At 43.5% G+C, this 57671-nt stretch carries 62 protein-coding genes (1 of these 62 running past the window's edge); 57 read left to right on the plus strand and 5 right to left on the minus strand.

Features of this window, described 5'->3' with window-relative positions; genetic code table 11:
- Positions 1-77: 77 nt before the first annotated feature.
- From J2Z28_RS04435 to J2Z28_RS04500, 14 genes are all read left to right on the plus strand, one after another.
- Entirely contained in the window at positions 78-515 is a 438-nt protein-coding gene (locus tag J2Z28_RS04435) for a P-loop NTPase family protein (protein WP_211081361.1), read from the plus strand.
- A gap of 190 nt (positions 516-705) precedes the next feature.
- A complete protein-coding gene (locus tag J2Z28_RS04440) occupies positions 706-1134 on the plus strand; it encodes a hypothetical protein (protein WP_211081362.1) in 429 nt (142 codons plus the stop codon).
- 52 nt (positions 1135-1186) lie between these two features.
- Positions 1187-1588 carry an NUDIX hydrolase gene (locus J2Z28_RS04445; protein WP_211081363.1) on the plus strand — a complete coding sequence of 134 codons (402 nt, stop codon included), beginning with the start codon at positions 1187-1189 and terminating at the stop codon, positions 1586-1588.
- Positions 1589-1790: 202 nt separating this feature from the next.
- Positions 1791-2318, plus strand: coding sequence for a YfiT family bacillithiol transferase (locus J2Z28_RS04450; RefSeq protein ID WP_244988120.1), 528 nt, complete (start codon positions 1791-1793; stop codon positions 2316-2318).
- Between the two features lie 180 nt (positions 2319-2498).
- Entirely contained in the window at positions 2499-3053 is a 555-nt protein-coding gene (locus tag J2Z28_RS04455; protein ID WP_211081364.1) for a helicase, read from the plus strand.
- A 42-nt stretch (positions 3054-3095) separates the two neighbouring features.
- The gene (locus J2Z28_RS04460) at positions 3096-3752 is read left to right on the plus strand and encodes a DUF4367 domain-containing protein (RefSeq protein ID WP_211081365.1); all 657 of its coding nucleotides are present in this window, start codon (positions 3096-3098) and stop codon (positions 3750-3752) included.
- A gap of 34 nt (positions 3753-3786) precedes the next feature.
- Positions 3787-4515 (plus strand): metallophosphoesterase, encoded by a 729-nt coding sequence (locus J2Z28_RS04465; protein ID WP_211081366.1) that lies wholly within the window; start codon positions 3787-3789, stop codon positions 4513-4515.
- Entirely contained in the window at positions 4512-4994 is a 483-nt protein-coding gene (locus tag J2Z28_RS04470) for a DinB family protein (RefSeq protein ID WP_211081367.1), read from the plus strand. Before J2Z28_RS04465 ends, J2Z28_RS04470 begins: the two co-directional genes overlap by 4 nt.
- Positions 4995-5048: 54 nt before the next feature.
- Entirely contained in the window at positions 5049-5555 is a 507-nt protein-coding gene (locus tag J2Z28_RS04475) for a phosphotransferase-like protein (RefSeq protein ID WP_211081368.1), read from the plus strand.
- A gap of 60 nt (positions 5556-5615) precedes the next feature.
- Positions 5616-6074, plus strand: a complete 459-nt coding sequence (locus tag J2Z28_RS04480) for a DUF5662 family protein (RefSeq protein ID WP_240767979.1) — start codon at positions 5616-5618, stop codon at positions 6072-6074.
- 134 nt (positions 6075-6208) lie between these two features.
- Positions 6209-7012, plus strand: coding sequence for an AAC(3) family N-acetyltransferase (locus J2Z28_RS04485; RefSeq protein WP_211081369.1), 804 nt, complete (start codon positions 6209-6211; stop codon positions 7010-7012).
- Between the two features lie 35 nt (positions 7013-7047).
- Positions 7048-7527 (plus strand): DinB family protein, encoded by a 480-nt coding sequence (locus tag J2Z28_RS04490; RefSeq protein WP_211081370.1) that lies wholly within the window; start codon positions 7048-7050, stop codon positions 7525-7527.
- An 87-nt stretch (positions 7528-7614) separates the two neighbouring features.
- A complete protein-coding gene (locus tag J2Z28_RS04495) occupies positions 7615-8550 on the plus strand; it encodes an acetamidase/formamidase family protein (protein WP_211081371.1) in 936 nt (311 codons plus the stop codon).
- A gap of 48 nt (positions 8551-8598) precedes the next feature.
- The gene (locus J2Z28_RS04500) at positions 8599-9180 is read left to right on the plus strand and encodes an HAD-IA family hydrolase (RefSeq protein WP_211081372.1); all 582 of its coding nucleotides are present in this window, start codon (positions 8599-8601) and stop codon (positions 9178-9180) included.
- A 14-nt stretch (positions 9181-9194) separates the two neighbouring features.
- On the opposite strand, the gene J2Z28_RS04505 is transcribed toward J2Z28_RS04500, so the two are convergent.
- A complete protein-coding gene (locus J2Z28_RS04505) occupies positions 9195-9644 on the minus strand; it encodes a DUF1569 domain-containing protein (protein ID WP_211081373.1) in 450 nt (149 codons plus the stop codon).
- A gap of 156 nt (positions 9645-9800) precedes the next feature.
- Here J2Z28_RS04505 and J2Z28_RS04510 point away from each other — a divergent pair, with 156 nt between their 5' ends.
- The 6 genes from J2Z28_RS04510 (at position 9801) to J2Z28_RS04535 (ending at position 13982) form a co-directional block, all read left to right on the plus strand.
- A complete protein-coding gene (locus J2Z28_RS04510) occupies positions 9801-10577 on the plus strand; it encodes a class I SAM-dependent methyltransferase (protein ID WP_211081374.1) in 777 nt (258 codons plus the stop codon).
- Positions 10578-10621: 44 nt separating this feature from the next.
- Positions 10622-11449 carry a methyltransferase domain-containing protein gene (locus J2Z28_RS04515; RefSeq protein ID WP_211081375.1) on the plus strand — a complete coding sequence of 276 codons (828 nt, stop codon included), beginning with the start codon at positions 10622-10624 and terminating at the stop codon, positions 11447-11449.
- 34 nt (positions 11450-11483) lie between these two features.
- Entirely contained in the window at positions 11484-12431 is a 948-nt protein-coding gene (locus J2Z28_RS04520) for a hypothetical protein (RefSeq protein WP_211081376.1), read from the plus strand.
- A 173-nt stretch (positions 12432-12604) separates the two neighbouring features.
- On the plus strand, positions 12605-13051 hold the full coding sequence (locus J2Z28_RS04525; RefSeq protein WP_211081377.1) for a GNAT family N-acetyltransferase: 447 nt from the start codon (positions 12605-12607) through the stop codon (positions 13049-13051).
- Between the two features lie 45 nt (positions 13052-13096).
- Positions 13097-13420: a hypothetical protein gene (locus J2Z28_RS04530; RefSeq protein ID WP_211081378.1), complete on the plus strand. Its 324-nt coding sequence runs from the start codon at positions 13097-13099 to the stop codon at positions 13418-13420.
- Between the two features lie 37 nt (positions 13421-13457).
- Positions 13458-13982: a GNAT family N-acetyltransferase gene (locus tag J2Z28_RS04535; RefSeq protein ID WP_211081379.1), complete on the plus strand. Its 525-nt coding sequence runs from the start codon at positions 13458-13460 to the stop codon at positions 13980-13982.
- 135 nt (positions 13983-14117) lie between these two features.
- Here the strand turns inward: J2Z28_RS04535 and J2Z28_RS04540 are convergent, their stop codons facing one another.
- Genes J2Z28_RS04540 through J2Z28_RS04550 form a run of 3 tightly spaced genes read right to left on the minus strand, consistent with a single transcriptional unit; the run spans position 14118 to position 18482 of the window.
- Positions 14118-15083, minus strand: a complete 966-nt coding sequence (locus J2Z28_RS04540) for a sugar ABC transporter substrate-binding protein (protein WP_017689012.1) — start codon at positions 15081-15083, stop codon at positions 14118-14120.
- The gene (locus tag J2Z28_RS04545) at positions 15076-16665 is read right to left on the minus strand and encodes a response regulator (RefSeq protein ID WP_342357476.1); all 1590 of its coding nucleotides are present in this window, start codon (positions 16663-16665) and stop codon (positions 15076-15078) included. Before J2Z28_RS04545 ends, J2Z28_RS04540 begins: the two co-directional genes overlap by 8 nt.
- A 5-nt stretch (positions 16666-16670) precedes the next feature.
- Positions 16671-18482: a cache domain-containing sensor histidine kinase gene (locus tag J2Z28_RS04550; RefSeq protein ID WP_211081381.1), complete on the minus strand. Its 1812-nt coding sequence runs from the start codon at positions 18480-18482 to the stop codon at positions 16671-16673.
- 243 nt (positions 18483-18725) lie between these two features.
- On the opposite strand from J2Z28_RS04550, the gene J2Z28_RS04555 reads away from it, so the two are divergent.
- The 31 genes from J2Z28_RS04555 (at position 18726) to bglB (ending at position 46360) form a co-directional block, all read left to right on the plus strand.
- Positions 18726-19748, plus strand: a complete 1023-nt coding sequence (locus J2Z28_RS04555; RefSeq protein WP_017689009.1) for an ABC transporter substrate-binding protein — start codon at positions 18726-18728, stop codon at positions 19746-19748.
- An 85-nt stretch (positions 19749-19833) separates the two neighbouring features.
- The gene (locus tag J2Z28_RS04560) at positions 19834-21345 is read left to right on the plus strand and encodes a sugar ABC transporter ATP-binding protein (RefSeq protein WP_101313454.1); all 1512 of its coding nucleotides are present in this window, start codon (positions 19834-19836) and stop codon (positions 21343-21345) included.
- 4 nt (positions 21346-21349) lie between these two features.
- Positions 21350-22393 carry an ABC transporter permease gene (locus tag J2Z28_RS04565; protein WP_083657362.1) on the plus strand — a complete coding sequence of 348 codons (1044 nt, stop codon included), beginning with the start codon at positions 21350-21352 and terminating at the stop codon, positions 22391-22393.
- Positions 22383-23357, plus strand: a complete 975-nt coding sequence (gene yjfF / locus J2Z28_RS04570) for a galactofuranose ABC transporter, permease protein YjfF (RefSeq protein WP_017689006.1) — start codon at positions 22383-22385, stop codon at positions 23355-23357. The genes J2Z28_RS04565 and yjfF overlap by 11 nt, the downstream gene beginning before the upstream one ends.
- 45 nt (positions 23358-23402) lie before the next feature.
- A complete protein-coding gene (locus J2Z28_RS04575) occupies positions 23403-24455 on the plus strand; it encodes an ABC transporter substrate-binding protein (protein ID WP_211081382.1) in 1053 nt (350 codons plus the stop codon).
- A 224-nt stretch (positions 24456-24679) separates the two neighbouring features.
- On the plus strand, positions 24680-25744 hold the full coding sequence (locus J2Z28_RS04580) for a polysaccharide deacetylase family protein (protein ID WP_211081383.1): 1065 nt from the start codon (positions 24680-24682) through the stop codon (positions 25742-25744).
- Positions 25745-25935: 191 nt separating this feature from the next.
- Positions 25936-26466, plus strand: coding sequence for an AAA family ATPase (locus J2Z28_RS04585; RefSeq protein ID WP_211081384.1), 531 nt, complete (start codon positions 25936-25938; stop codon positions 26464-26466).
- A 95-nt stretch (positions 26467-26561) separates the two neighbouring features.
- Positions 26562-26714 (plus strand): DUF952 domain-containing protein, encoded by a 153-nt coding sequence (locus tag J2Z28_RS31750; RefSeq protein ID WP_405159383.1) that lies wholly within the window; start codon positions 26562-26564, stop codon positions 26712-26714.
- Complete coding sequence (locus J2Z28_RS04590; protein ID WP_340984832.1) at positions 26704-27189, plus strand: GNAT family N-acetyltransferase; 486 nt, start codon at positions 26704-26706, stop codon at positions 27187-27189. The genes J2Z28_RS31750 and J2Z28_RS04590 overlap by 11 nt, the downstream gene beginning before the upstream one ends.
- Positions 27190-27201: 12 nt before the next feature.
- The gene (locus J2Z28_RS04595; RefSeq protein ID WP_211081386.1) at positions 27202-27732 is read left to right on the plus strand and encodes a P-loop nucleotide/nucleoside kinase family protein; all 531 of its coding nucleotides are present in this window, start codon (positions 27202-27204) and stop codon (positions 27730-27732) included.
- Between the two features lie 48 nt (positions 27733-27780).
- Positions 27781-28248 carry a DUF2691 family protein gene (locus J2Z28_RS04600; RefSeq protein ID WP_211081387.1) on the plus strand — a complete coding sequence of 156 codons (468 nt, stop codon included), beginning with the start codon at positions 27781-27783 and terminating at the stop codon, positions 28246-28248.
- Positions 28249-28950: 702 nt separating this feature from the next.
- Positions 28951-29307, plus strand: a complete 357-nt coding sequence (locus tag J2Z28_RS04605) for an NIPSNAP family protein (RefSeq protein ID WP_211081594.1) — start codon at positions 28951-28953, stop codon at positions 29305-29307.
- Between the two features lie 23 nt (positions 29308-29330).
- Positions 29331-29828: a GNAT family N-acetyltransferase gene (locus J2Z28_RS04610; protein ID WP_211081388.1), complete on the plus strand. Its 498-nt coding sequence runs from the start codon at positions 29331-29333 to the stop codon at positions 29826-29828.
- A 2-nt stretch (positions 29829-29830) separates the two neighbouring features.
- A complete protein-coding gene (locus J2Z28_RS04615; RefSeq protein ID WP_211081389.1) occupies positions 29831-30373 on the plus strand; it encodes a GNAT family N-acetyltransferase in 543 nt (180 codons plus the stop codon).
- Positions 30370-30939, plus strand: coding sequence for a P-loop NTPase family protein (locus tag J2Z28_RS04620; protein WP_211081390.1), 570 nt, complete (start codon positions 30370-30372; stop codon positions 30937-30939). The genes J2Z28_RS04615 and J2Z28_RS04620 overlap by 4 nt, the downstream gene beginning before the upstream one ends.
- Positions 30936-31394 (plus strand): GNAT family N-acetyltransferase, encoded by a 459-nt coding sequence (locus tag J2Z28_RS04625; protein ID WP_211081391.1) that lies wholly within the window; start codon positions 30936-30938, stop codon positions 31392-31394. The genes J2Z28_RS04620 and J2Z28_RS04625 overlap by 4 nt, the downstream gene beginning before the upstream one ends.
- Before the next feature lie 155 nt (positions 31395-31549).
- Positions 31550-32017 (plus strand): NUDIX domain-containing protein, encoded by a 468-nt coding sequence (locus J2Z28_RS04630; RefSeq protein WP_211081392.1) that lies wholly within the window; start codon positions 31550-31552, stop codon positions 32015-32017.
- A 360-nt stretch (positions 32018-32377) separates the two neighbouring features.
- Positions 32378-32911: a GNAT family N-acetyltransferase gene (locus J2Z28_RS04635; protein ID WP_211081393.1), complete on the plus strand. Its 534-nt coding sequence runs from the start codon at positions 32378-32380 to the stop codon at positions 32909-32911.
- A gap of 268 nt (positions 32912-33179) precedes the next feature.
- On the plus strand, positions 33180-33542 hold the full coding sequence (locus tag J2Z28_RS31090; protein ID WP_244988123.1) for a hypothetical protein: 363 nt from the start codon (positions 33180-33182) through the stop codon (positions 33540-33542).
- 51 nt (positions 33543-33593) lie between these two features.
- Positions 33594-34622: an alpha/beta fold hydrolase gene (locus tag J2Z28_RS04645; RefSeq protein ID WP_211081394.1), complete on the plus strand. Its 1029-nt coding sequence runs from the start codon at positions 33594-33596 to the stop codon at positions 34620-34622.
- A 26-nt stretch (positions 34623-34648) separates the two neighbouring features.
- Positions 34649-35065 carry a hypothetical protein gene (locus tag J2Z28_RS04650; protein WP_083684232.1) on the plus strand — a complete coding sequence of 139 codons (417 nt, stop codon included), beginning with the start codon at positions 34649-34651 and terminating at the stop codon, positions 35063-35065.
- A 208-nt stretch (positions 35066-35273) separates the two neighbouring features.
- The gene (locus J2Z28_RS04655; protein ID WP_101313469.1) at positions 35274-36461 is read left to right on the plus strand and encodes a glycoside hydrolase family 5 protein; all 1188 of its coding nucleotides are present in this window, start codon (positions 35274-35276) and stop codon (positions 36459-36461) included.
- 204 nt (positions 36462-36665) lie between these two features.
- Positions 36666-37205, plus strand: a complete 540-nt coding sequence (locus J2Z28_RS04660; protein ID WP_211081395.1) for a GNAT family N-acetyltransferase — start codon at positions 36666-36668, stop codon at positions 37203-37205.
- Positions 37206-37371: 166 nt separating this feature from the next.
- The gene (locus tag J2Z28_RS04665) at positions 37372-37647 is read left to right on the plus strand and encodes a hypothetical protein (RefSeq protein WP_211081396.1); all 276 of its coding nucleotides are present in this window, start codon (positions 37372-37374) and stop codon (positions 37645-37647) included.
- An 11-nt stretch (positions 37648-37658) separates the two neighbouring features.
- Positions 37659-38459 carry a phosphotransferase gene (locus tag J2Z28_RS04670; protein WP_076249711.1) on the plus strand — a complete coding sequence of 267 codons (801 nt, stop codon included), beginning with the start codon at positions 37659-37661 and terminating at the stop codon, positions 38457-38459.
- Between the two features lie 237 nt (positions 38460-38696).
- Positions 38697-39578, plus strand: coding sequence for an AraC family transcriptional regulator (locus J2Z28_RS04675; protein WP_036609061.1), 882 nt, complete (start codon positions 38697-38699; stop codon positions 39576-39578).
- 22 nt (positions 39579-39600) lie between these two features.
- Positions 39601-40872: an ABC transporter substrate-binding protein gene (locus tag J2Z28_RS04680; RefSeq protein ID WP_076318593.1), complete on the plus strand. Its 1272-nt coding sequence runs from the start codon at positions 39601-39603 to the stop codon at positions 40870-40872.
- Between the two features lie 91 nt (positions 40873-40963).
- A complete protein-coding gene (locus tag J2Z28_RS04685) occupies positions 40964-41869 on the plus strand; it encodes a carbohydrate ABC transporter permease (protein ID WP_036609058.1) in 906 nt (301 codons plus the stop codon).
- Positions 41870-41874: 5 nt separating this feature from the next.
- A complete protein-coding gene (locus J2Z28_RS04690; protein WP_415841497.1) occupies positions 41875-42693 on the plus strand; it encodes a carbohydrate ABC transporter permease in 819 nt (272 codons plus the stop codon).
- Positions 42694-42698: 5 nt separating this feature from the next.
- On the plus strand, positions 42699-45254 hold the full coding sequence (locus tag J2Z28_RS04695) for a hypothetical protein (protein WP_211081398.1): 2556 nt from the start codon (positions 42699-42701) through the stop codon (positions 45252-45254).
- A gap of 35 nt (positions 45255-45289) precedes the next feature.
- Positions 45290-46360, plus strand: a complete 1071-nt coding sequence (gene bglB, locus J2Z28_RS04700) for a beta-galactosidase BglB (RefSeq protein WP_211081399.1) — start codon at positions 45290-45292, stop codon at positions 46358-46360.
- A gap of 60 nt (positions 46361-46420) precedes the next feature.
- Here the strand turns inward: bglB and J2Z28_RS04705 are convergent, their stop codons facing one another.
- Complete coding sequence (locus tag J2Z28_RS04705; protein WP_211081400.1) at positions 46421-48670, minus strand: FAD-dependent oxidoreductase; 2250 nt, start codon at positions 48668-48670, stop codon at positions 46421-46423.
- Positions 48671-48816: 146 nt separating this feature from the next.
- On the opposite strand from J2Z28_RS04705, the gene J2Z28_RS04710 reads away from it, so the two are divergent.
- The 6 genes from J2Z28_RS04710 to J2Z28_RS04735 form a co-directional block, all read left to right on the plus strand.
- Complete coding sequence (locus tag J2Z28_RS04710; protein WP_036670526.1) at positions 48817-49581, plus strand: helix-turn-helix domain-containing protein; 765 nt, start codon at positions 48817-48819, stop codon at positions 49579-49581.
- Between the two features lie 362 nt (positions 49582-49943).
- Complete coding sequence (locus J2Z28_RS04715; RefSeq protein WP_211081401.1) at positions 49944-52277, plus strand: endo-1,4-beta-xylanase; 2334 nt, start codon at positions 49944-49946, stop codon at positions 52275-52277.
- Positions 52278-52475: 198 nt separating this feature from the next.
- Entirely contained in the window at positions 52476-54296 is a 1821-nt protein-coding gene (locus J2Z28_RS04720; protein ID WP_211081402.1) for a cache domain-containing sensor histidine kinase, read from the plus strand.
- A gap of 23 nt (positions 54297-54319) precedes the next feature.
- The gene (locus tag J2Z28_RS04725) at positions 54320-55171 is read left to right on the plus strand and encodes a response regulator transcription factor (RefSeq protein ID WP_211081403.1); all 852 of its coding nucleotides are present in this window, start codon (positions 54320-54322) and stop codon (positions 55169-55171) included.
- Between the two features lie 168 nt (positions 55172-55339).
- On the plus strand, positions 55340-56656 hold the full coding sequence (locus tag J2Z28_RS04730; protein WP_211081404.1) for an ABC transporter substrate-binding protein: 1317 nt from the start codon (positions 55340-55342) through the stop codon (positions 56654-56656).
- A gap of 208 nt (positions 56657-56864) precedes the next feature.
- Positions 56865-57671: the 5' portion of a carbohydrate ABC transporter permease gene (locus J2Z28_RS04735; protein ID WP_211081405.1), read on the plus strand. It continues 75 nt past the right edge of the window; the window shows 807 of its 882 coding nt (coding positions 1-807); it begins with the start codon at positions 56865-56867; the stop codon falls past the right edge of the window.

Here is a 57671-nt window from a genome sequence, read left to right on the forward strand (position 1 = left end):
CTTCTTCATTTGTCACTTGAATCCCCGCCCTTTTCAGTTATTACTATCTTTTACCCGATTAGGCGGTTCTTAATTTTATGAGTTCAATCTATATAGATACAGTCATGTGGAGCAGTAAAGTGGAGTTTTCAGGAAAGAATTCTCCAGACGTGAGAGATAAATTACTACATAAAATAATTGATAATGATAGTTGGATTGTAGAGGGAGTATATTATAAATGGCTTTCTGATAGCTTTTCAAGAGCAGATGTAATTTATTACCTAGATACTGATGTGTTGATTCGACATTTTAGAATTATCATGAGATTTGTTAAACAAAGAATAGGCGCAGAAAGATCTATATACAAGCAAACATTAAGAGGACTAATTGAAATGCTTATTTGGAATCATAAATTTAATAGTACAAATCGGAAAGAAATCTGTAGTTTCTTGTCCCCTTATAAAGACAAAGTGATAATCTTAAAAACTAACAGGAAAATGATTAGTTTGCTCAATGAAGGCAGTGAAATCACATAACTCCGTATTTACACATCGGGATATACGTCCCTCTGTCAGCAGAAGTTTTGGTAGAGGACCAGGAGGTAATATAACAATTAAACGGTGGACATTGATCCTTGGGCCCAATAAGCAGTACACCCAGCCTACGCTGGGTCTTATATACAGAACAGTATGTGAAATCGACGAAACTATTTAACGAGGGTGGACAATGAAGATAATAAGAGATAGAGAAGAACTTGAAGGAACTGCTTATATTGAAGTTTTACCTGGGAAGTACCTTGGGCAATGTTGGAATGAAAACTCAATTTACTTTGATGAAGAAGTTTTCGGCTATATAGAGAAATCAATAGAAAATGTATTTTCTGGATATGATCATTATGCATTTAATGAAATACATCGGAAAACGTGGGAGGTGATCCTTGAGAATTTGAAAACGTTTGCTAATCTTCTTGATGAGAAAGTACCAATTGAATTAATAAATGAACATGTGTATTTCTTCTTCGGCAGTTCTAAAGTTGAGTTTCAACAAGATTTTCTCAATAGTGTTCAGAGACTTTGTGAATTAATCATAGAGTTTGTTGTATGGATTAAAAAGCAATTAACAACTCAAGATTATGTTTCAGTTCTTGGCATTTAGCATAGCCATTCGAGGAAGAGGGGTTATTTAAACCAACATAGGAGGAATTAGAATGAAATTTATCGTTTCTGCTAGTGTAATCGTTCTCAATGAACATAATGAGATTTTACTTATAAAAGGTCGAAGAGGCTGGGAAATGCCTCAAGGTTGTGTTGAAGAAGGAGAGACTATTAGGCAGGCAGCAGTCAGAGAAGTGAAAGAGGAAACAGGAATTGACATTGAATTAATTAAATTTTGTGGTTTGTATCAAAACATAACGCGCGGCGTATGCAACAATATATTTACTGGAAAACCGATTGGTGGAGCTTTAACTACCAGTGATGAAAGTGAAGAGGTGGGCTACTTTACTTTAGAAGAAGCTCAGCAAATGATAACATGGGGGAATTTCTATGAAAGAATTCATAATGCATTAGATGAGAAAAGCCATCCTTTTTTGATTGAATTTTCAGAATAAGGTCACTCATTATGGTAGATTGTACCTTAAAGTTGCTCCTCTCTTGGTTGGGGATACAGATATGAGAGTAGTTTAATATAAGGAGCAGCCCGAGAATACAGGTTGCTTCTTTTTTTTGCTTTTACACTTCGCAAATGGAACATTGTGGGTTATATTGGATATGATTTGGTTCTATAGTAGAGAAATGGAGAGGTGGTCAACCTTGGATGAAAATGTACGCTTTCCGATAGGAAACTTTGAGCCAAGTCTTAAATTCTCTAATGAGGACCGAATCCACATCATTGGTCAAATTCCCGGAATTACGAAGACCTTAAGAGAGATTACACAACATCTCAATGATGATCAACTTTGTACTCTTTATCGTGATGGCGGTTGGACGATCACACAGATTGTGCACCACCTTGCGGACAATGACATGAACGCTTATATCAGATTTAAGAGAGCCTTGACTGAAGATGAACCGATGGCAAGCTCATATCGAGAAGATTTATGGGCATCATTACATGATTACAGGAATACGCCCATCGAAGATTCAATTTTGTTGATGGAGATACTGCACAAGCGATTTCTCACTCTGCTGCTTGGTTTACATCCCGATCAGTTTAGACGAACACTCCGAACAGAAGTGTTAGGTACAATTACATTGGATATTGCCCTTCAAAGATTTGTATGGCACGGGCAGCATCATATTGCTCAAATTAAATCTTGTATAACATCGCAGAGGTGGTAGGGTTTTATACATCTCAAGTGTGGAGTTTAACAATGGGGAATTGTGAATTGGATTTCTGAGGACCTTGGTTTGCTGCTATCATTTACCGGGGATATGTATGTAAACGGATTCAGAACTGGATTAGTGACTGCACTTGAAATATAAAGTCAATTATAAGAAAACTAGTTTAGGGGGATACAAATGTTGATTGAAGATGAAAAAGTATACCCTGATTGCGCAGTTGAAATTAGAATAGTAGACGTTGGCGGTTTAACAAAACCAGAGCTTATTCATAAACTGGACCAACACTCTATTTCATTGAATAAATATGGAGAACAGTTATTAAATGATGAAAGATTTATAGTTTCCAGTACAAAGCAAAGCTTGCAAACGGTTGAGTTGACCGTCAGACAACTTGGTTTTTCGGATGGTGCTACGACTTTTCAGCTCTTTCGAAGAGCAAATGATCTTGGGCTAGAATGTTGTCCGGTTGAGTTAGGACCTTATCTAAGAATGCAATATTTGGATCAGCCTGAGATATGTTCTACCAATATTTCAGAGGGTAACAAAGCTCCGTCCGGCTCCATTACCATAGCATCTGAAGCCCTTACGGAGGATAATGAATTTCCAAAAGGTTTTTATCTCAGACGAATAAACGACAAGTTATGGTTACGAGGATATCTTGCCGACGATTTGCATATTTGGAGTCCTCATGATCGTTTTATCTTCTGTAGGTCTCAGCTTTTTATAGCATGAAGATCAGAAAGGTATTTTTGAAAACAAAGGAGTGAAAGAACAATGGATATCAAAAACAAAAGCGGAGATGTGCTTGGAAAAATTCAGATTGAATCCTTACGCAATGATCATGCGATTGACCGGATAGTCATTGACTTAAAGCCTGGTGACGGGAAGGCGATTTACACCGCAGATGTTATAGAGAATCAATTCACGCAACAGACCAATTATGCAGCCATTCCATGGGAAGATGGTCTGGAGCTATTGCAACGGCATTACTCTCCATGGCAGCCGAAATTTCCGATTGATTCTGATATAGATGCCATTCATGTGTTTTATGGATTTGATAATTTAACTCCGCAAGAAATCGATGAAATGATTGAAGAAAGTAACAGGTCAGGCAGAAATGTAGTGATAAGAGACCTGAAGCCCAATAAGAGGGTTGTGGGCATCAGCATCACCTATAAAGAATACGGTGGTTATAAACTTAATATTTTCGGGACAACAAAGAGCCGGATCGCATTGTCTGATCATGATGGTACTAAGGTTAAACAGGTAGCCATACGTGGCGTCCAAGCATTTTATATTTTCAATAACGAAACTTCCCAATTGATATGGATCGAAGAGGATGTGCATGGGAAGGCGCTTCAATACGAGATCAATGGTAGAAACATGTCAGAAGATCTTGTGATGAAGATTGCGAAGTCAATGAACGGATAAATTTTATATTATAACTGTTCTAAAAGGAGTTTCTATGAATCGGACGATTATGATTAGCGATACTCATGGCTGCATTGATCCATTTAATCAGTTATTGCATGATATTAATTACAACTCGAAATATGATCAACTAATTCTGCTTGGAGACTACGTAGATCGAGGACCCAACAGCAAAGAGGTCGTTAATAAGGTGATTAAATTAGTGCATGAACATCATGCGATTGCATTAAAAGGCAATCATGAGCAACGGTTAGTTGATTTTATAAATGAGGGGAGTTCCGTAATTAAAGCGAAGTTTATTGAACATGGAGGGCTTCAAACACTTCAGAGCTATTGTAATATTGAAGGCGAAATTTCTGATGAAATGCTGGACCAAGCAAGAGAGATAATAAAAATAGATTACGGTCATCATATTGATTTTTTGACTACATTACCTCTGTTCCACGAGGATAAAACTCATATTTACGTTCATGCCGGATTAAACCCCGATTACATAGAATGGTGGAAACAACCAGATCATGATTTTATGTATATCAAAGATAAATTTATTCATCATCCGTTCACCAATCTACACAAAAAGATCGTCTTTGGACATACAAGGACGATAGACATTCATGGATCTGCGGATGTTTGGTTTGGTGAAGATAAAATAGGAATTGATGGTGGATGTGCCTATGGAATGCAGCTGAATGGTTTGATTTACCAAAATGGTTCTTACGTAACTTTTGATTCAAAGTTTAATCTGAGTGAGGTGCAACGATGAGTTACAAAACTATTCTCATAGATCAATTAAATGCCTGTTATCATGACAAGAGCTGGTTTATTCCGCTTCATGATATTTTGACAGACCTCAATGCGGCGGAGGCCGCTTATGTAAAGAATGAGGGGGAGCACTCCATTTGGGCGATTGTCAATCATCTTATTTTCTGGAATGAGAAGTGGCTTGAGAGATATATTGCCGAACAGGTCGACGGGCAGAATTCAGTGAATAATGAGGATACATTCGACATAGATCTGTCTAACTTGAATGATGTGGAATGGCGCAATACATTACATAGACTGAAAACCGTCTTTAGTGATTGGAACAGGGCACTTGAAGATAGCGAAGAACATAAATTGACCCGTGAAATCCCTTCCTATTTCAACGCGCCATGGTGGGGAGTTGTATCAAATCTATGTATTCATAATGCCTATCATATTGGTCAGATCATGCTGCTCAAAAAATCAATGAAACACACGTAGTACACGCTGTATTACATTTATAAAATTATACTTAAGCAAAGGAAGATGAACATCATGGAAAAAGGCAAAATTATATTTTTGAACGGTGTAACCAGCTCTGGTAAAACTTCAATTGTAGAGGCGATGCAATCATACGATGATCCGTTTTTCTATGTGGTGGCTAATGATTTATTTGAAAATACGATAGGTGATAAACATCTACAGACGGATTACTGGAAGTATCTGAGTGAAGCGATTGTAATGATGTATCATACGGCAAAAGTATTTTCAGACCATGGAAAGCATGTTCTGATTGATGGCATTCTTGTGGAAAGACCGGAGCTCGCGCCGCATTATGAACAAGTCAAACAGATTTTTGAAGGGTATCCACTGGATATCGTTGAGTTATATTGCCCCCTCGACATCTGCCGTCAGCGGAACATCGAACGTGGGGATCGAAGAGAAGAGCAATCGGATGAGCAGCATCAAATCATGGCTTCCGACATTCAGTATAGCTACTCGGTGGATACGAGTCTGCATACACCTGAGGAATGCCGAGATGATTATAAATACGCTGTTTAAAAGTGAATAGGGGTTCACTGTATGAATTGAAGAGAATGTAAAAAGAAGCTGGGGGTGTGGATGACATTGCTTTCTGCATACTGGAGGTACTTTTTATATGTAACTGAACATAAATTGAATGTTTTAATCGAGTGCTGGCATGAAGGTTTATATGTACAGGGGCTGCTTCATGATTTATCCAAGTTTTGTCCTCAAGAATTTATCCCTTATGCAATCAAGTTTTATGCGGGCCGTAAAGATGAAGATACAGAACTAAGATGGAAGAACGCATGGTTACATCACCAGAATCATAATAAACATCATTGGGAGTATTGGATTGTAAACAGAACTACAAAAGAAGCTTTGCCTATGCCAAAAAAATATTTTATAGAAATGGTATGTGACTGGAGATCTTTTTCAAGAAAATGGGGCCGCAGAGTCAAAGATTCCAATTTGGCAGAACGTATGATGAACTCGGAAGATGTTATTCTGCATCCAATGACGAGAGAAGCGCTTATGCAGTACTTATTAGAGAGGTGAATAATGATGATCCAAAATGATATGCGGTTTTTGGAATTGGCCATAGGAGAGCGGGCTGCCGTAAAACGAAAAATGCTGAAAGAATGGAATGTTAGACTGGGAATTATCAATACAGCATGGGATGAAAAGTTCATATGATAACAGCTGGAATTACAAAAAGTACGCTCATTAATGATTTAAGAGGCTTAGGTGTTAAGAAGGGCATGACGATAATCGTTCATTCCTCCTTCAAAGCAATAGGTAAGGTTATAGGTGGCCCGGTAAGTGTTATTTTAGCTCTGGAAGAAGCCGTTGGAACCAATGGAACCATTGTCATGCCCACTCAAACAGAACATCTTTGTGAACCTTCAGAGCATGACGCGAACCTGTCTTCAGAGGAAATTGAGTTCATCAAAGACAACATGCCTATTTATTATCCTGATCTAACCCCAACCTCGTATATGGGCATCATTCCTGAGGTGTTTCGGAGGCAAGATGGTGTGTTTCGAAGTTCACATCCGCACATGTCTTTTGCTGCCTGGGGGAAAGAGGCCAAACGGATAATGGAAGATCACAACTTGCATTATGCATTAAATGAGAAATCTCCGTTAGGAAAAATCTATGATTTGAGTGGATACATTCTGTTACTTGGTGCGCCTACAAATAGTAACACCTCCTTGCACCTGGCCGAATATAAACAGCAGAATTCATTTGTTAAGCCAAAAGTCTGGGGAGTAAAAATGCTGGTGGATGGAATTGAGCAATGGACTACATACGATGATATTAACAATGAATCAGATGATTTTGAATTGATTTTTAATGAGTTTAAGATCCAGACTAACGCTGTTACCGAAGGAATGGTAGGGGAAGCTGTGAGTTATCTGATACCCCAAAGAGAGATGGTTGATTATGCTTTGGGATGGATGAATCGGAACCGAAGAGAACATATAGAGCAGTGAATCATCTCAAAAAGAAAGAAGGGGGAAATGTAATCATGACCAAAGAAATTGAACATTTGCTTCACACTTTTGAAGAATGGGCGTTGTTTGTCAAAACGATGAATCATCTCGAGGAGAAGACCTGGAATTCCAGCATGGAAGAAGGGAAATGGACGATAAAATCCATCGTCAGTCATATCATGTTATGGGACCGATATTTTTACAAGGAAGCGATTGAGAAGATTGCTCTGAAGCAGCCAGTTACGTTGAAACATATGAATTTTGAAGAGTTTAATCGCAAAGCTATTGAATTTGGTAACCGCACAGAGACGTCCGAAATCGTAAACAAGGCTATCACGTACCGCCATAAAATTATGAATGACATTCGAGGGTTATCGGAGGAACAGCTTCATCAGACGTATTTGGACGCAGAGGGGAACGTATTTTATATTCCCCAATACCTTAAAGATTTTATATGGCATGACCAGCATCATATGGAACCGTTGAAGAAATATCTTGCCAACCTTGAAGCGTAAAGGATTTAGCAGGCAGGGGGTGACACGGAATACAGCATGTTGCTTGCTTTGAATATAATATGTATCCCAAACCAGGGAGGGATTGTAGTGAGTACTCATACAATTGAATTAACTCAGGAAAATCTGATCGGTTCATTTACTAATGAGGTAACCCCCATTTTGAGCGTAAAATCTGGTGATTCCATTCGTTTTCAGACGCTAGATGCGGGCTGGGGAACAGGTGTGAGTTATGTGGAACGCATGAAACCTTTTGATCGTCAAGGTGAAAAAGATGGAGGTCATGCCTTAATCGGTCCGATCTATATCGATGAGGCGAAGCAAGGACAGACGTTGGAGATTGTTTTTAATGAGATCGTACCCGGAAGTTACGGGTTTACTTCCGCCGGCGGATATCCGAACTGGCAGAACCAGAAGTTACATCTAACAGAGGTTGAAGAACTGTCGCTGAACTGGACACTTGATCGCCGAACGATGAGTGGAAGCTGTGAAATAAAAGGAAAGTCCTTCACTGTATCTCTCTCGCCGTTTATGGGTGTAGTGGGCATGCCGCCAGAGTCAGGTGGAATTCATACGACTTGGCCGCCTCGCTATTGTGGAGGGAACATCGACTGCAAGGAACTGGTGCAGGGAAGTAAATTATATTTACCTATCCCCGTAGACGGGGGTTATCTCGCGATTGGTGATGGTCATGCACGGCAGGGAGACGGTGAAGTCAGCTGTCAGGCCATTGAATGTCCGATGGAAGTGGTGGATGTCACGCTTAATGTGATTGATGATATGATTTTGACCAATCCTCGTGCACATACGCCATCCGGCTGGATTACCTTCGGTTTTCATGAAGATCTGAATGAGGCTACGGTTCAAGCATTAGACGGGATGCTCAATCTGATGGGTGAGTTGTACGGACTAGATCGAGTGGAAGCGATTGCACTTGGAAGCGCGGTAATTGACCTGCGTATCACCCAAATTGTGAATGGCGTTAAGGGTGTGCATGCTGTCCTTCCGCATGACGCTTTTAAGTAACTTAAGGCCTGTTATACGTCGTATCAGTTGAACTCGGGGGTCGATAAAATGAAAGGCAGACCACAGATCGTTTTAGATATCGCAGGGGTTTTGTTAAGTAATATGTCGTTGACGTGCTGGAAAGATATGAGTGAGGAAACCAACCTATCGGCAGAATCTTTGAAAGTACATTTTGCAGGAATCAAACGAAAGCTCTGGACAGGAATGATGAGGGAAGAAGAGTTCTGGCAATCGTTGAAGGAGATGTATCCCGAATTATCAATAAGCCGAGCGAAGGACATCTTATACAATTCAATTGTTCCCTTACCAGCCGCTCAATACCTTGAGCGATGGAGTGAGTTCGCAGATATCCATCTACTCAGCAATCATTGTAAGGAATGGATTGAGCCGAATCTGAGCTGTTTAAGCTCATTTACCAAAAGTGTAACCATCTCTAATCAAGTGGGTTTATGCAAACCTGAGATTGAAATATACCAACGGGTCAAAACCTTCCTGGCAGATGGAGAAGAGGTTCTATTTATAGATGATCAAGAGAAAAATTTACATTCCGCTTATCTACTCGGTTGGAGGACTTTACTGGCTGACGAAGAAGGAGATTGGGTTAATGAAGTTGAGTCATTGCTAATTTAGACGGTACATAACCGCTAAACTCCAAATTGCTTTAGATGGTGATCTAAATGCTTGTATATGCCTTTACCCCATTGCTCGGCTGTTAATTTTCCGAAGAAGGGATGGGGGTGGCGGGAGAATTTTTCTGAAGCACCTTGTTGAAAGATATTAATCTGCTGCTCAAGCTTTTCTTTTTCTGCCATAAACTGTCGTTGGTCATCAATAATGATTGTCGGGATCGTAGACATATTATGGGGCAAGGGCTTGTCATTATAAAACATTGGTTTTGCGAACTGTCCTATAAGTCTCCCAAGTAATCCTCTAGGTGGAAAAGCATTTCCTAAGGGAATATCATGAAATGCTGAACAGTGAGCCAGCATTTGAGAGACCTGCATCGTGCCCCATTCAGGGATGGAATTTTCACTAAGTTGATCCATGCGCTCTGTAATTTCAGCGGCATTTATCGTATCAAATATACTTTTCACAAGACCACCTCAGTCCTCTAGGATATAAAATTTGAACTTAAACTATCATCATTCTCTTAATGAAAGGTTTATCCTCTTACTATCAAGAATAATAAGATATGGTAAGTTTAGTCAATGTATTATGGGAAAATCACAATTGAAATGGGGGCTGCTGAAATGGAAAATAAGGAAACGTTTAATCTCTTAACAAATGAATATGAACGATATAGACCCGTCTATCCGAGTGAAATGTTTGATGATATTTTTACATATCTGAATCTTAATAAAGAGGATTCCATTCTTGAGATTGGCTGCGGAACGGGGCAGGCCACTGGCGGATTGGTAAGCAAGGATTATACAAACATCACGTGTATTGAATTAGGAAGCAACTTGGCACAGTTCACCGCAGACAAATTCAAGTCATATCCATCGATTCAAGTAATCAACACTTCATTTGAGGACTGGAATAACGAAGGAAAGCGATTTCAATTGATTGTGTCAGGAACGGCCTTTCACTTCATTGATCCGGAAGTTGGTTACCACCGGGCGTGGGAATTGCTAGAGAATACAGGTGGCATTGGACTTTTCTGGACGATTCATGTACCGGTCTATGACCAGCTGCACAATGAAATTCGTTCCCACTACATAGCATTAGCCCCTCATCTGGATGATTCTCAATATCCTTCGCCAGATGAAGTTATCCAGGAGCGTAAAGAAATAACAGAAAAATCCGGCTTGTTCACGGATATTGAGGTTAAGGAGTATAACTGGATACAGACTTGCTCCAGCGAAGAATATGTCGCTTTATTAAATACCAATTCCAAACATCAGCAACTTTCTATTGATGTTCGGCGTTCACTTCTGGAGCGAGTCAAAGATTCCATTGATGTTGCAGGTGGAACGATAGAGAAACAACATAAGGTTGCTCTTTTTCTAGGGAAGAAAAAGATCTAAGAATATATGTTTTTATTATTCTACTTAAGAACAGGAGAGAATATATGAGTGATCCGCGTTCAACATACAGTATCCAAACGGCAGTGTTAAGTTTACAAGAGGAATTAGAGAGGTTAAAGATGCAGGCGATAATGGGGTGGTCCAAAGAATTCCGAAATCTAGAATGGTATGGTTTGAAAAATGGAATGCGTGTATTGGAGGTCGGAAGCGGACCAGGTTACATTACAGAGCAATTATTGAACAGTCTGCCGGACAGCGAGCTTACCTCACTTGAGATTGATCATTCACTGCAAGCACAAGCCAAAGAACGGCTGAAAGATATTCCTTCCAAGCGATTACAATTTGTAGAGTCTTCCATCTACCAGATGGATCTGCCTGATGATTCTTTTGATTTTGTCGTGGCAAGACTTATCTTTCTTCACTTGAACAATCCTGACGAAGCTGCACAAGAGATATATCGTGTACTGAAGCCTGGCGGCCGTCTTGCCATTATTGATGTGGATGACGGCGTTTTTGGAGCAGTGAATCCTGATGTTCCTGCTTTGCATACGGTATTAATGAAAATTTCGGATTATGTGGCACAACACGGCGGTAATCGTTTAATTGGTAGAAGTCTGCCGCGTCTCCTTTCTGAGAACGGATACATCGATGTCGACATTGATTCTGTCCTTCAACATAGTGATCTGTTAGGCATAGAAGGGTTTAAGCAGCAGTTTAATCTTAATCGTTTTGTACATTTTGCTGAAAAAGGTGTGATCAGTTCGGAGGAATTTGCTCAGCTGCAACAAGCTTCTGAAGCGATAAATCATTCGCCGGAAGCCTATGCCATGATGAATTTCATTACAGCTTGCGGCACGAAGCCATTGACATAGCTGGGTTGAAACTAATTAGGGACGGAGGATGGGGATGAATATCGTTCAATCTTTTCAGGAATTAGTAGTTCGAGGGGATCATCAGGGTATGATTGAGTTACTGAAAAACTTCGAACAATCCAGGAAATTGTCTGTCCATGAACAAGGCTGGGTCTACTGGAATATTTCAGATGGTTATGCCTTGTTAAGAGAGCCGGAACCGCTTTATGCCAATCACCGGGAATTCTTCGAATGGGGGAGAAAAAACCTCGCCCCGGAGCAGTTACACTGGATCGTTTCGGATTCGACACAAGCGTTGTCATTATCTCTGGGGAACTACTTTGATCATTGGATGGATTGGTACCAATATGCTTGCGATCATGCCCCGAAGTTGGATACCAACCGAGGTGTTCGGTTCGAGAGTCATCGGGCTTTGGGTGGTTCGCTTTGGGTTTTGGAGAGATACAGTGAAATGGACAGTGTGCTTGAAAATATGAATCAGCTCATACAAGAAGATGAGACATGGTCCAATATTCTTTTTGCCCGAATTACATACAACAAACAGCGTCTGGCCTATCTGTATCATGCCGGGGAGGTTGCGGGAGTCGAAGCTCTTTTGAACGAAACGATGGACTGGATTGATGAAATCAATGATGGTGCACTGAGCATTTCAAGAAAAGATGAAGTGGTCGGCAGCTGGGAGGATATTAATGTCTCCAGAAATTCGCAGAGAGATATCAACATTGCGTTAAACAATTTGGCCTGTATTTTAACGGATATCGAAAGGTATGAGGAAAGTGTGAAATTGTTTATGCAGATACAGGAACATGGTCACCACATAAATGCATATGGTTTTTCCAAATGGATATATTCGATCTGGAAGACAAGAGGGACTGAGGCAGTTAAAGCTGCATTAGCAGCTAACGCAGCTTATGATGAAATAGCTCACCTTGTGAAACATACTCCTGAATTATCAGAGATCAAAGGTTTAGCAGGTGATTGAAGTTGCAAGAGGTTTGCACAACAACGTGAAAGGAGTGATGTGATATGAGAAACAATACGAATCCGAGTAGAAGAAATGAAGTTGCAAGAGGTGTTTTTGTCTAGCACAGAGGACCCAGGGAAGGGTTCCGAGGGATTCCTCTGTGTAATTCTCACTAGGAGGAATTTCAATTTATGATTCATTTAAAACGTGTGTCGGTGGATAATTGGTATGCATGCACCCAACTGGATGTAACTGAAGAACAGAAAAAAAGTTTTCCCGCGCCAGTTGTATACTGGATTGCTGAATCCAAGGTCGTGAACGATTTTCAACCCATGGCCATCTATTTTGATTCAGATCTGGTTGGATTTGCTGTGTACTCAGATCAACCGGATCATGAGGATAACTACTGGATTCTTGCTCTAATGTTAGATAAAAAATACCAAGGCAGAGGTTATGGAAGAGAATCGCTTAGGAAGTTGATTGGTCTAATGAAAGAATCGCTGAATTGCAAAAGCATCATGATTGGACACAGGCCGGAAAATGGTATCGCCGGGAATCTGTATGAATCACTTGGTTTTCAGAGAGTAAGTGAGGGATTGATCGATGGCGAAGTCGTTCGGCTTCTAAGATGCAAGTAGTGCCAAATCACACGCGATTTGGATTATAAAGGAGGTAGCTTGTCTTTGAAGCATATACACATTATTTTCTCATTACTCTTTATCATGTTAGGAATTGTGATTATTACAATCTCGAAAATGATTGAAGAGGTGATTCCTAAGCTAGGGTATGCAGCATTCCAGTCAGCAGCAGCTGGCAGTTATACTCCGAGTGATTATCAAGTGAATTTTGCACTGAATTATTGGATAGCCGCGATATGTATTTTGGGTGGAGTTATCTGTTTAATTAGTACAATGAATGTTGTCAGAAACTACATTCATGAAATGAATATAAGAAACAGAGCGTTTGATGAAACTCATAATTATGACGACACAAGAGAACTGAAATAGGTTATGATATGACATAAAAAAGAAGGGGCGGATATACATGATTACATTCCAATACTTTGAACCGGAAGATTTTGATCAACTGATCGAATGGAGTGGGGATGAAGCATTTTTGCTCCAGTGGGCCGGCCCTCAGTTCCAATATCCACTTTCCAGAGAGCAGCTATCGGATTATTTGCATGGTGCCAATGATAAGAACACTTCAAATAAGTTCATTTATAAAGTGATGGATGAATCGACTCAGGAGATTGTGGGCCATATTGCTCTTGGCGGTATCGATCGATATAATCGTTCAGGGCGTATCGGTAAGGTGCTTCTTGGCAAGCCATATCAGGGTAAAGGTTATGGAAAGCAAATGATCGATGAGGCACTTCGAATTGGATTTGAAGAGGAGAAGTTACACCGGATCAGTCTGGGCGTATTTGATTTTAATGTCTCAGCCATCCGATGTTATGAAAAAGCGGGCTTTGTACAAGAAGGACTTATTCGTGATGCAAGAAGATATGAAGATACCTTCTGGAATCTTATGGAGATGAGCATATTAGAAAACGAATGGAAAAAATGACTTCGCAAAAGGGATCATCATACTTGAGCTTCATCTTTCTTGAGGAACACTTCGATGAACGGATGTAATAACTACGTGTACGAAAATTTAAATGGGGATGTCCTCTTGTCATCAGAATGACAGGAGGACATCCCCTTAATTAATTGCTTCCTGGTTTATTTCAATGATCCCCGTATCAATAAATTCCTTCACAGGCACACCGTCGCTAGCGAGTAACAGGGTCTCCATCATTTTGGTACCCCAGACTTCTTCATTCTGCGAAATAACGGCAGACAATTGACCGTTGAGCAACCCGTTTTCGCTGGTTGGGCTGTCACCAAACGCGATTAAATGCCGGTTAAGGCCTTTTGCTTTCCAGATCAGGGTAGAGGCAGAGACAGAAACAAAATCGAGCCCGATAATCGCATTGAAGTGAGGGTGAGCTTGAATCATGTTCTCCATATCGGACATGGCTTGATCTTCATTCCCTTGATGATAACGAACTTCCAAGATTTCGATGTCTGTTTCACTGCGGATATAATCAATGAATCCATTAAGCCGCTGCTGCAAACCTTGCATCTCCTCCAAGCCATTCTCGACAAGAATCATGCCTTGATTATGCAGGAGTCGTGTAGTCGTCATCGCGAATTGCTGGCCAGTGCGATAGTTATCAGCGCCCACATAAGCGATTCGATGACTGGTTGGGACATCTGACTCAAATGTAATGACAGGAATACCCGCAGCTTGGGCTGCATCAATAACGGGAGTAAGTGCAGCAGCATCCACAGGAGATATAGCTATCCCGTCCACATGCTGTTTGATCATATTCTCCATGATACGGATCTGTTGTTCGGTATTGGCTTCATCAGGGGCATTTACAATTAACGTGATATTGTGTTTCCCTGCATACTCCGTTGCATCCTTCGTGATCATCTCATAGGTTGGATACGTCATTGGATAAATGATACCAAAAGTTTTGCTCGCTGCAGATTTCTCTACGGGTGAAGTTGCAGGAAGTGTTACAGCCATCTGCTGTGGACGAATATGTGCCGAACCGGATGAAATGATCATCGGGAACAGCAGTATTAGTGTAAGTAAAAGTGCAAATTTGGCTTTATTCATACATTGGCTCTTTTCTCATATCTGATGGTCCGGCCTGCGATTCCTCAGTCCCTTGAGTTCGGTATTCTCTTGGTGTAAAACCTGTTGTTTTCTTGAATATATTAGAAAAATAGTGAGAATCGTTGTAACCGACTTTGTAAGCAATCTCAAAGGTTTTGTTGTTGGTTGTTTTCAGCAGCTCCTTGGCTTTACCGATTCGAATCTGGGTTAGATACTCCGTTATCGTTTGACCGGTTTCCTGACTGAAAATCTTGCTTAGATGACTTGGACTGATTCTGACGTGTGCAGAAATCATCTTCAACGAGACCTGTTCGTTATTGTATTCACGGGATACATAGGCTTTCACCTGATCAATAACATCACTGTATTTTCCGGAGCAGGCTGCTCTTCTCTGCCATAACAGGTCAAGCAGGGAACACAGATATTGGGTGCAATCCTCCCAGCACGTAATCTTCCGAATCGTCTGTTGTAGGGAAGTAATGTTCTCATCCGAATGGTCACTCATGCGGAACAACTGATTCGCGAGCCGAAACGACTCCAGCGTAAGATCATTCAACAGATAGAAGCCATACGATGAGGACTTCCAGTCGAAGGACTGTAATGGAGCGGCAAACTCCTGAACAAAATGGTCACGCAGATTGGGGCTGCCGATTTTGAGAAATTCAAGAAACGAATTCCTGTCGAGAAAAAGATTCGTTTGCTCATCCAGGTTAATTTCACGTAGAGAAGCTCTGTTCTGAAGGGTGAGCCGGGTAATATATTTATCCTCCTCCGCTTCCAGATACGAGACATGAATTCCTTGCAGACGCTCCTGCTGACTGCCAATGCCCAGAATAATATTACATTTGAACGTATGCTCAAGTTCCATACGAACCCGCCCGCGAAGCTGCTCCAGATATACGGATATGCTGTCATCGGAGTGATACTTGAGCAGAAGCACCAACTCGGTTCGGCTTCGAATATAAGGAAGAAGTTCGACGTGGGGATCACGAGTTTCCTCCAGTATGGGAAGCAGCTTCTTCATCAGGGATTCCGGCTCCCGGGAATCATCTGTTAATCGAACGTCGATAATGACAATTGTATAATACCTGGCCGAGAGAGGAAGTGAGAGTTGTTTGGCTGATTCAATCGCATCGGTTGTACCGATGAGTCCTCCGCACAGATCGGCCAGCAGTTTTTCTTTGGTGATCGTCCGGTTTGTCATGCGTTGATGTTCTTCATCCATTTGTTTGCTGACCTTATGAAGCATTTGGATTAGCTCTGCTGCGCTAATGGGCTTTAGACAGTACTCGGTCACACCAAGTCGGATAGCCTCCTGGGCATAGCTGAATTCATCATGACCGCTCATGATAATGATTTTGATATCAGGTTGTTGAGTGCGAACGATGGAGGTCAGTTCCAATCCGTTCATAAATGGCATTTTGATATCCGTAATCAGAATATCCGGAGCCCATTCATGAATTAAAGGTAACGCAAGCTCGCCGTCGGGTGCATCCCCGCAATAGTGAAAACCTTCCTTTTCCCAATCAATGCAGCTCCGTATATTCTCCCGAATTCCAATTTCGTCATCCACAATCATCACTTTTTTCAACGGTTAACCTCCTTGCTTTTGGGGATACGAATCATAAATGTGCTGCCTTCCATATACGTACTTTCCATTTCAACGCCATAAGCTGGTCCAAAATAGAGTCGAATCCTGTGATGTACATTGAGCAGACCAAATCCGCCTTCCTGCTCGTCATCTTGGGGTGAACGGGAACCGGCCGGCTTCTCCAGCTCTTCACGTAATTGTGCCAATCGATCCGCAGACATGCCAATTCCGTTATCCTGTACAGTGAGAATGATGCTATTGTCCTCTACATATCCGTGGATGGATATCAGCCCTTGACCGCGTTTGTTCTTGATCCCATGGTAGAGCGCGTTTTCAATCAGGGGCTGCAGCGTCATTTTCAAAATGGGATAATCCTGAAGCTCACGATCAACGCTGATCTCGTAGGTGAGAATATCGTGGTACCTCATCTGTTGAATAACCAAGTAACTCCGCGCATGTTCAAGCTCGGTTTGAATGGATACCCAGTCGAATCCTTTGTTCAGACTCAAACGAAAGAACTTCGAGAGGGCCTGCACAAGTTTGATTACATTTTCTTTTTTCTCTGCTTCAGCCATCCATAGGATGGATTCCAATGTGTTATAGAGGAAATGAGGGTTGATCTGAGCTTGCAGCGTACGTAGTTCAGCTATTTTCACCTGTTCATTCTCTCGAATGCTCTTTTCGATTAGCATTTTGAGTTTATCCAGCATCACATTGAAACTTTTGCCCAGATCAGCAATTTCGTCCGAGCCGTGTGGTGTGACTTTGGCTTCCAAGTAACCGTTTGCAGCTTTACGCATCTTGTTCATCAGAATCCGGATGGGAAGAATCAGTCGATTATTCAGGAAAAAATATAACGATATCGCAAAGAAAGCACTTAGCAAAACCGTAATGATGATCAATTGGCGAATGCTATTGGCCTCTGCAATGATTTCCTGATAAGGAGCTACCCCGATCATTTTCCATCCGGTCTGTTTTGAGGTGCTGTATACAACAAACTGGGGCTTGGATCCTGCAGACAGGATAAAGCTGTCGTGCTGTAGATGTAAAGGAACCGATCGGATCTGATCCATCATGGTTATGGATGCCGGGGTGGCATCCGGCCTGAAGAGTGTATTTCCGTATTGATCACTAATATAGAAAAAACCGGAATCCTTAATAGGGGTATTCGTCAAAAAATCATCAATGAACGAATCATTCAAATCAATTACTATGAACCCGATGACCTCATGCGTAATTCGCTCTTTGACCGTGGTTATAATTGAAAGCGCATTCTGTTTAGGGTAAGCAAACCCATCCAGCCTGTTATATTCGGCATAGGCTGCAGAATGAGGGATGCGCAGAATGGCATCCGGATACTGTATCAGATACTTGAAGTACGGGTTACGCAGCGGATTTCGTTCCAGCTTGAACACGCCTTTTCGTTCACTTATGCCTTTTCCATAGAAATTCACGAACGAGATATTAAGTACCTTGTCATACTTGTAGGTTTCCCGATAAAGATTGTATGTCTGAAGGATGGCTTTGGCTTCCGGGTAGGACTCCGATTGAGAATACAGGTATTGAAGCACTTGCGGATTCTTGCCCAGTTCGAGCAGCCGTTCCGTATCCTCAAACAAGATGTCAATGTTCCTGGCAAGCTGGTCGGCAACCAGCTGTGTCGAGGCCTTGTTATGATTGGATACGACAGTATAGGATTTGTGGTAAGAAATCAATCCAACCACGATCAGTGGTACTGAACTGAGGATGATAAACATGCTGAGTAATTTAAGCCTGAGGCTTGAAGCAATCCATTGAATGAGTTTCAACGTATTCCACTCCATCTGAAGGGATCAAAAATGTATCATTAGTATAACATGATTTTCTAATATGTAAGAGAATCGCTAAATACTACACAATTAAACAAAGAAATTACACTTTTTAAACTCCATTTTTTGAAATTACTAAATTATTACATAAATAAAGTATGAGACTCCATATAAGCTCGGAATGAAAGCGTTCTATAATGTGGTCACACCACAAGGTGAAACGAAAAAAGGGAGGATCACAACATGCGAACCAAAAAAAAGTGGGGACTTGCCATAACATTGGCTATGGTGATGCTGGTCAGCACGGCATGTAGCAGTACCAATGGAGGAGCAGGCTCCGATAATGAAACTTCAACGAGTGGGAATGGCAGTACACCTGCCAGCGCCAAAACAATTACGCTTGGTTTTTCACAGGTTGGTGCGGAGAGTGGCTGGCGTTCGGCGAATACCAAGTCGATTCAGGATTCAGCCAAAGAAGCGGGTTATGATTTGAAATTCTCCGATGCGCAGCAGAAGCAGGAAAATCAAATTAAAGCTTTGCGATCCTTCATACAGCAGAAGGTAACGGTGATTGCTTTTTCCCCTGTTGTAGAATCCGGTTGGGATACCGTATTGAAGGAAGCGAAGGATGCAGGCATTCCCGTGATTTTGACAGACCGTGCTGTGGATTCCCCGGATAAAACCCTCTACAAAACCTTTATTGGCTCCGACTTTGTAGAAGAAGGACGCAAAGCAGGTCAGTGGCTTAGTGACCAATACAAGGACACACAAGACGAGATCAATATCGTTGAGTTGCAGGGTACAACAGGTTCCGCACCAGCGAATGACCGTCAAGAGGGCTTTATGGAATTGATTGCATCCAATTCGAAGCTTAAAGTGATTGCTTCACAATCAGGTGACTTTACACGTGCCAAAGGCAAAGAAGTCATGCAAGCTTTCCTCAAAGCACATAAAAAAATAGATGTTCTCTATGCACATAATGACGATATGGCACTTGGTGCAATTCAGGCCATTGAAGCGGCAGGATTGAAACCAGGCGTAGATATTACCATTATCTCTGTGGATGCCGTGAAGGATGGGATGCAGGCTGCTGCTGATGGCAAAATCAACTTTATCGTTGAATGTAATCCGTTGTTAGGACCTCAATTAATGGAAGCGGTTCAATCGGTAGTAGACGGGAAAGACATCGAACCCCGAATCGTTACGGATGAGACGACCTTCACATCGGAGCAAGCCAAAGAAGCATTGCCAACACGTGAATATTAAAAGCAGATTCGTATAACACCGAAAAGTCATTTTTCGACCAGGCTGTCGCTAAATGACTTTTTTCCATAACAAAGGAGAGGGTTATATGGCCGAGCAAGCACCCATTTTGCAAATGACAGGCATCACCAAACAATTTCCCGGGGTTAAAGCGCTATCCAGCGTCAGCTTTCGCTTGTTTCCGGGCGAGATTCATGCCTTGATGGGTGAGAATGGAGCGGGGAAGTCGACGCTTATTAAAGTTCTGACTGGCGTTTATTCCATTGATGAAGGAACGGTAACCATGGATAACCGGCATCTTTCGATCTCCGGTCCGCTTGAAGCGCAAAAGGCGGGAATCAGTACCGTTTATCAAGAGGTCAATCTTTGTCCGAACTTAACGGTCGCTGAGAATATTTTCATCGGGCGGGAGCCGATGCGATTTGGCAAAATCAATTGGAAGCAAATGAACAAAGATGCGGAGAACATTCTGCGAGACAGATTACATCTGTCCATCGACGTTAAGGCTCCTTTACAGACCTACTCGGTCGCGATGCAACAACTGATTGCAATTGCAAGAGCACTCAGCATCTCGGCAAAAGTGCTCATATTGGATGAACCCACATCCAGTCTGGACAAAAACGAGGTTCAGCAACTGTTTCGTATTATGCACAAATTAAAGAGTGAAGGTCTCGCAATTCTTTTTGTTACTCATTTTCTTGATCAGGTATACGAAATGTCGGATCGTCTAACGGTGCTCCGTAACGGGGAATTGGAAGGAGAGTACATAGCCGCAGAACTTCCACGCATGGAACTGGTGCTCAAGATGATCGGCAAGGAGCTTGAGGTGCTTGAGGAGCTTCCGAAGGAAGCGGATGCTGCCCAGGCGGAGTCGGGAGAAATGTTAATTACCGCTAAGGCACTTGGACGCAAAGGAGCAATTGAGCCATTTGATCTGGACATTCGCAAAGGAGAAGTCGTGGGCTTGGCTGGATTATTGGGGTCTGGTCGTACTGAGATTGCTCGCCTTTTCTTTGGTGCAGATCGTTCAGATGAAGGCAAGCTGCTCGTTGTAGATACAGGAAGTACGGTCAAGTCTCCGCGTCATGCAATTGATCAGAATATTGCTTTTTGCTCCGAGAACCGTAAAACCGAAGGCATAATCGATGATTTGACCATTCGGGAGAACATTATTCTGGCTTTACAAGCGACACGAGGCTGGTCCAAACCCATCTCACGCAAGAAACAGGATGAGATCGCCGAAAAGTACATCAACCTGTTAAATATCCATCCGAAAAACCCGGAGCATTTAATTAAAAATCTGAGCGGCGGTAATCAGCAAAAGGTGTTGCTTGCACGGTGGTTGCTGATGAACCCCGATCTGTTGATTCTCGATGAACCTACGCGTGGAATTGATATCGGTGCAAAGACTGAGATACAGAAGCTGGTGCTCTCTCTGTCGAAGCAGGGCATGGCCGTGCTGTTCATTTCGTCCGAGCTGGAAGAAGTGATTCGTGTCAGCCACCGGATTGCCGTAATCCGGGACCGCAAAAAAGTGCAAGAACTTAGCGGGGATCAGATCCATCAACAGCAAATCATGAAAGCAATGGCAGGAGGTTAAAGAGATGGCGGGCAAGATGCGTAAACATCATTTGTTTTGGCCGTTATGTATGCTTGGTTTACTTTTAATCTTTAATTTGCTGTACTCTCCGGATTTCTTCTCCCTCGTCATGCGTGAAGGGAATCTGTATGGCAGCTTGATTGATATTCTCAATTTTGGAGCGCCCTTAATTCTGGTATCGATCGGCATGACACTGGTGATTGCAACCGGAGGTATTGATTTGTCCGTGGGCTCTATTGTAGCGATCTCCGGTGCCGTGGCTTGTATGAGCATCAGCAGAGGAGTGGATCAGAGTTCGCTCTGGCTTGTGTTGGGTGCACTTGGATTATCTATAGGTCTCTCACTGATCTTGGGCATATGGAACGGGGCGCTGGTTTCGGTTGCCCGAATCCAGCCCATTATTGCAACGCTTATCCTGATGGTAGCCGGACGTGGGATTGCGCAATTGATTACGAGTGGACAGATTATTACTGTATCCAACGCGAACTACGCCTATATCGGTGCAGGTTCGCTTGCAGCATTGCCTTTTTCCATCTTCATCGTATTAACTGTGCTGCTAGTTGCCTCATTGTTGACGAGAAAAACGGCACTGGGACTGTTTATCGAATCGGTTGGAAGTAACGCAAACGCGAGCCAACTGGCAGGTATTCGTTCAAAAACGGTTATTCTCACGGTATATGTCTTCTGTGGTCTGTGTGCCGGCATTGCCGGGCTTATTCTCAGCTCGAATGTATCCAGTGCGGATGGCAATAACGCGGGTCTGTGGTATGAACTTGATGCCATTCTTGCTGTAGTCATCGGGGGTACTTCGCTCAATGGTGGTCGTTTCTATCTAATGGGTACCGTCGTTGGAGCACTCATTATCCAAACCTTAACAACGACGATCTATATGATTGGAGTCCCGCCAGAAGTTACGCTGGTTGTCAAAGCCTTTGTTGTACTGGCCGTTTGTTTGATTCAATCCGATTCATTCCGCAATTCCATGGTGATCCGTTGGAAAAAACGGAAGTTTCCAGCCGAACAGGGGGTTAACCGCCATGTTTCTTAATCGTAAGTATCTCCCGGTCTTTGTCACCTTCGGTTTGCTGGCCGTGATGTTTGCCATAGGCTCTTTCCGCTATACGGGGTTCTTCTCCACTCAGGTACTGCTTAATCTTCTCATTGATAACGCCTTTCTGATTATCACGGCGATTGGCATGACTTTTGTGATTGTATCGGGAGGAATCGACCTGTCGGTAGGTTCTGTCATTGCGCTGACGACCATCATTAGCGCAAGTCTGGTCGAGAAGCAAGGGTGGTCGCCTGCGATTGTTATACCTATGGTGCTTGTCATGGGTGCGTTGTTTGGCACAGTCATGGGTGCGATCATCCACTATTTTAAAATTCAGCCTTTCATCGTGACACTGGCAGGCATGTTTTTGGCGCGGGGGCTGTGTTATGTCATCAGTCTCGATACCATTACCATTACGAATCCGTTTTACACACAAGTTGCGCAGGCGAAAATTTCCCTGCCAGGGGGCAGCTTTGTCTCCATTAATGTGATTATTGCACTAGTTATTGTACTGCTCGCGATCTACCTGGCACATTACACCCGGTTTGGGCGCAACGTTTACGCCATCGGCGGAAGCGAGCAATCCGCGTTGCTCATGGGACTGCCGGTTGCACGTACCAAAATCCTGGTGTACACGTTCAGCGGTTTGTGTTCCGCGCTTGCCGGTGTTGTCTTTACCTTCTATATGTTATCCGGTTATGGATTACACGCCATGGGTCTTGAACTCGATACCATTGCCGCTGTTGTAATAGGAGGCACCTTGTTAACAGGTGGTGTAGGATATGTGGCGGGAACCTTTATTGGTGTATTGATCCAGGGGGCTATCCAAACTATAATTAGCTTCGAAGGTACGCTCAGCTCATGGTGGACCAAGATTGTGATTGGCCTGATGCTGTTTGTTTTTATTTTGTTCCAACGACTTCTTAGCGGGCGGCGAGTATCCTCGAAATCACTGCATTAAGTTGATCGAATTAAATGATATGACAATGAGATGGGGGATGCGTGAGTGAGAAGACATGTGAACTGGTTGTGTTTGTTCATTCTACTGCTGCTTGTCGGCTGCACAACCCCTGAGTCTGAATCTGTTCCTCCTCCCATCTCGTCTAACAACTTAGAAACTCTTCCCTCCGTTGAGGAATGGATGGAATCAGCGGTAGCAAGGGATACCTCTACGAAACCGATTGTCTTAGGTTTTTCACAACTGGGCAGAGAGAGTGCCTGGCGTCTGGCAAACTCCACGTCTATTCGCAATGCTGCGGCTGAATCGGGAATCTCCCTTGTAATAAAAAATGCAGAACAGTCTCAGACGAAACAGTTCGAGGCTGTTCGGTCGTTCATCAGGCAAAAGGTGGATGTCATTGCCATTGCACCGGTCGTGGAATCGGGCTGGGATGGTATTCTTCAGGAGGCCAGGGATGCAGGTATACCCGTGATTATCGTAGACCGGTCAGTTGATGTCAAAGACACTTCACTTTTTGTGACAACGATTGGATCGGACTTTTATGAGGAAGGTGTGAAGGCTGGGAAGTACATTCAGGATCGGATGCGAAATCATCCGGGTTTGATACGGATTGCCGAACTGCAAGGCACGAGTGGTTCTACACCCTCTATCCAGCGTGGCGAGGGATTTAGAAGCATTTTCGAAACCAGAGCAGATATCATCTTCTCACAAAGTGCTCCTGCCGATTTTACGGAGGACAATGGGAAACAAGTGATGAAAGAATTCCTTCAGGTCCCGGAAGACGAACGGCCGCAGGTTCTTTTTGCCCATAATGATGAAATGGCTTTTGGCGCTATACAAGCGATAGAAGAAGTTGGGCTGAAGCCGGGAGAGGACATTATCATTGTCTCGGTGGACGGCTCCCGCAAAGCACTTGAAATTCTGGCGAGTGGGAAAATCAACGCTGTGGTGGAATGTAACCCGCTGCTTGGTCCTCAGCTTATGCAGGCTACAAAAGAAATTATTGCAGGGCGTACACTCCCGAAGCGCATGGTGCCCCCGGAGGATATTTTTACAAAGGAGAGTGCTGGACGGGAGATGTACAACAGGCGATTCTAGAATTCGTGAAAAATTAGAACATTTTGGATAAAATTCAACTTACTTTAAATAAACTTATCGTTTATACTGAACTCACCTTGAACTAAAAGCTCTTCTCTATGAGAAAGGACGTAGCGAATTACATACTTTTGAAAGCGCTTTTTTTTCGAGGGGTGAGAGTTCGATAAAGAGAGGGAGTGTAGAAGGTATTATGCTGTGAATATAACTATGAGGGAGGTAATTTTATGTTCAAAGTAAAGCTGGCAAAGGTGGTAATATCTCTCGCACTTTTCGGTACCTTGTTTTCTATTCCGGGGGTGCCTGATGCTCGTGCTGCAGATGCAAGTTGTCCGAATGGTTATGTAGGTCTGACGTTTGATGATGGCCCATCTGGAAATACAACAAACATGCTTAACGCGTTGAAGCAGGCTGGCTTACGGGCAACGATGTTCAATGTTGGACAAAATGCACAAAATAATAAATCTCTGGTTTCTGCACAAGTAGCAGCTGGTATGTGGATTGGCAATCATTCCTATACACATCCAAACATGACCACATTAAACAGTTCTCAGATGTCGTCAGAGATTACTCGGACACAGCAGACGATCCAGTCCATTACCGGAAGTTCCCCTAAACTGTTCAGACCTCCTTATGGTGCGACAAATGCGACCTTGAAATCCGTTGTGAGCCAAAACGGTCTGAAGGAAGTACTGTGGAACGTAGATTCCCAAGACTGGAATGGTGCTAGCGCAGCCCAGATCGTGGCAGCTGTGAACACGATGAAAAGTGGTGACGTCATACTAATGCATGATCAGTACCAGACGACACTTCAGGCCATTCCGCAGATTGCACAAAATCTGAAGAATCGTGGCCTTTGCTCAGGTATGATCTCATCAACTACCGGTCGGGCAGTCGCACCCGATAATAGCACTACCAATCCCCCGAATAACGGAACAAAAGTGGAAGCTGAGAACATGACCAAAGGTGGACAATACACCGGCAATATCAGTTCTCCTTTCAATGGTGTGGTCCTTTATGCCAACAATGATTTGGTTAAATACACTCAGAATTTTGCAACGAGCACTCATAATTTCTCGCTTCGTGGAGCTTCAAACAATGCCAATATGGCTAGAGTTGATTTGAAGATTGGCGGACAGACGAAGGGAACCTTTTACTTTGGCGGAAGCGCTCCAGCGGTTTATACCCTGAATAATATCAGTCATGGGACGGGAAATCAGGTCATTGAATTGGTTGTAACAGCCGATGACGGGACATGGGATATATACATCGATTACTTGGAAATACATTAACAAGCTCAAGGTTGATTGAAAAATAATGCATTATGATGAAATCCCGTTGGGTTGACCCAATGGGGTTTCATTATGTTTTTTGCTATTTTGTAACACAAAAGTGGAAGGAAAACATTTATAATGGATGAAATTGTATGTGAAGAATCTGGTTTCTATTGAAAAATTTCATTGAATGGGAGTGAAATCATCAAATGATCATCATGATTAATGGAGCGTTTGGTTCGGGAAAAACTTCTGCAGCAGAAGCACTTCAGCCCTTAATTGCAAACAGCATGATTTACGATCCTGAAGAAATAGGTTATATGCTCAGAAAACTTCTTCCGGAGAATTGTAGAGAGGAAAGGGAACGTACGGATGATTTTCAAGATATCGATTTATGGAAAATGCTAACCGTAAAGACGGCTAAAGAAGTAAAGCAGAGATACAACAGACACTTAATTATCCCCATGACCATCTATAAAGAGGAAAACTTTAATTACATCTATAACGGGTTGAAAGAGATCGATCAGGACATTCATCATTTTTGCCTTACGGCTACAGAAGAGACGATTTATCATCGTTTGGCTAAACGTGGAGATGAATATGGAGGCTGGCAGTATCAACAAGCACCAAAGTGTGTTGAAGCTTTCAAAGATGAACAATTTCAAACTCGCATTATTACCGATCATCTGGAGACTAGTGAAATCATAGAACTCATATTGAGGAAGGTCCTATCCAAATAATTATCATTTTTTATTAAGGAATATTTTAGGATGATGATTGTACATGTACTCTTAAGAAAAGAGTGGGAAGCCGCGTTGATTAATGGAATTCTAAAATAAAGTCAGAAGCTATATGGGAAGATCTGTATAATGAAGGCAGGGAATATCCTCATATTTACGGTGAATTAAATCTAGACGCGGTATTTCATACATATGATGAAGACATGAACAGAAGAGGATGGAACCTAATTGACGACAGTGACTTTTGAAGAGGTAACCGAACAGCACCTCCCTGAAATTAGAGAGATTTATAACTATTATGTAATGAATACAACGATTTCGTTTCATACGGAGGAATTAGATATTGATCAGATTAAATCCTCTGTGATGAACAAGGATACGCGGTATAAAACTTATGTAATTCTTGAAAACAATCAAATGATGGGTTATGTTCTGATCACCCAATATAAGAGTAAACAGGCATATGACATTTGCGGTGAAGTCACCATATATTTGAAGCCCGATATTTTGGGAAAAGGCTTGGGGAAACAAGCACTACGTTTTATTGAGAAGATTGCAAAAGAACAAGGATTCCATACCTTAATTGCGACGATTTGCATGGAGAATACAAGAAGTAAATCATTATTTGAGAGAAATGGTTATGAACAATGTGCTCTGTTTAAAGAGATTGGATATAAATTCGATAGAAAACTGGATATTGGAAGTTTCCAAAAGATATTGTAAGGAGAATACGAAATGAGTAGAAACCTATATATTATATCTGGACCCCCTGGAGTAGGGAAATCTACAACTTCCAAGCTGCTGGTTCAGACTTTAGATAAAAGTGCTTACATTTCTGGAGATGCGGTTAGTCACTTTCCGGTCAAAGGGCGAGGTAAACCCTGGCTTGATAAGGATACAAACGACCTAACTTGGAAAAATATATCTAGTCTAGTGAAAAACTTATTGGATTATAAATACGATGTTGTTCTGGACTATGTGGCCCTTCCGGAAGACATTGATGGATTAATGACAGAATTGGCAGACTATCATGTTCGCATAATCTATGTTGTACTCATGGTTGATCGTCAAACCATTATTCGTAGAGACCGTCTAAGAGCAGAAGAATATCAAATGAAAGAAAGAAGTATAATTCTGCTGGATGAGTTTGAAAATCATCCGGATCTGAGAGTAGATAACAAGCTGTATACTAATCATTTTACAGAAGAACAATTATCTGAAATAGTAAGTGGAATTATAAATGATGAGAAGTATCGATTGAAATAACTGTACTGTTATTATGCTTCGAATTGAAAATGATAAGAGGGTGAACAGATGAACAGAGGAATACGTTTTGAAATACCAAACGCCTATGGTCGCTTTCTTGGGGAGATTTTAAAACCAATGGAAGTATCTAATTTCGATTGGTTTATTGGTGAGGAGGAGTCCTATTTCGTTGTTGATGATACGTTAGGGGATAGTCTTTTTCCAGATATGATTATGGGTATGAATGGAGAAGAATTACAGAAGCTTATTGATAACAACGAGTATTATTTAATATTTGCGGATTTAAAAGCATTTCCAAAAGGCACACAAATAACAGATATTATCACCTATGAAGATTATATGTTGAGTGACTGTCAGATGGTTCTTCTTGTGATCGATAGTACCTACGTCACGGTTTATTGTAAAGATTTAGAGAAAGTCGAGGAATTGTATAATCATATAAATAGACAGGGATTTGAATCTCTCGAATATTTAACAGATGAGAATGATGCTAGGACAAAACTATCGGTCTGGTGATAAAGGAGCATGGGATTAACTGCTAAGGTTTGATAGACTATCCCATGCTTTCGTTGATATGCGTTAACATAGCGTTGAGTTTAGTGTTAGGTGTTAACGCTAACGAACCTGACACGTCTTATTCGGGAATTTGAAACGCCCTCCGAAATCTAAGGAATCTGAGACACGCTATACCAGAAAAAATAGCCTTTTGTAGCGTTTTTGTCAGATGATTGTGGGAATTAAGATGTCTCATGTTCCTTACAATTTTAAAAGAGGACGTGAGGGCCGAATAAGATGTCCTGTGTTCCTTAGAAAATCGCCTGGCCATGCGCCAGCATCAGTCACCCTGAACTTCAGCAATTTTCGGACAGTAAGCTGGCACCCAACATCGTTTACTTGCCTGAGTTTGAAGACACACTCTAGTCCGTTTCCCCATGATATTTGAATGTTTATGAATACGATTACATCTTTATGAAGCTGGGGAATTGCCTTGTCTGATTACTATTGGGATGACCAAATTGAATATCTGAGAAATATGCGGTGGCTTTACTATAACGATGATTATCTTGAATTTTTGTTTTTGGTTCAACGTGTATGGAAGATTGAAAATTTAGTATATATTATCAACTTGGTTAACCTATTCTCCGAACATGAAAATTACATCGGGAATTGTGACGAGATAGGTGTTCTGCTTTTATTACACATAAGGAGGTACACATGATGATATATAGGAGAAAAACTTATATTATTGCGACTTCTTTTGTAGAAGAGTTTAATGCTCTATTTAATGATATTTTGCTGCCATCCCAGTTGAAATACGGATCAAGACTTATTGGGAGATGGCACACACCAATCGATGATGAAACTAGCGAAATTTTTGCGATGTGGGAATACGATACCTTTGAACAATACGAAGATATTGAGAAAAAGATAAAATCAGATACAGAACACGTAAAGCGAGTTCAAGCCCGTTTTGATCAGATTGGAAGACATCGGTATGAAGAAGTATTTCGTGACGAGATAAGGCAAGTGTTTTTCACATCGACAGTAGATCGCGATCAAACGATTTTGAAATAAATGAATAAGGAGTTGAGAGAAAGATGCAGACAGAACGACTTATATTTCGGAAATATACCAAAAATGATTTTGATTTACTTTTTGAGATGACTCATGAGCCAAATATGATGAAATTTATAAGACATGGAGGACCCTGGACCAAGGAAGAAACCATGCAAAGCCTGGAAAAGTTCATCAACTGGAATAAAGATGATAAAGGGCTGTTCCTCGCATTTAATAAAGAGGATAACAAGTTAATTGGAACCTCTGGACTGATTCCTCAAATCATTGAAGGCAATGATGAGCTTGAAGTTGGTTACTGGGTTGTAGAGCAATACTGGGGAATGGGTTATGGTTATGAACAAGCAAAAGCGTGGAAAGAATATGGCATGGATCACTTGAAACAGAAAAGATTAATATCTTTAATTCAACATGGCAATGTGGGTTCTATGAAAGTCGCGCAAAAGAATGGCATGAAACACGAGAAGGACGTAGATATAATTGGGAAAAATGTAGCAGTATACTCGATTGAGGTGAAGTGAACATGACTCCTTTTCCTGAACTTGAAACCAAAGGACTGCTGTTAAGAGAGATTAAACAGAGTGATTCCCAGGATATATTTCAATATTTTTCGTCAGATGAAGTTACAAGATTCTACGATGTAGAAAGTTTCACAACTATAAAACAAGCAGAAGAACTTATACAAAGGTGGAAAGAACGATTCGAAAATGGTCAGGTTATTCGCTGGGGAATTGCTTTGAAATCGGATAACAGAATTATTGGAACATGCGGATTTCATGGTTGGATGAAACAACATCATAAAGCTGTGTTGGGATATGAGTTAGCACCAGAGTTCTGGCGGCAGGGTTACATGACCGAGGTAACTCAGAAAATCGTTGAATATGGATTCAAGAACCTTGAATTAAACAGAATTGAAGCATTTGTAGAGCCAGAGAACGCGGGATCAAGAAAGTTGCTTGAGAAAATTGGTTTCAGTGAAGAAGGCATATTGAAAGAACATTATTATTGGAAAAATCGATTTGTTGATAATGTCATCTATGCATTTTTGAAGAAAGAATATGTATGAGAATACGAATTATTGGATCTTGCGGTAGTGGGAAATCAACATTAGCCAAAGAATTGTCGGATAAATACGGTATACCTTCCTATGAATTAGACAATCTCATATGGGACAGAAGCGCCGAAAATCTGAGATATCCTGAAAGTGTTAGGGATGATTCGATCCAATCTATTATCAGTTCAGAGGCTTGGATTATAGAAGGAGTGCAGTGCAAAGATTGGACCATTAAGTCCATCCAGGAAGCGGATTTGATTTTTGTATTAGCTCCAAATGTTTTCATTAGAGATTATCGGATTATAAAAAGGTTTGTATTGTCCAGAATGGGTTTGCAACCGTGGAATTACAAGCAGTCATTCAAGAACTTATGCAAGATGATTGTGAAATGGAACCATCAATATAATACAGAAGAAGTTATATGTACAATTAACAAAAACCATAAGACTGCAACAATCACGAAGAATAAAAAACAAGCGATACAGTTGATTGAACATCATTTGGAAGTGGTTGTAAGTGAAATTGAAAAGAACTTTAGAATCAAACAAGGATTGTCGAAAGAGGAGATGCAGTGGTGAATATAAGAATACAACCAGTCACCCGAGAGAATTGGGAAGAGGCGCTGAAGATCTCTTTGTATGAACACCAAGTCTCATTAGTTCCATCTGTTATTGAGGGGATCGCTTACGCCTATATAAAACCGTGGGATGAAGCATTTGATCCTTACGTACTTGAGATTGATGGTAAGATATTTGGTTTCTTTTATCTGAGTTATACGCCAGATAGTACAGATAATTACTGGATTGGTGGTTTTCAAATCGATCAATCCTATCAAGGCAAAGGAATGGGAAAGAGCGCTATAAGAGCCATTCTAGATTACATTACAAAACAGCATCCGTTGTGCAAGGTTATTTCATTAACGGTTGAACGTGATAACGAAATAGCACAAAATTTGTATAAGAGCATGTCCTTCATTAGTGAGAACAGAACCAATTCAGATGATGAAGTGATCTACAGGTTGGAAATAAAATGATAGACTCAATATCTCAGAGGGCAATATATCTTTGTTAACCAAAAGCAAGGATTGGTTGCGGTATTCACAACGATTATATCCGATGATAGCTTGTTACCACTTCAATGGTTTAACAATTATATATTGAAAAAATAGTTGTTTATGGGAGAGATAACATGAGCCACTGGTTTGATCTAGATGAACTTGATCCAGAGTTAATCAAATTTGCAGTTATGATCGCTAAATACAATAATAAATTCATCATTATAAAAAATAGGAAAAGAGGAGGTTGGGAGATCCCAGGAGGCAACAAAGAAATAGGGGAAACACTTTTACACACGGCAAGTCGAGAACTCTATGAAGAGACAGGGGCAGTACACTTCGAATTAATACCTTATGGTGTATATGAATGGAATGGGAGCTTTGGTATGGTTTCTTATGCTGAGGTTAAATTGCTGGAGAGCTTACCGGAGTCTGAAATCGATGAAATAAAGCTTGTGGATGTATTACCTGAAGGGATGAACTTCGGAGATATGTTTTATCGTTTCTCAGACAGATGGGATGGACTTGAGAACCATAAGCTTAAGAAATACACTATCGAAATAAATCATTTGAATGAGTTACCTGAAATTAAAATAAGCTAGTTTTAGTTGGAGGAACTCTGTTTTGAAACTAAAGGAGATGAAAAGAACTAGTGAATAAGAATAAGGGACTCATCAGGTCACTATTACTTTTATTGATTTTAATTTTGTTATGGAATTCCTTTCGAACTTCAATTTTTGAAGCAGTTACTGTTCAAAAGATTAATGAAAATGAAATGACTGTAATTAATTTTAATAATCTTGAAAGAACAATAGCCGTTCCAATGGATATGTCAAAACTAATTGAAGAGAACAAGGAATACACTATTTTGTACGATAAAAGGGTCTTTGATAAATACAGACTTCGATCAATAAAGCCATAGGATCTTAGAAATAACATGGGGAAGGAGAGATGCAACAATCATGATAACGTATAGAACGTTGACCCTTGATGATGTGAATCAGCTGCAGGAAATAGATCGCTCGGAACATATTGATCTCATTTATGAAATGAGAGAGAACCGATTGGTTGAACTTGAACAAAATCATGAATGCTCAAACTGGGATGAGATGCTTTTGAAAGAGATTCAAAATCGATATGTGTACGAATTAGAACAAGGTGGCATGGCATATGGCGCGTTTGCTGGCGATCAATTAATCGGATTTGGAGTACTGGCACATCAATATAGAGGAAAAGAACGAAATCAATTACAAGTTGACTTGATGTATGTCTCACGCGGGTACAGAAGACAAGGCGTTGGAAAACGTATTCTAAACGAGTTAGGTGAAGAGGCTAAGAAACGTGGTGCACAGTATCTGTATATCTCCTCCACAGAGACGAAATCAGCGGTATCCTTTTATAGAAGTCAGGGCAGTCAGATTGCAAGTGAGATTGATCAAGAACTCTATGACAAAGAGCCGAAAGATATACACATGATAAAGGAGCTGGGCACATGACAACGGTTGGGATACTCGGAACCATTCATAATCCAGAACTCAGAGAGCGATATCATTGTTCTCTTTCCCTTTACAAGAATGTGATTACTGAGTTTAAACCAGATCTCATTTGTGGTGAAGTTCATCCGCAGAGTTGGTTGAGGTATCTAAAGGGCAAACATGATAGAGGATACTGGGGAGAACCAGCCAGTGAGTATTGGGAATTGGTCTTCCCTTTATGCGAGGAGCATAACATCCCATTTGTCCCTATTGACTGGTTGAATTGGATGTGTGGAATGCTTTTGATCCATTCAACGGTTATTCGGACGTGGAACGCAAAGAACTTGAACAACGGGATGATCATTGGTTTGCAGAGCAAATGGAGACGTATCAGTTTGGCGAGATTCCTTTTAATTCAAAGGAGTTCGATCGTGTAACCAGACAAAAATATGAATGGTTGCATCAGGTAAACGCGAAGGCACAGAACTTTCGCTGGGTGGTCCGTAATCAGATTATGATTCAAAGAGTCAAAAATACAATTGAAGCTCATCCAGGAAAACGAATCCTCTGTATCGTTGGAGCCGATCACAATTACATCTTCCAAGAAGAGCTGATGATAGAACCCGTTGAATTGTTGTATCCGTTACGATAAAGGAACCGTTGGTAGAATTACAAATGAAACTTATTATTTAAGGAGCATTACATGCGCAAAAAAATACGTAAAACACTCAAGTACAGCATATTCAGTATTATTTTAATAGTTATAGTAGCTCTGATATTTCCCACATGGACACCCAAAATTAAAGGTGAAAACAGCATCAGCATGTTAGAACAGGTCGAAATTAACGGTACAGGACATGAAGTCATGATCAGGGGTGTTGATCGGACTAACCCTATCCTGATTTTTGTGCATGGTGGGCCAGGATGCTCGGAGATTCCATACGTAAGGAAGTATCAGAAAGAGCTTGAGCAACACTTCACGGTGGTGCATTACGATCAACGTGGGAGTGGAAAGTCCTATCACTTTTTTGAAGATTACTCGAATCTCACAACAGATGTATTAGTAGATGATTTGTTAGCGTTAAGGGATTATGTATCTAAGGAGTTAGGTCAAGAGAAGGTTATATTAATCGGTCATTCATTTGGTACATACATCGGGATGAAAGCTGCGGCTAAAGCACCTACTCAGTTTCACGCTTATATAGGCATTGGACAGATGGCTAATACACTTCAGAGCGAACTGGAAAGTTTGGAGTACACGTACGAGCAAGCGAAACAAGCCGGTAATACAGAGGACGTTAAAAAACTGGAGCTAATTCGCAGCTCGATCGAGCAAGGAAAGGAACTTACGCCTAGAATTTTGTTGCAAAAGTACGGTGGTGCAGCCAGACTCATCAACGAGAATAGAGATTATATTTCAGGATTCCTTTTTAATCCCGAATATAATGGGCTGGATATGATTCGCTTTTATACAGGGATGTTCAGTTCACAAGACATCTTACTGAGGGAAGCATTTGATCAAAATTTACCTGATATTGTTGATCATCTGGAGATTCCTACCTATTTTGTAACGGGTAAATATGATTATATGACCACTGCAAATGCAGCACGTGATTATTTTGACGTATTGGATGCACCGATCAAAGACTTCATTGTATTCAACGAGTCGGCGCATTACCCACAGTTTGAAGAGAAAGAAAAATTCGTAAAGTGGTTAAATGAGCTATTTTAATATGCATTGAGAGGAGCAAGATCATATTGTTAAATGAATTCATTGAGCTTGAAGAAGAGAGTGATGAGAGTTACCGGTGTTACACTCTGCAAAATACTGTGCAAATATTTAAACACTGCATACAGGATGAGGATTTAAATGACGTTCGAATATATGTGTCTACTAATACACCGTTAGATTCAGTTGTTCATAATATAGAAGACTACATTAAGTGGTTTTCAACGTGTGAGACTGTCTTTCGAGAATATTATGAGAATGAACTTCATGAAAAGGTACATCAGAATTGGTTTAATGAGATTGAAGTCTATCGTGTGGATATCACATTTAACAGTGTAACCGACTACGGCGCAACAATATCTTGCGGAGATCATATTTTGCGCGATCACATTATGATTATTGATTTTGATAGAGAACAAATCCAAGCAATCCACTTAAACGGATAGATGGATTATTTTGTAGTAAATAGTCACAAAAAACAATAAAGATATCGCTTTATTTTCCATAAATGTGTTATTATGTTGTTGTTGGACGAAGAATTCATTTGTTTGATCGATTAGAGAGAGGAGGCACGTATTCTCGAATCATTCAATCTGTATGCATAGATTAACTGCACTGCTTGTTAAAAATAATAGAATAAGCGGAGGTATGGTTATGTTCAAAAAATGGAAGAAATTTGGCATCAGCAGCTTGGCACTGGTATTAGTGGCTGCGGTAGCCTTTACGGGATGGAGCGCTAAAGCATCAGCAGCGGACGCTTCGCAAATAGTGTCTGAGATGGGTGCAGGATGGAATCTTGGCAATCAGCTGGAAGCAGCGGTGAACGGTACACCGAATGAGACAGCTTGGGGCAATCCTACGGTAACTCCAGAGTTAATCAAAAAGGTAAAAGCGGCAGGCTTCAAATCCATTCGTATTCCCGTTTCCTATTTGAGTAACATTGGAAGCGCTCCCAATTATACAATCAATGCGGCATGGCTGAATCGAATTCAGCAAGTCGTGGATTATGCGTACAATGAAGGTCTGTATGTGATCATCAATATTCATGGTGATGGGTTTAATTCCGTACAGGGTGGATGGCTACTCGTGAATGGTGGCAATCAGACTGCCATTAAGGAAAAATATAAGAAGGTGTGGCAGCAGGTTGCCACCAAGTTTAGCAACTACAATGATCGTCTTATTTTTGAATCCATGAACGAAGTATTCGATGGTAACTATGGCAATCCAAACTCGGCCTATTACGCCAATCTGAACGCATACAATCAAATCTTCGTGGATACGGTTCGTCAGACTGGAGGTAACAACAATGCCAGATGGTTGCTGATTCCAGGCTGGAATACCAATATTGACTACACTGTTGGTAATTATGGCTTTGCTCTTCCAACAGATAATTACAGATCCTCAGCTATTCCTAGTTCGCAGAAGAGAATCATGATCTCAGCACACTATTACTCTCCGTGGGATTTTGCAGGTGAGGAAAACGGCAATATCACACAGTGGGGTGCAACTTCTACGAACCCTGCCAAAAAGTCTACTTGGGGCCAAGAGGATTATCTTGAATCGCAGTTTAAGTCCATGTACGACAAATTTGTGACTCAGGGCTATCCCGTAGTGATTGGTGAGTTCGGTTCCATTGATAAAACGTCCTATGATTCCAGCAACAATGTCTATCGTGCTGCTTACGCCAAAGCAGTTACAGCAAAAGCCAAGAAATACAAAATGGTTCCTGTTTATTGGGATAACGGGCATAACGGTCAACATGGATTCGCCTTGTTTAACCGTTCAAACAAAACCGTGACGCAGCAAAATATCATTAATGCCATCATGCAAGGTATGCAATAAATTACTGTCTGGCTGTATCCGTGTAAACGGCGTGTTCCTGTAAAAGGGACATGCCGTTTTTTTGTGCTACTGGAGATGAAGATGAACAACATTTACCAATGCATTTTACATAAGCCACATACAGAATTCATTAAATCCCACACTAGCTTTTATATACTTAATTTGCTTGATATAGCGAACTAAAAGGACTAGGTGGTAGACAGAATGTTAAAAAAACGTGATTTGCAGGAATGCCTTTCACTGTACAGCTTAATGATGGACCCCGCAGTTTCTCCTTACGTTCGTTATCAATGCCAATCGTATGAAGAATATCTATTCCTGACCAAACAATTGATGGTCGAAGAAGAGCAAAAGACAGTGATTTCCCGAACGATTTTGAATGAAACAGGGCAGCCTATTGGAACCATTGATCTATATCATATTGAGCATCAAAGCGGTTTTTTAGCCACTTGGATTGGTTCACCGTTTTTTGGAAATGGGTATAGCCAAAGAGCCAAATCAGCCTTTTTTGTTGAATTGTTTCTGGAACATTGGATTGAAACGGTATTTATGAAGATACGCAAGCAGAATATAAGATCCAGAAAAGCGGTACAAAAACTGCCTTATGTGAAGTTAGCCAATGATGTGTATCCAGATGTATATCAACGGATTAATTTGAATGAACAGATGTATGATCTGTATTATGTTGAACGGTCAGCCTTTTTCGAAAATAGTATGGATCTGCACCAAGTGGTAGCTACGTAACTTATTCAGAGAGCGTCAACAGCGGCGTCAGTGATGACGCCGCTATTTGATATAATGATATAGGAACGGACCGTTAATATAACATGCAGGAATATGGACTAGAGAATCGAAAGACATTAAGTAGATAACCTCATAAAAAGTGGACGGTTAATCAAGGAGGCATGAAATGAATAATATTAACAAGATTTTGGGTGTAGTCCTCATGCTTGGCAGTGTGTTTATTTCAACGATGGACAGAATTTCAATACGAGTCTCTGTCGCTATAGTAGAAGCAGGATATGCGTCAGGAGGGACGAACGTACCCCAGTCTGCTCAGATGAACGAGCATCCAACAGGTTTACTCGTATACTTCATGTTTTTTGTTGGATTCATACTATTGGTGGCGGGATTCCCGGGGAGTTATAAGAAAAATCGTAATCATGGGTATAACAAGGAAGTTTAGCTTGAGGAGGGATGAAAGTGGCCCAACAGGAGGAAGTGTTATCAGGAGGTAATGTGAATCAGGTCGTCAGAATAGGTGAGACGGTTCGCCGGCATGTGAAACCAAATCCATATGTGGTTGAACTGCTTTTACATCTCGAAAAAGTTGGTTATGATCATGCCCCTCGATTTCTGGGAATAGATGAACAGGGGAGAGAAACGCTCTCTTACCTCGAAGGCATCGTTCCAGGCAATGACTACCCTGATCTAGAAGAGTATATGTGGTCAGACGAATCTTTGATTGAAGTCGCAAAACTGTTGAGAAGTTACCATGATGCGACCATTGGATTTACAACAACATCAGTATCAACGAACAGATATCCAGGCATAACAGAAGATGAAGTTGTATGTCATAACGATTTTGCGCCGTATAATGTGGTGTACAAGGATGGCCGTCCTCAAGGCATTATTGATTTTGATATGGCGGGTCCGGGTCCGCGAATGTGGGATATCGCCTATGTCTTGTATACGTCCGTTCCACTCGCAAATTTCTCACCAGAGATGGACGGAAAGGGTGTAATGCCATACGTCAGCCAGGCACACGGAACTGTTCGAAAAGAACGGATTGCCTTATTCATGGCTACGTACGGGCTGAGTGTTCCAGCAGATTTGAAGGATTGGGTCATATCACGTATCCGTTTCATGTGTAAAACACTGACTGATCGTGCGGCTGATGGAGATGTCGCTTTTATGAAGATGGTCGAAGAGGGGCATCTGGCCCACTATGAGAAAGAAGTCATTTTTCTTGAAAACCATTGGGATGAATGGGTTTGAAAGGTAATGCTAATGGACCGCGTGATAGCCTACGGGCTGGACAGCGGTTTTTTTTGTTTTCATCTTTCAAATCCCTATAAATTCCTTTCTAATCATTTTCAACAATTGTGATCAACAATACAGCAATATAGTTCAGATTAGATCGAAATAACTGTGATACAATTCATTGTAAAGCGCTATCATTGTAAATTATTAAACTATATTGCTTTTTATATTCTGGGAAGGGAGATCTTACTGATGCTAACCATACACACCCCGACGAATATTGCTTTGCAAGAAAATGAAGTTTATGTGCGATCAGAAGCAGATAATTTTCAGGATGAATGGCCTGTTCATACGCATAATGGGTATGAGATACATTATTTTATTCAAGGAGATGCAACCTTTTTAATCGGTGACCGAATATATAAGCCGCTGCCTGGAGATATGTTTATATTCAGAGGCGGTGTGCCCCACCGAATCAATCCTTCAAGAGAAATGGTGTACAAGCGAAGTTTTGTCAATTTCACGGAATTATTGCTTTTGGACATGCTTGCTGTCAGTCAGTTGGAGAATCTGATGTCCATATTCCGTCATCCCAATGGGTTATTGGTGCATTGGCCTCCGGAGGAGCGTGAGTATATCACAGCTATATTTAAGGGAATCAAGGAGGAGATGGGGGCAGGAAATACAGGGTACAAAACAATGGTCAAATTAAGTCTTACCCAATTGCTACTGCGGATTTACCGGAAAACAACCAGTGAGCAATCCGCCAATCCTATCTTATGTTCTTCCCAGAAGCAAACAAGCGTAAGCCGGGTTCTTCATTATTTAAACCAGAACTACACGGAGAATGTTTCATTGGATGAACTGTCCAAAACACTCCATTTGAATAAATACTACATTTGTCATTCTTTCAAAGAGACGACGGGATATACCATAAGCAACTATGTTATACGGAAAAGAGTTGCAGAGGCCAAAAAATTGTTGCTGTCTACGGATGCACCGATTTTGTCCATATCTGAGACGCTAGGTTTTAACACACCTGTATATTTTAGCAGGGCCTTTAAACAATATGTGGGTGTATCACCACAGTTATTCCGTAAAAGTGAATTGCTCAACGAAGCCAAAATTCATTAGAACCTTCCAAGGAGATGTTGATATGACAAGAAGAACAACGTTTAAGCTCATCACTAGCATGGTATTGGTCATGTTACTCATCGTATTGACTGCTTGCGGAAATTCAGGTACCAATGCTAATTCAAAACAAACAACCCTGGATTTCCTGTGGTTCTCTGACGGAAAAGAAGGAGAAGTCATCAAGGAAATCATTAAAGATTATGAGCAGACCAATACCAAGGTTAAAATCAACCTGATTGAAGTTGGCTTCAAGGATATCCAAACCAAATTAAAAACAATGTTATCCGGTGGAAAGCCACCTGCCCTGAGCCGGGTCACGGATACCGGATCATTTGCTAATCAGGCGGTTGATCTGACACCTTACGTGGACAATGCGGACCAATTCGAGGATCAATTTATTGACTCACTTAAACCTTATTATGTTATTAATGACAAGCTGGTAGCGGCGCCTATGGATGTTACAGCGAATGGGCTTATTTATAACAAAACCTTATTTGATAAAGCGGGCGTCAAAGTACCGACCTCTCCTGACCAGGTATGGACGTGGGATGAATACACAGCTGCGTTAAAAGAGGTTATGGACAAAGGCGGAGCACGTTATGGCATGGTATGGGATGTCACACCGCATAGATGGTCCACTCTTTTGTATCAGAATGGCGGAAGCATCTTAACAGAGGATGGCACTGCAGCAGCGATTAACAGTGAAGCCGGAATCCGTAGCATGGAGCAGTTCAAGCAGCTTCATCAAGAAGGGATCATGCCCGAATCCGTATGGCTCGGAGGGGAAAATCCGAACAACCTGTTCCGTTCCGGGACGGTGGCTACCCACTGGGCTGGCAACTGGATGATCAGCAATTACAAGGATATCACTGATTTTGAATGGGGAGTCACCTATATGCCAAAAGGAACACAACGTTCTTCAGTGCCAGGCGGGAAGTTTCTGATGGCATTCAAAGGCAGCGGATATGAGCAGGAGGCGGCAGAATTTATTGAATACTTAACGTCCAAAGAAGTGAATTCAAAATATAACCAAGAATCACTGTTTATGAGTCCGCGGAAGGACAGCTCTGTATTGAATTATGAATTCGGCAAGGAGATGTTTGAAATTTTCGCAGATGAACTGAAGAACAGTTCGCCTCTTGCAGCTAATGACTGGTCCAGACAGACCATTATATCCAAAATTTCAACGGACCTAAAAAATAATATTGTTGAGGTTTTATCCGATAAGGCAACTCCGCAGGAGGCATTGGATCGAACAGCCAAGCTGATTAACGAGGCTATTGGCAGTCAATAAACGTAAAGCCATGTGGTTAATTCGTATACGGGGGCTTAGCGATTCCTGTAAAGCCTCCCTTTCGAATAACGCATAAGGAAGGGGCAAGCAGATGAGTGAAGGACAACGATTAAACAAAAATACGCTGGCAAAACAGAACAGGAAGCTCGTTATTGCTCCTTATCTGTTTATACTACCCAACCTCCTGATCTTTGGAACTTTTATCGTATTTCCCTCTTTATTGGGCCTCTATTATTCCTTTCATGTCTATGATGGATTGAACCCAATGAAGTTCAACGGGCTGGATAATTATATCAAAATTATAGGGGATCGGGAATTTTGGTCGACCATCGGACGAACGGGGATTTATGCAGCGATTGTTGTCCCGCTAATATATGCAGCAGCGTTAGGCATTGCTTTGCTGCTTGCGCGCGAGATTAGAATGCGCGGGTTCTTCAGGGCCGTATTTTACTGGCCGACCATGATTTCTTACATTATCGTTGGATTGACCTGGAAGTGGATTTTCGGAGATTCATTTGGCATTTTGAATCATCTGTTAACCGTGGTTGGTGTGGAACCTGTCGGCTTTTTAACCTCTTCCTTTTGGGCAAATACGGCTGTAATCATCGCGACAGTATGGTCACGTGCAGGCTTTTTCATGGTCATTTTTATCGCGGGTTTGCAGGCTATACCTACGGATTATTATGAGGCTGCCCGCTTGGATGGGGCAACGGGAATGAAGGTGTTCCGCTATATCACGCTCCCGCTTTTGAAGCCGACAAGCTTGCTTGTTGTTATGCTGACTCTGATTGACGCGTTCAAAGCATTCCCACTTATGTTTGCGCTTACAGGTGGTGGGCCGGGCAAAGATACTACCTATATTGTTCAATATATTTATGAGATTGGCTTTAACAGGCAGGAGCTTGGCCTGGCCAGTGCCATGTCGGTGATTCTGTTTATCCTTATTGGTGGATTCTCGGCTCTGCAATTCCGTCTATCGAAAGGAGGGGCTACGTAATGGTAATGAAGCCTATGGTCAAAGTCGTCATCTACAGTATGTTAAGTGTTGCTGCAGTGGTGTGGCTCCTGCCTGTCCTGTGGGTCGTGATTTCTTCTCTGAAAACGAATAGTGATCTGTACAGCTTCCCTCCCAAGTTGTGGCCGCAGCCCGTCACCTTTGAGCATTTCAAGGAGGCATTCAGTAAAGGTGACTTTGGCTTGTATTTTATGAATAGTACGATCGTAACTGTAAGCTCAACGCTGCTACTGTTATTGATTAACTCCATGGCAGGTTTTGCATTGGCGAAATATCGCTTCCGCGGAAGCGCGATCATATTAATTGCTTTTGTCTCAACACTCATGATTCCGATTGAGGTAATTATGATCCCCATATTCAAGGTGCTGAGCGCACTGGGGCTGTATAATAGCCTACTCGCGATTATTATCCCGCCAGCAGCAACCCCGACAGGTGTGTTCCTTATGCGGCAGTATTTGTTGTCCGTACCGGACGAGCTGCTGGAAGCTGCCCGGATGGATGGAGCGGGCGAATGGAAAATTTACTGGAGCATTATTCTTCCGATAGCGAAGCCGATTCTTGCGGTGCTCGCAATCTTCTCCTTCATGTGGAGATGGGATGATTTTGTATGGCCGTTAATTGCGATTAGTGATCCATCGAAATATACGATTCAGCTTGCGCTCTCTAATTTTATTGGAGAATACAACGTGGATTGGGGAAGTTTGCTTGCGATGTCCGTCATCACGATGCTTCCGGTACTCATTGTTTTTATGGTTTTCCAGCGGTATTTTGTCAGCGGTATGATTACTTCAGGAATGAAAGGATGAGTTGAATGTCAGATACCACCCGGAGTGGGATGGATACCTTGAATTATAAACCTATGAAATTAGGTCACAATCAGGTCATTAATCATTGGATGATCAGCGGCATATATACAAAGCCTGTTGCCTTTGTTCCAACAACGATGGAGGGAGATATTAATGATTGGCTTATCGATGGTTTTGCCATTCATGAGAATCCATGCAGAAAGGAATTTGTAGAACATCGGAGAACGCAGCCTGTGAACCGATTTTTTGATCAATGGAGCGAGTTCCCTAGCCCGGGAGACGACTTCGTTGGAGAAGAGAACGGAATGCCTTGGGCACTGTATTCTCCTTGGAATAATCCACGGGTGGAGCAATCAGGATTTTGGTTTGTACCGACACATCTGCGCAGTTACGCGGCGACAAGACTCATTTCTCCGACTGCTCATACCGCCTCTTTGCGGATTAAGACCTATGGCAGTCTGACGTTGTGGGTGAATGGGGAAATGGTAACGGATTTTGCGCCACTCATGCGTAACAAGGAGCAGGAAATCGTTATTAAAGCTGAACTTGTAGCTGGAATCAATGAGATCTATGCCTGCTGGGAGGATCTGGCTGAGCGGGATACGATGTATGCTTTTGCGGTGGAATACCTGGGAGACGAGGAATTGGTGATTTCCCTGCCTATTGCTCCTCATTTGGCGGAGTCTGTAAAATCCGCAGAGGAAGCCCTCGAACAGGCTTATTTTCCTTCGGATCTCTTCAGAGGTGAGCAGATTAAGCTCAAGCTTCCGCTTCCCTTACCGGACATCGTTAGAGCGGTTGATATTCAGTATGGCAATTTTTTTGACGGTACCGAAAATAAGACGATACACATCGCCGAAAAGGAAACGGACCTGGTCCTGGCACATACGAATCAACTCGGTCATCATTACGTATATTTCACGCTGGCTATTTCAGTTTCAAATGTTGTACTAACCAAGAAGTTTGGCTGCCAATCCTATGATACGAGCTATGATGAGACTGCTCAGCAAGCTGCGGATATTGAAGCCCGCAAATCCTTGGCTCTGCGATGTATTGCCGAGAAGGGCAGTCCCAATATTCATAAGGCCATTGCCATGCTCAAAACAGGAGGCAATCTGCAAGAAGCGGAGAACATTTTGCTTGAGGGTGTGGAAGGGATTGAGCAACGGAAGGATTGCAGTGACTTCTATCTGGTGGGACTGTTCCGTCTATGGAGAGATGAGAGAAATAGCGGTCTGTTCAGTGAATCGTTCTGGGATCGGGTAAAAGCAAGCATTCTGGGCTATCGATATTGGATCGATGAACCTGGCGATGATGTGATGTGGTTCTTCAGTGAGAACCATGCCTTGTTGTTCCATACCAATGAACTGTTAGCCGGACAGCTGTTTGGGGATGAAACGTTCAGCAACAGTGGTGAATCCGGTGAAGTACATCGTCAAAAAGCAGAGCAGCGGCTTGCACTATGGTTTGAGCGCTTTTTGGATGAAGGATTGGCAGAATGGAATTCAAGTGCATACATTCCGATTGATGCGGTTGGGTTGTTGCATATCTATGAATTTGCCCATAATGAACAGCTCAGGCAGCAAGCCAAAAAGGCAATGGACTTGTTATTCTATTATATTACCGTTCAGATGCATCAAGGAGTCTTGTCCACAACGTTTGGGCGCAGCTATGAGAAGGAATTGCTGGGTAGTTATGCAGCGGGAACCACTTCAATGTGCTGGATCGCTTATGGCGTTGGCAATGTAAACAATTATTCAATAAGCAATGTTGCCTTGAGTTTATCCGATTACATTCCTCCAGCAGCATATCAGGAGCATCTGTTGCTCGGGGACAATCAGCAGTTGGTGTTCGCTAATGAGCAGGGCAAGGGAGGTTACGCCAAGCTCTATCATTGTCGGACCAAGGAATACTCCTTATCCTCAATCATTCGCTTTCGTCCAGGCAAGCTAGGTTATCAGGAGCATGTCCAGCATTTATCTCTGTCACCTGAGGCGCTGATCTGGGTGAATCATCCGGCAGAAATATACAAGCATGGGGATGGTCGACCTTGCTTCTGGGCTGGGAATGGAATATTGCCCGATGTTGTTCAACATGAAGGGATCGCTTTGATGATGTTTGATATTCCTGCGGATCACAACTCGGACTGGACACATGCTTATTTTCCTACGCACTCCTTCACGGAATGGGTAAGGCATGAGAACTGGCATTTTGCCCGTTTGGATAAGGGTTATGCAGCTATATATGCGGCTAACGGGACGAGTATGGAGAGCAACGGGGTGACAAGAGAGCGTGAACTTATTTCCCCTGGCTTGCGTAACGCCTGGATTATAAGAGCAGGAAGCGAACAGCAATTCGGGTCATTTGACGCTTTTATCAACCAAGTTCGTTCTGCGAGCCCGCAATTCGATAATCAAGCATTAACTCTCACTCTAACAGACCCGGTATATGGTCCAATTCAATGGGGAATGAACAAGCCTTTTCTTATTAAAGAAGAGGAAATTATACACGAAGGTTATGGAGTGAAGGGACAACTGAAGTTACTGGACATGGAGCGCTGAATCGTGTGTAAGAAACCAAGGGAGTGATAACCAACATGCTGAATCAAATGGTGCTGCAGGAGAGAATAAGCAAGGTATCCCAAGCGATGGAGTCTATGAAAAACACAAGCATCAATGAACAGTTTCCCATCGGACTAATCGACATACATCTATGGGAATGGCCGCAAGGTGTTGGTCTGTATGGCTTGCTTCAGCTCCATGAGGCAACGAAAGATCCTAAAGTGCTGGAATTTCTGGAATCATGGTACAATGCAAGGCTGATGGAAGGGTTACCGGAAAAAAATGTGAACACCTGTGCTCCGCTCCTTACTTTGATCTCATTATGCGAGCTGACCGGAAACAAGGAGTACGAACAGGTCTGTGAGGAGTGGAGCAGTTGGATCATGGATGGACTGCTGCGAACCGGAGATGGTGCGTTTCAGCATATGATCACGGGAGACGCCAATGATGGTCAAATTCTGATTGATACCCTGTTTATGACGGTGCTATTTTTGGCCAAGGCAGGGGTATACTTCAAGAAACCCGACATGGTGGAAGAAGCCAAACGACAGTTCCTTGTGCATATCAAATATCTATACAACAAGAAAACCGGATTGTTCTATCATGGCTGGGATTTCAACGAAAATCATAATTATGGTGCTGTTCATTGGGGAAGAGGCAATGCATGGTATACGGCGGGAGTTATGGATTTCCTGAATATCATTCCGATCGAAGACGGGCTAAAAGCCTATCTATTGGATACAGCAACCGCTCAAGTCAGAGCACTGAGCAAGCTTCAGGGTGAGGATGGCATGTGGCACACTGTGCTGGATGATCCAACCTCTTACAAAGAAACCTCGGCAACGGCAGCGATTGGATACGGCATTCTTAAGGGAATCCGGTATGGATACCTGGATGAATCCTATCGCCAGAATGGCTTGAGTGCGCTTGAAGCGGTGTTGAAACATATTGATGATAACGGAGTTGTACAGCAGGTGTCCTATGGTACACCTGTGGGGCAGGATGCTCAGTTTTATAAAGATATAGCGATCAGTCCGATGGGATATGGTCAAGCACTTACGTTGTTTATCCTGATTGAAGGCTTGCGGGTTCCAACCGCCGACTAGAATAAGGTGGACTTTGTGTGGAGGATAGGGGATACAGTTTCCTCTATCCTCCTTTTTGTTTTAGTAAGCTCGAATCTCGATTAATTCGGCATATCTGCTGCCATTTGTGGCATCAATTATGATTCTCAGAGCCTGAGCTGATACAGGGACATCCAGGGAATGAATAAATTTTCTTTTGTGATTTTCTTGCACACTTGCGACTTGTGTCCATTCGCCAGCCGGAGTCAGTACCTCCACGTGATAATCACGCACCAGCTCAGGCATCACACGGAATGTTGTGTGATGGTGATGTAAATTAACCAGATCCTCGTTCACATCATCATTAAACGTCAAGTGCAACTCAGCTAAGGTTTGTGGCTCTTCCCATGTCAGTTGCACCCATTCAGGATTGCCAGACTGCATCGGCTGCGACATCCACTGTTGCGGCCCACCGTAAGGGCGATGATAACCGTTAATCGTGTTGTCCGCTGAATATGCCGAAGTCTCAGAGAGGGTACGACAGCAGAATGGCTGACGCGCCAACCCCTGCATGGACCATAATACGACAGGCTGATCCGTGGCATGATCCTCCAGATTTTTGGACACGTGGTTTTCTTCAGTTTTGAAGAAGATCAGCACCCCGCTGTGTGCTTCTGTCGAATGATAGAGTGAGACGGCTTTATTGGAGCGGATGATTATAAAAGCATTCTGTGGTTCTTCCGGTCGCCATTCGAGCGGCAGCTTCACCCACTGCGCAGTTCCTGTTGTAACGTTAACAGTCGCCGTAACTTGTAACGAATGCGGGACGTAGTTCTCCTTACGCCCCGTATCCCACAGCTCTACCGTCAGCGCGGTATCGCTGGATGCATCCAGCAGCAGCTCCAGGCCGCTGAGCACTGGATGCACAGGCAGCAGCAGGGCAACATCCGTACCCAGCGGGTACGTCTCGCCAGGCTGCTCAAGGACGATGCCCGTCAGCGTGCTGGAGGCTGTAGCCTTGGCACGCCGGGCCAGATCCAGCTCATCGTGGCTGCGCACCCCGATGATGGATGCGTCCTGCCGCAGCAACGTCTGCTGCAGGACCGCCAGATGCCTCGCGTGCAGCTCGCGCGGCGATACCCCCATGGCCGCGCAGAGCGCCGCGCCCGTACCCGCGGCTTCGCCGATGACCGCGCATGTTGCCATGACGCGCGTTGTGCCGAAGGCGACATGTGATGCACTGATGTCGCGCCCGGCCATGAGCATATTCCGCACATTCGCGGAATACAGCGAGCGGAACGGCACGTGATATACGCCATCGGCATGCATATGCTTCGAGCCACTCGCTTCGGCGTACATGCCCTGCGGAGGATGCAGGTCAATGGACCAGCCGCCAAAGGCAACGGCATCCGGGAACTCCCGCTGGCTAATAATATCGTTCTGGGTGAGCACATAGTCACCCGTGAAGCGGCGGTACTCCCTTTTGCCAGGCAGCGAACCAATCCACTCCAGCGTCATATGATCTGCATCAAACTTGCCGGAGTTCTTGATATAGTCCCAGATCCCGTAGATCACGGACCACAGTTCATCACGGATCAGCTCATTGTCATGAACGGTGTCATGTTCACCGCCCCATTCAATCCACCAATAATGACAACCGGAATCCCCGCTGCGAATGACCCGGCGAATCGGAATGCTGGTCTGTGTAATATCTTTGGCAAAAGAAGGCGGGATATAACGGACAGGCGCACCAGCATCCTTGGTATAAAAGAGGAGTGTACTGCCCAGCGTAATCTGATCAGCCACCTCAGGTGCCCATTCTTCACCATATTCGCTGCGGGCTTCCCGGCCGAGTGCAAACTTGGCTCCAGCCAGAAAGCCAACCAATCCATCACCCGTACAGTCCAGGTAGAAGCTGCTCTCAAAATGAATTCTACGCTCGGAGCCCATCATCCAGCCAGTGACAGAGGTGATCTTTCGTTCATCCCCATCGCCTGAGGCTTGCACTTCATGCACATCCGTATTTAAATACAAGGTGATATTCGATTCGGCTCGGACCGCTTCGAGAATGACTAGATCCCAGAGATACGGGTTGCCTTCCGGGTTGCGGTACTGGTTCTCTACAAACAATTCCCCCATAATACCCGTTTCCCGGGCATAACGGTTAATCCCGTGGGCGGTGGCACCGCACACCCAGACCCGAACCTCGCTGCTGGAATTGCCGCCAAGCACGGGGCGGTTCTGCACCAGCGCCACCTGCTGCCCCATGCGGGCAGCGGCTATCGCGGCGCATACACCAGCAAGTCCTCCGCCGATGACGGTGATGTCGTATTGTACATGCTCTTGTTTCATATCTGTGACCTCCTTAACTGAAGTTAGATCCACCTTGACTCCAACTACATATCTATAATTTCATCTTAGATTTATATATTCACTTTTTAAATGCACTATACTATCATCAAACATATACTTTATTTCACAGAAAGGGTGGTCAAGTCATGGAGCTGCTTAACCACATCTACTGGAAGCAAAAAGGGGAATTTGCTCTTACGGAAGATATCTATACGACTTGGGTGGCTTTTGCTGTCGAAGAGGGAATATTCCATTATGAGATTGGGGGTCAGATCGGAGAAGCGAGTTTTGGCGATCTGGTGCTGTGCCCCCCGGCGGTTCCTTTTCGGCGGACAGTCATTACCCCGCTGACATTTCACTATTTACAGTTTAGCAGTAGCCTGGAGGAGGAGGAGTTTCTGCCACCAGCCGGAAAATCGCTGATTAATGACACGAAGCGGTTAGCCTCGACGTACGCTTATTTACGCCAGGACAGTGAGGAGAATAAGGGGGAAGTTGCCCGTTGGAAGACACATTTTATGATGGATTTGTGGCAGTTGTATCAGGTGGAACGCAGACAGAATCGCTTAAAGGAGCGGAGATTTACCGAAGACGCACGAATGGCTGAAGCGGCAGCGCTGCTGGAGGAGCGGGCGGAAGAGGAGATCAGCCTTCAGGAATTGGCGCAGCGACTGGCCTTGAGTCCGGTGCAGTTGACAAGGCGTTTCCGGGAAGCTTTTCAGGAGACGCCATCAGGCTATCTCAAACGGGTCCGTCTGAAAAAAGCGCAGAACCTCTTGGCTGACAGCAGCCTGACCCTTAACCAAATTGCCGAGCGATGCGGATATGAGAACGGTTTTTATCTGAGTAGAGTGTTCTCCAAAACGTTGGGCATAAGTCCATCTGAGTATCGCAGGAGACACAGGGTGTAAGCCGAAAGAAGTGAACAGAAAGCTTTGAAGACTACTTTAAAGACAACTTTTGAAGCCAGCGGAGCACCAGGTATACACCTTCGTTACGGGTTGTCCAGATTATGGAGGAGCTGGTGTGAATGAGTGCAGCAGCAACGGATACTGCATTTCTAACCGAAATTAGAGGGGAAGTACATTTCAGTTGTAGACCATAGACAATTTATACTATAATTTACCATATGTAGTCCTTATCCGAACGTATGCCCCCCGTATCCGTTTGAATGAGGACTCTGATTTTATAACTAAAACCAAGGAGGTGGATATGGCCTTAGCCTTTGGAATAAGGAATTCATCCTAATATTCGATAAAGGAGAATGGAAGCGATGAGGAAAATGATATTTTTGAAAGCGCTTAAATTTGTTTTGATGATAACTTTGTTAGTTCCTTTGTATTGGGCAGTTCCATCTGTTCATGCGGCAGAAGGGGAGAATACCTTGATTCTGAGTCATGATTTTGAAGATGGCACGGTCCAGAACTGGAGCGGACGCGGTGAAGTAGAAACGCTTCGTGCAAGCGCCGTTGCAGCTCGTACCGGAGATTATGGACTGGAGGTGAGCGGGCGTGCTATGACATGGCATGGGCCAGCGCTGGATGTGACAGAACTTTTGGAGGTGGGACAGACGTATGTTTTCACTGGCTGGGTGAAGCTTCCGGCGGGAGCGTCCAGCACAAACCTCAATATGTCTTTACAACGTACCCTGCCAGATACAACACATTATGAAAATTTAACATTCGGTACCGCATCCGCAGGCGGATGGACTAAGCTTACTGCACAGTTTAAAATGCTGGAACCAGCGAATCAGTTATCGGTTTATTTTGAAGTGCCAGACCGTGCCACAGCTTCTTTTTATGTGGATGATTTCCGATTGGAGAAGCTGCCAGATCTCGGACCCATTGTGATCGAAGAAGACATTCCTTCCCTACAGGATGCTTTTGCGGGCAAGTTTCGAATTGGGACGGCCTTCACGAACAATGAACTGCTGACCGAACCGGACAAGCAACTGCTTACGAAGCATTTTGATAGTCTGACACCAGGTAATGTTCTGAAATGGGACAGTACCGAGCCGCAAGAGGGTATGTATAATTTCAGCGGGGCGGATGCCGCAGTCGCTTTTGCAGCAGCGAACGGACAAGAGATACGCGGGCATACCCTCGTTTGGCATACACAAACTCCGGATTGGGTATTCCGCGATGCCAACGGCAATCTGGTGAGCAAAACGGTGCTGTATGAACGGATGCAGCAGCATATTGAGACGGTAATGGAGCGTTATCAAGGCCGGATCTACGCTTGGGACGTTGTGAATGAAGTCATTGATGCCTCCGAGCCGGATGGCCTGCGGCGCAGTCTGTGGTACCAGATTGCCGGGGAAGAATATATTGAGAAAGCATTTGAATTCGCCCATGCAGCCGACCCGGATGCCAAGTTGTTTATTAATGACTACAATACCCATGAGCCGGCCAAAAGCCAGGCCCTCTACAATCTGATCACTCGCCTTCAAGCCAAGGGTGTGCCTATTGACGGAGTCGGCCATCAAACACACATCAGCCTCTTTTATCCAACCCTTTCGGAAATTGAGAGTTCCATTGTCAAATTTAAGGCGCTGGGCCTCGAAACACATATTACTGAGCTTGATGTAAGTGTATATTCCAATGATTCGCAATCTTATGATATCTTCCCGGAAGAACTGAAGACACAGCAGGCAGCGCTGTACAAGTCCCTGTTCCAGATCTTCCTGAGGCATACGGACACAGTCAAAAATGTTACTTTGTGGGGCAAGGATGATGCCAATACCTGGCTACGAACCTTCCCGGTCGCCCGCAACAACTGGCCGCTGCTTTTCGACGAGCGACTCCAGTCCAAGCCAGCTTATTGGTCCGTATTAGAGACGGTCCAGGTCGAGGCAGTACCAGCCGCTCCGCAGAATCTGACTGCCACTGCGGTTAGCGACAACAGCATCAATCTAAGCTGGAGTGCATCTGCAAGTGCGACCTCCTATACGGTAAACAGGTCGCTGACAGCAGCCGGACCGTATACATCTGTGGCCGCTGTATCGGGAACAAGCTATAAGGATATGGTGGTATCTGCTGGAACCACCTACTACTATGTGGTGAATGCGGTTAACAGCGTTGGGAAGAGTGTGAACTCCGTTCAAGCTTCCGCAAAGGTCCAGGGTGGAGGGCCGCCAGAGCCTGCTGGCAATCTGACTCTAGCCTATCGTGCAGGGGATACAAATCTGCTCGATAACCAAATGAAACCGCAGTTTGTCATTCACAACAACGGTACCTCCGCAGTTAGCCTGAATGAACTGACAATTCGTTACTGGTATACAGTGGACGGGGAGAAACAACAATCCTTTTTCTGTGATTATGCACAGCTTGGAGGCAGTCAGATCAGCGGCAGCATAGTGAAACTGCCTGCACCTGTTCCTGGAGCGGACCATTATCTGGAACTGAAGTTCGGTACCGGAGCAGGCGTGATCCCGGTCGGAGGAACCTCTGGGGAGATACATACCCGGTTGCACAAAGCAGACTGGTCCAATTACAGCGAAGGGGATGATTATTCCTTTAACCCGCTGCAGACCTCTTTTGCCGATTGGACCAAGGTAACTCTTTACCGGAACGGCGAGCTTGTCTGGGGAGTGGAGCCTATATCCTAATTTGCTAAGTCGTTATATCCAGCCTAGCCGGAGATCCCAGATCTCCGGTTTTTTTAATGCAATAGAACAAATCTGTGTATCCCTATCCCGTCCCTGGCAACTGGTATCACATATCCATGCGAATGAGCCCGGCCCCGGCCGAAGCGGGGGAACTGATGGTATAATGATCTCAATAATTGCAGGGGGAGCGCTGAGGGGATGACAAAGCCCGACTGGAAGACCTTTTTGCCGCATAAGCTCAGGTATCGGCTGTTTGGTGCGTTTGTGGTGTTGATTCTGCTGCCATTCAGCGTACTTAATGTCTACAACTATGGACAGATCGAATCTCTGGTTGAGCAAAAAATCAGCGAACAGAGCCACGAGCAACTGGTGCAGATGTATGGTTCTCTGGAGGACCAGATGAGTATTGCATTTAAAACCCTGATTTTTCTGGAACAGGATTCAGCCGTAAGAAACGCCCTGACTTCTCCAGACAATCGTTCTCCGCTTGAGAATAAGTCGTTGGTGGAAGAGAAGTTCAAGATGATCAACAACAGCTTTTTTCTATATAATCCTTCCGTGTACTTCACGCTGTTAGATTTTCATGATAACGTTTACACTTCGTATTTGCCCAAAAAAGCTCTGGCCTATGGCCCTTATCGGGAACAATTTCGCAAGCATCTTGGAGAAATGACCTTCATCAAGGGCAACACTGATTCAAACTCGTTTCCATCAGAAGAGTTGCTCTACCGCTGGGATGCCCGGGATACCAACCATGTCCTGCGGGAGCTATCCTCCAGCCCGTATCTGTTGTCCCTCTATGCGTATATGAAGGACAGTGGCGGCAAAAGGTACGGAATGGCACGGATCAGCATCGATTATTCGTACTGGTTTCAGTCTATGCTGAAGGATTCGCAGAGCAATCAGGAGTATTTCCTGATTACTGGCAATGGGGAAACAATTGCCCGCTCGTCCGAAAAAGCGGTACTTTCCCCAGACGTAACCCGGGAAATTGCACTTCATCCGGCAGAGGCCTATCTGACGGATAATGATTCAGATACGCTGATTAACTACGTATACATCCAGTCACTGGACTGGTACATGGTAAATCGTATTCCACTAGCTGTGTTGTTTACGGAGATATCGGGGCTTAAGCAGCGCTATTTTTTAACGTTTTTTGGCTTCACAGCAGCATTTGTGCTCATGGCCTTTATGATCTCGGCGACGTTCACTCGGCCTTTATCACATCTGCAGAACCAGATGAAGGAGGTTGTACGCAAAAACCTCAAGGTCCGTATCCCTGAAGGCCGCAGCCGCGGAGAAGTGCTGGAACTGACCCGTACGTTCAATACGATGCTGGATGATGCCAATCAGATGATCGCCAGACTCAAGGCGGAAGAACGCCAGAAGGAAGCGGTACATTTTCATATGCTCCTGGCCCAGATGAATCCGCACTTTCTCCTGAATACATTGAATACAATGAAATGGAGTGCGATCCGCAGCGGGAATGAAGAGATCTCCGAGATGTGTGTTTCCTTGGGCAAATTACTGGAGGTCAGCCTGAATTCACAGGTCGAATTGGTATACCTGAAGGACGAGATTGAGTTGGTTCAAGCCTACCTTCATATCCAACGGATTCGTTACCGTGATAGCTTTGAGGTGACTTGTGAATTTGATGATAAACTGGAGTATGCGCTGGTGCCCAAACTGAGCTTACAGCCACTGGTGGAGAATGCCATTCACCATGGTGTCGGGCCACTGGAGCAGCTTGGTCAGATCCGCATCGGAATTTACAGGCAAGACACAGGAAAGCTGATGCTGGAGGTGGCAGACAACGGAATTGGAATGGAGGAATCTCGGCGTCAGCAGATGACCCGCACACGTCCGGGGATTGGTCTGTCTAACCTTAAGGAACGATTGCGATTATTGTTCAAAGGCCAAAGTGAACTTGAAGTGATTGATACCAAACCGGGGACATTAGTGAGGTTCAGCATTCCTTTTTTATTGTCGACGCCTTACTTACAGAAGCGGTCAGACTAGAGGACTGGAGAGGGGAATCTGGCATGTGGAAAGTATTACTTGTAGAGGATGAGGTATTCGTACGAGAGTCGGTGAGAGAGATTATTTCCTGGGAAGAGCTGGGCTTTACGGTCATCGGAGAGTCTGGTAACGGTACCGAAGCGCTGGCGATGATTATACAGGATACACCGGATCTGGTACTGACCGATATTGTCATGCCAGGTATGGATGGTCTGGAATTACTCAAACAGACCCGTCAGGCCGGGTTAAAAACCAAATTTGTCATGCTCACCTGTATGGGGGAGTTCGAATATGTACGCCGGGCAATGGAATACGGGGCTTCCAATTATATTTTGAAACTGTCCATGAGTGTGAATTCACTGCGTGATACACTCCGTAAAGTAAGTGCAGAACTGGGAGCTTCGACTGAAGCCCGGACAGAGACAGATCATCATCAAGTGCCACCTTCCACACCGGTTCTCACATCAACGCCTGATTTGCCCGATTCTCTTACGGTCTCTTCTGCGCCCCCGTCTGATACGGATCCTCCATTTACACCTGTTCGTGAGCCGATTGTGAAACATCCGGAGATTAGCAAAATAATTCAGTATATCGGGCAGCATTACGACCAGGACATTACCGTCAAATCCATGTCACGATATGTGATGATGGGCGAGAATTATGTGAGTGCTCTGTTTAAAAAGAAAACCGGCCATACCCTGATTCATTACTTGCATGGGGTACGGATGGAGAAAGCGGCTGAATACTTGCGCGAGACGGACCTTCCTGTACAGGAGATTGGTTACCGGGTAGGGTTCGGAAGTGATAATTATTTCATTAAAATATTCAAGCGTTGGACCGGTTGCACGCCCAGCCAGTATCGCCATCGTTCGTGACTCACAGGATGAGTAGAAGGAATATGTGTACCGAGTGCTCAAGCAAGCACAAGTAAATCCGTATTTTTGTTCAATCCGAATCATGGATATGTATCTTATGAACCCAGCAAGGTCCCTGCTACGATGTAACGGAAGGTACACTTCAATTCAGGGAGGTCATGTGACCAGATGAGAATCAAAAAAGGATTAACGGGATTAATGGTAGGTGCGCTGATGCTGGGCTTGCTTGCCGGCTGTGTAGGTAAAAATGAGACGAACGGTGGAGATAACGGAGGTGGAGCGGCAGGGGGAAAAGTGAAGCTCACCATGTGGGGCGCGGTGCCGCCCGAGAATGGTCCACAGGAAGTCGTGGATACCTGGAATGCGGAACATCCTGATATTCAGGTGGAATATGTGCGGTTTGTGAATGATGATGATGGCAACCTGAAGCTGGATACGGCGCTGTCCACCGGCCAGAACGTCGACCTGTATGTCAACTATACCCTTACAAATCTGGATAAACGCATCAAGGGCGGTACAGCACTGGATCTGGGCGAGTTCACCGACTACAACATTGATGAGAAAATGGGTGAAGATGCGGCTTCCTGGAAAGTGGACGGCAAATATTACGGGATGCCAACCAAGAAAAACGCTGCCTTCTTTGCTTTAAATATGAAAGCGCTTGATCAGGCCGGACTGAGTGTACCAAAAGCCTGGACTTGGGATGAAGCCCGTGAATATGCACTCAAACTGAAGACAGCTGGCTTCAAGTACGGATTGGTGCAGCATACCGCTTCCTATGTAGATCCGCTCGATTCCGTTCTGGTGAAGAACGGCTATGTTAAGGCAGATGGTTCTTCCAACCTCGATGATCCACTCGTTACCAAATGGCTGGAGACGTTGAACGGAATGATGAAGGAGGATGCAACCACCCCTCCGCTCGGAGAGCAGCTGACTTCCAAAATGCCGGTGGAAAACATGTTCCTTGGCGGTGAGTCTGCCATGATCAACATCGGCGAATGGCTGATCCGCACATCAAACAACATGACCGAGTTCCCTCGGGATTGGAAAATCGCCTTTGCCCCTGTACCAAGACTGGCTGCACAAGAAGCAGATATGGTGAAAAGTGGAGGACTTGGTGACTTTATTGCGATCAATTCCAAGTCAAAAAATAAAGAAGCCGCATGGGAGTTCCTGAAATGGTACGCCGATGGGGGAATGATGCCGATGGCTGCGGGTGGGCGTCTACCTTCCTCGAATGTGGTTGATCAACAGACTGCGATCGATCATCTGCTGGGTGATTATGCAGATTCTTATGACAAAGAGTCTCTTGAATTTGTGTTGTACGGTGACGAGACACCTACGTTTGTCCGCAGCATTGCGCAGGAAGTGGTCGATCTGCGTGCACAGGAGTATGAAAAGTTCTTCCTTGGTAACCAGACTGCCGAAGTAACGGTACAGAACATGGTCAAACGCCATAATGACTGGCTGAAGCAGAATCAATAGATTGCAAAAGCAATGAGTCCAAAGGCCGTCCCAATGGGGCGGTTTTTTCTATATAAACAATAGAACAATTCCATGTTATTTCTCTCCCGAAAGGCACTGCCGAAATACATATATCTGTGATATCAGGTACAGGGTTATGTTCCTTAAATGTTAGAGGACATCTTGTTATGCTTAATTCCAGAACAGATGTTAAGGAGTGGGGGAGCATATGCATAAATCTTGGATGAAACGGCAGAGCAGGCTCGGGTATCTGTTTATTGGGCCCAATATGATTGGCGTGCTGTTGTTTTTTATTATACCGGCTGTTTATTCGTTCTATCTCATGTTCACTGATTACAAATTCATGAGCCCGGAGACGAATTTTGTCGGGCTGGACAATATCCGCCGGATGTTGAATGATGATCTGTTTGGCGTGGCGCTGCGAAATACATTTGTATTTCTGTTAGCGGTTCCGGTATCGATGGGGTTGTCTTTTATCGTGGCCGTGGCGCTGAACAAGTCCGTGTACTGGCAAAAAACGTTGCGTGCCCTCTATTTCATGCCCTATATCACCAGCGGTGTTGCCATCGCCTTTGTCTGGATGCTGCTGTTCCAGCCAACGTCGGGGCCGATTAACGGTTTCTTGCGGGGAATCGGTATTACGAATCCACCGGGCTGGTTATCAACAACCGAGTGGTCCATGTATGCAATTGATATCATCTGGATCTGGTTCATGCTGGGTTACAACATGATTATTTATCTGGCCGCTTTGCAGGAAATTCCGGAGGAATTGATTGAGGCTGCACGGATTGATGGAGCCCGTCCCTGGCAGACGATACGCCAAGTGATCTGGCCGCTTGTGAGTCCCACGACCTTTTTACTGCTAATTACCGGGCTGATTATGACCATCAAAAACTTTGGCATTATCCAGGCAATTACTCAAGGTGGACCGGGGAACAGTACAACCGTGCTGTCACTTTTTATCTACCAGAATGCCTTCCGATATTACGAGATGGGATACGCTGCCGCCATAAGC

It is taken from the genome of Paenibacillus xylanexedens, from assembly GCF_017874615.1.
GTDB lineage: Bacteria > Bacillota > Bacilli > Paenibacillales > Paenibacillaceae > Paenibacillus > Paenibacillus xylanexedens.

Excerpts from the sequence above, each read along its gene's own strand:
- J2Z28_RS04435 (WP_211081361.1), top strand. The coding sequence starts at position 78 with ATGAGTTCAATCTATATAGATACAGTCATGTGGAGCAGTAAAGTGGAG.
- J2Z28_RS04440 (WP_211081362.1), top strand. The coding sequence starts at position 706 with ATGAAGATAATAAGAGATAGAGAAGAACTTGAAGGAACTGCTTATATT.
- J2Z28_RS04445 (WP_211081363.1), top strand. The coding sequence starts at position 1,187 with ATGAAATTTATCGTTTCTGCTAGTGTAATCGTTCTCAATGAACATAAT.
- J2Z28_RS04455 (WP_211081364.1), top strand. The coding sequence starts at position 2,499 with ATGTTGATTGAAGATGAAAAAGTATACCCTGATTGCGCAGTTGAAATT.
- J2Z28_RS04460 (WP_211081365.1), top strand. The coding sequence starts at position 3,096 with ATGGATATCAAAAACAAAAGCGGAGATGTGCTTGGAAAAATTCAGATT.
- J2Z28_RS04465 (WP_211081366.1), top strand. The coding sequence starts at position 3,787 with ATGAATCGGACGATTATGATTAGCGATACTCATGGCTGCATTGATCCA.
- J2Z28_RS04470 (WP_211081367.1), top strand. The coding sequence starts at position 4,512 with ATGAGTTACAAAACTATTCTCATAGATCAATTAAATGCCTGTTATCAT.
- J2Z28_RS04475 (WP_211081368.1), top strand. The coding sequence starts at position 5,049 with ATGGAAAAAGGCAAAATTATATTTTTGAACGGTGTAACCAGCTCTGGT.
- J2Z28_RS04480 (WP_240767979.1), top strand. The coding sequence starts at position 5,616 with ATGACATTGCTTTCTGCATACTGGAGGTACTTTTTATATGTAACTGAA.
- J2Z28_RS04485 (WP_211081369.1), top strand. The coding sequence starts at position 6,209 with ATGATAACAGCTGGAATTACAAAAAGTACGCTCATTAATGATTTAAGA.
- J2Z28_RS04490 (WP_211081370.1), top strand. The coding sequence starts at position 7,048 with ATGACCAAAGAAATTGAACATTTGCTTCACACTTTTGAAGAATGGGCG.
- J2Z28_RS04500 (WP_211081372.1), top strand. The coding sequence starts at position 8,599 with ATGAAAGGCAGACCACAGATCGTTTTAGATATCGCAGGGGTTTTGTTA.
- J2Z28_RS04510 (WP_211081374.1), top strand. The coding sequence starts at position 9,801 with ATGGAAAATAAGGAAACGTTTAATCTCTTAACAAATGAATATGAACGA.
- J2Z28_RS04515 (WP_211081375.1), top strand. The coding sequence starts at position 10,622 with ATGAGTGATCCGCGTTCAACATACAGTATCCAAACGGCAGTGTTAAGT.
- J2Z28_RS04520 (WP_211081376.1), top strand. The coding sequence starts at position 11,484 with ATGAATATCGTTCAATCTTTTCAGGAATTAGTAGTTCGAGGGGATCAT.
- J2Z28_RS04525 (WP_211081377.1), top strand. The coding sequence starts at position 12,605 with ATGATTCATTTAAAACGTGTGTCGGTGGATAATTGGTATGCATGCACC.
- J2Z28_RS04535 (WP_211081379.1), top strand. The coding sequence starts at position 13,458 with ATGATTACATTCCAATACTTTGAACCGGAAGATTTTGATCAACTGATC.
- J2Z28_RS04540 (WP_017689012.1), bottom strand. The coding sequence starts at position 15,083 with ATGAATAAAGCCAAATTTGCACTTTTACTTACACTAATACTGCTGTTC.
- J2Z28_RS04555 (WP_017689009.1), top strand. The coding sequence starts at position 18,726 with ATGCGAACCAAAAAAAAGTGGGGACTTGCCATAACATTGGCTATGGTG.
- J2Z28_RS04560 (WP_101313454.1), top strand. The coding sequence starts at position 19,834 with ATGGCCGAGCAAGCACCCATTTTGCAAATGACAGGCATCACCAAACAA.
- J2Z28_RS04565 (WP_083657362.1), top strand. The coding sequence starts at position 21,350 with ATGGCGGGCAAGATGCGTAAACATCATTTGTTTTGGCCGTTATGTATG.
- yjfF (WP_017689006.1), top strand. The coding sequence starts at position 22,383 with ATGTTTCTTAATCGTAAGTATCTCCCGGTCTTTGTCACCTTCGGTTTG.
- J2Z28_RS04580 (WP_211081383.1), top strand. The coding sequence starts at position 24,680 with ATGTTCAAAGTAAAGCTGGCAAAGGTGGTAATATCTCTCGCACTTTTC.
- J2Z28_RS04585 (WP_211081384.1), top strand. The coding sequence starts at position 25,936 with ATGATCATCATGATTAATGGAGCGTTTGGTTCGGGAAAAACTTCTGCA.
- J2Z28_RS04595 (WP_211081386.1), top strand. The coding sequence starts at position 27,202 with ATGAGTAGAAACCTATATATTATATCTGGACCCCCTGGAGTAGGGAAA.
- J2Z28_RS04600 (WP_211081387.1), top strand. The coding sequence starts at position 27,781 with ATGAACAGAGGAATACGTTTTGAAATACCAAACGCCTATGGTCGCTTT.
- J2Z28_RS04605 (WP_211081594.1), top strand. The coding sequence starts at position 28,951 with ATGATATATAGGAGAAAAACTTATATTATTGCGACTTCTTTTGTAGAA.
- J2Z28_RS04610 (WP_211081388.1), top strand. The coding sequence starts at position 29,331 with ATGCAGACAGAACGACTTATATTTCGGAAATATACCAAAAATGATTTT.
- J2Z28_RS04615 (WP_211081389.1), top strand. The coding sequence starts at position 29,831 with ATGACTCCTTTTCCTGAACTTGAAACCAAAGGACTGCTGTTAAGAGAG.
- J2Z28_RS04620 (WP_211081390.1), top strand. The coding sequence starts at position 30,370 with ATGAGAATACGAATTATTGGATCTTGCGGTAGTGGGAAATCAACATTA.
- J2Z28_RS04630 (WP_211081392.1), top strand. The coding sequence starts at position 31,550 with ATGAGCCACTGGTTTGATCTAGATGAACTTGATCCAGAGTTAATCAAA.
- J2Z28_RS04635 (WP_211081393.1), top strand. The coding sequence starts at position 32,378 with ATGATAACGTATAGAACGTTGACCCTTGATGATGTGAATCAGCTGCAG.
- J2Z28_RS04645 (WP_211081394.1), top strand. The coding sequence starts at position 33,594 with ATGCGCAAAAAAATACGTAAAACACTCAAGTACAGCATATTCAGTATT.
- J2Z28_RS04655 (WP_101313469.1), top strand. The coding sequence starts at position 35,274 with ATGTTCAAAAAATGGAAGAAATTTGGCATCAGCAGCTTGGCACTGGTA.
- J2Z28_RS04660 (WP_211081395.1), top strand. The coding sequence starts at position 36,666 with ATGTTAAAAAAACGTGATTTGCAGGAATGCCTTTCACTGTACAGCTTA.
- J2Z28_RS04665 (WP_211081396.1), top strand. The coding sequence starts at position 37,372 with ATGAATAATATTAACAAGATTTTGGGTGTAGTCCTCATGCTTGGCAGT.
- J2Z28_RS04670 (WP_076249711.1), top strand. The coding sequence starts at position 37,659 with ATGAAAGTGGCCCAACAGGAGGAAGTGTTATCAGGAGGTAATGTGAAT.
- J2Z28_RS04675 (WP_036609061.1), top strand. The coding sequence starts at position 38,697 with ATGCTAACCATACACACCCCGACGAATATTGCTTTGCAAGAAAATGAA.
- J2Z28_RS04680 (WP_076318593.1), top strand. The coding sequence starts at position 39,601 with ATGACAAGAAGAACAACGTTTAAGCTCATCACTAGCATGGTATTGGTC.
- J2Z28_RS04685 (WP_036609058.1), top strand. The coding sequence starts at position 40,964 with ATGAGTGAAGGACAACGATTAAACAAAAATACGCTGGCAAAACAGAAC.
- J2Z28_RS04690 (WP_415841497.1), top strand. The coding sequence starts at position 41,875 with ATGAAGCCTATGGTCAAAGTCGTCATCTACAGTATGTTAAGTGTTGCT.
- J2Z28_RS04695 (WP_211081398.1), top strand. The coding sequence starts at position 42,699 with ATGTCAGATACCACCCGGAGTGGGATGGATACCTTGAATTATAAACCT.
- bglB (WP_211081399.1), top strand. The coding sequence starts at position 45,290 with ATGCTGAATCAAATGGTGCTGCAGGAGAGAATAAGCAAGGTATCCCAA.
- J2Z28_RS04705 (WP_211081400.1), bottom strand. The coding sequence starts at position 48,670 with ATGAAACAAGAGCATGTACAATACGACATCACCGTCATCGGCGGAGGA.
- J2Z28_RS04710 (WP_036670526.1), top strand. The coding sequence starts at position 48,817 with ATGGAGCTGCTTAACCACATCTACTGGAAGCAAAAAGGGGAATTTGCT.
- J2Z28_RS04715 (WP_211081401.1), top strand. The coding sequence starts at position 49,944 with ATGAGGAAAATGATATTTTTGAAAGCGCTTAAATTTGTTTTGATGATA.
- J2Z28_RS04720 (WP_211081402.1), top strand. The coding sequence starts at position 52,476 with ATGACAAAGCCCGACTGGAAGACCTTTTTGCCGCATAAGCTCAGGTAT.
- J2Z28_RS04725 (WP_211081403.1), top strand. The coding sequence starts at position 54,320 with ATGTGGAAAGTATTACTTGTAGAGGATGAGGTATTCGTACGAGAGTCG.
- J2Z28_RS04730 (WP_211081404.1), top strand. The coding sequence starts at position 55,340 with ATGAGAATCAAAAAAGGATTAACGGGATTAATGGTAGGTGCGCTGATG.